Source organism: Sphingobacterium sp. UBA3519 (genome assembly GCF_002377215.1).
GTDB lineage: Bacteria > Bacteroidota > Bacteroidia > Sphingobacteriales > Sphingobacteriaceae > Sphingobacterium > Sphingobacterium multivorum.
The window spans coordinates 159,080-216,750 of sequence record NZ_DFPI01000024.1; the positions used below are offsets into that span (position 1 = coordinate 159,080).

A 57,671-nucleotide genomic window follows, 5' to 3' on the forward strand; every position below is an offset into this window, starting at 1 on the left:
ACCAACTGCTCCACCCCGCAATATATTTTTGAACAAAATTGCTTTTTTCTTTTGAAAAAACAAGATTATGATCCTTCCGAATTGGAGTACAAAGATATATTTTGTTTCTTTGTAATCCTAATAAAATTTAGAAAAATGTCACATAAAGCAGGATTCGTAAGTATCATCGGAAAGCCAAATGCTGGTAAGTCCACCCTAATGAACGCTTTAGTGGGTGAAAAAATGTCTATCATTACACCCAAAGCGCAAACGACAAGACACCGCATTATCGGTATTGTAAACGATGAAGACCATCAAATTGTGTTTTCGGACACCCCTGGTGTTATCAAACCAAACTATTCTTTGCAAGAATCGATGATGAATTTTGTCCAAGGATCGTTGATCGATGCAGACATTATTTTATTTGTGACAGATATCCACGAAAAATACGATGAGAACGATGTCCTGGAGAAATTGCGTAAAACAAATTCCCCTGTTGCCGTGCTTATCAACAAAATTGATAAATCTTCGGAAGAAGAGGTCAAGGCTAAGATTGAATTTTGGCAGGAAAAATTAAATCCGGATACCGTTTTTGCGATTTCAGCAAAATTAAATCATAATGTTGCTGCCGTGATGCACTACATTAAGGATAAATTACCTATTCACGAAGCCTATTATGAAAAGGATGAGTTAACGGATAAATCCATGCGTTTTTTTGTCTCTGAGATGATTCGTGAAAAAGTATTCAAACTATACGATAAAGAGATTCCCTACAGTACAGAAGTAATCGTTACATCTTACAAAGAAGAAGCAAATATCACACGTATTGCTGCCGAAATTATTGTTGAGCGCGACTCTCAAAAAAACATTATCATTGGAAAAGCAGGAGCCATGATCAAAAAAGTCGGCACCTATGCGCGCCAGGATATTGAAGAGTTTATCGACGGAAAAGTATTTCTCGAGCTTTTTGTTAAGGTAATTCCTGACTGGAGAAGTAAAAAGAACTACCTTAAACGTTTCGGGTACGACGATTAATCCGCATTGAAGAGTTCGTACAGAGATCTTTTTATACCGACCTCCCCTACACGAATTGTTCTTCTTGTAAATTTTTACTTTGCAAAATATTCACGAAGTGCTTTAATCTGTTTCAGATTAAGCACTTTTTTTAGCTCTTCATCTGAGGCTTCCTTCGCTTTTTTCACCGATTTAAATTCAGTTAATACTTTCTCAACGGTTGTTTTACCTATGCCCGGAACGTTTTCCAGCTCTGAAACGAAGGTCTTCCGGCTCCGTTGATTCCTGTGGAAAGTGATTCCGAAGCGGTGTGCCTCATCCCGAAGATGTTGAATGACCTTGAGGGTTTCAGATTTTTTATCTAAATAAAGTGGATATTGATCACCTGGATAGAATAGCTCCTCCAGTCTTTTGGCAATACCGATGACGGTTACTTTTCGCTCTATCCCCAACAAGCGCAGGCTCTTTAAGGCTGCGCCTAGCTGCCCTTTTCCGCCATCGATAATGATCAACTGCGGCAAAGGTTGATCTTCATCCAATAATCGCCTATAGCGTCTAAAAACAGCTTCCTCCATCGTGGCAAAATCGTTGGGTCCCTCAACTGTTTTCACATTAAAGTGACGGTAATCTTTCTTCGAAGGTTTTGCATCCTTAAAGACAACAATAGCCGATACAGGATAATTCCCCTGAATATTCGAGTTATCAAAACATTCGATATGCTGAGGGAGCACATTCATACGAAGATCTTTTTGCATCTGTTTTAAGATGCGCTCGGTCCGAATATCAGGATTAAGCTTTTCATATTGCAACAGACGCTCTTTTCTAAAAAATGCCACGTTCTTTTGAGACAACTCCAGCAATTTTTTCTTTTCGCCCAGCTTCGGAATCGTAAATCGAATCCGTTCGTTCTCTTCAATATCTAATTCAAAGGGTACGATAATTTCTCGCGAAAGGCTTTTGAAGCGTTCCCGAATCTCCGGTATGGCCAAGGCCAAAAGCTCCTGTTCACTCTCATCCAAACGCCGCTTCATTTCGAGCGTCTGTGTCTGAATAATAACACCATTCATGACTTTCAGATAATTGACAAAAGCGTAGCCCTCGTCTGAAGCAATACTAAATACATCCACATTTGTAATGGATGAGTTGACCACTGTAGACTTGCTTTGGTAATTGTCCAGCTTATCCAGCTTCGCCTTAATTAACTGCGCTCTTTCAAAATCCAGAGCTGCTGCTGCGGTAGCAATACTCTCCTTTAAACGATTGGTCACCACAGCAATCTTTCCGTTCAGAATATCCTTGATATCACTCAGGTTCTGATCATAGTCGTCTTCGGACTGATACCCTTCACAGGGCCCCTTACAATTTCCAATTTGATATTCGAGACAGATCTTAAACTTGCCTTTCCGTATATTTTCCTGTGTTAGGGCCAAATTGCAGGTACGGAGGGGAAACAATTCACGGATCAGATCCAATACAATATGCATCATCCCCACCGAAGGATAGGGCCCATAATAACGGGATCCATCCTTGATATATTGTCGGGTCCAAAAAACCCGCGGAAAAGGTTCGTTCTTGATGACAATCCATGGATAGGTTTTATCATCCTTCAACAGAACATTATACTTGGGCTTGTGTTTTTTGATCAATGAATTCTCAAGCAACCACGCATCAATCTCCGTGTCAACGATAGTAAAAGATATACGGTTGATCTTCCGAACCAAAACACGGGTTTTGCCATTCAGCTGATTTTCATTAACGAAATACGAACCGACCCGGTTACGCAAATCCTTCGCTTTACCGATATAGATCAGTTCGTTATTTTTATCAAAATACTGATAGACTCCCGGTCGATGCGGTATCTTCTTTAATTCTTCTCTATAGTCAAATACGTCCATTATGTTCCAATATCAAACACCTTCAGCAAAAAAGCCAGACAACAAATCTCGAAAAAATTTATTGTCTGGCCCAATGGTATTCGTTAAAATAACTTAGAAACCTAAGCGATCATCTTTTAGTTTAGTCGCATCTTTGCCACTTGAATCCGTAGACCCATCTTCGACATCAGAGCCACCACCGCCCCAATACTGATTACAGTCAATGACACGGGTAAGCCCTCCCTGAGGTTGCTCAAAATCACCTTTGGTATACTTCAAATTTGAATCTTTATACACTTTCTGCATGTAGTAAGCGAATACTGGCATCGCTGCTGCAGCCCCCTGTCCGTACTCCATCCTGTCGAAACTAATGCCTCGATCTTCTGCACCAGTCCAAACACCCGTAACCAGTTCCGGTGTAATACCAATAAACCAGGCATCAGAGTTATCGTTGGTTGTACCTGTTTTACCGCCAATTGGATTTGTGAGCTTATACATCCATTGAATACGTCTCGCCGTACCCTGGGATACCACCTTTTTCAACATATCAACAATAATATAAGCGGATTCACTATTTAAGGCTTTTACGACCTTTGGTGCTTTATCATAGATCGGTGTACCATTTTTATCTTCAATCCGTAAGATCGCTGTTGGCTCAATCCAAGTTCCTTGATTCACAAATGCCGAATAAGCACCCACCATATCAAAGACCGACGCTTCATAAGCACCTAATGAGATCGATGGATAATTAGGCACATCACTTGTTATACCCATCCGTTTTGTCAATGCAGCTACTTCCGCAGCACCAACTTCGTGCACCAGATAGGCCGTTGCATAGTTTTGCGAATAAGCCAATGCTTTCGCTAAGGTAATCGGGTTTCCACCTTGTGCATTTCCTCTTGGTGTCCATCCGTTATAAGTTTGTTGGTAATTGGGAATACTGTAACATGGGGAATAACCATTGTCAATCGCCACCGCGTACGTAAATGGTTTCGCTGTTGATCCGACTTGACGCGTACCCATTTTTACCTGATCATATTTGAAATGGTCAAAGTCAATACCTCCAACCCAGGCTTTGATATGTCCGGTCTTCGGCTCCATAGACATCATCGCATTGCGCAACATGAGTTTATTGTACTTAATGGAGTCCATTGGCGTCATCATCGTATCAACACTTCCCTTCCATGTAAATATATTCATCGGAACCTTGACATTGAAGGCCTTTTTTATCTCGTCTTCATTCAAGCCCTCTTCTTTCAAAATACGGTAACGGTCAGAGCGCTTCATTCCGCTAACGAGCAGCTTGGCTTTATCCCCTTTAAAAGGATCCCTATTTTTCCATTGCGCGGCAAATTTAGACTGCAGTTGCTTCATCCACTCTTTTTGCGAATCCTCTGCATATTGCTGCATAGACATATTGATCGTCGTATAGATTTTCAATCCATCACGATCGAGGTCATAAGGTGTGCCATCTGGTTTGGTGATGGACAATTTTGCAAATTCCTTTTTTATTTCATCCTTTAATACCGCTCTAAAATATGGCGCCAAACCCTCACCGTAATTTGCGATCTTAAGTTCTAAACCAAGTGGTTTTTCTTTTGCTTTTGTAGCCTCCTCAGCCGAAATAAAATTTGCGGCAACCATATTATTCAACACCGTATTACGGCGTTTCATTGCATTTTGAGGATAACGTACAGGAGAATATACGCCAGGTCCTTTCAGCATCCCCACCAAAAGGGCTGCTTGATCAGCTGTCAATTTATCCGGAGTCGTATTAAAATAAGTCCGCGCTGCAGATTTGATTCCGTATGTATTGTAAGCACCAAAGTCTACCGTGTTAAAATACATGGTAATAATCTCATCTTTGGTATAATTTCTTTCCAAGCGAACAGCTGTAATCCATTCCTGAAATTTCTGGATGACACGCTTTAGAAAATTCTTTTGCCGTCCATCCGAAAATAGATTAAGTGCCAGCTGCTGTGTAATTGTACTTCCCCCCTGTTTGTTACCGGTCAGCGTGTGAAAGATAACTGTAAATGTACGTAAGTAGTCTATACCAGAGTGATCATAAAAGCGTTTATCCTCTGTCGAAACCAATGCTTTGACCAAATAAGGAGACAATTCGCTATACTTTACATTGGAGCGGTTTTGGACATAATAGGTTCCCAATACCTTATGATCTTCCGTGATAACTTCGGAAGCTAAATTACTTTTGGGGTTTTCCAAATCACTGAAGGAGGGTAATTTTCCAAATACGCCAAGACGTATACTCAATATAAAAAGGAAACCTATCGCGACGATCCCGACGATAATTTTCCAAAAATTGATCGTATACCGCTTGACATCAGCCTCAGTAAGTTGATTTTTTTTTGATACTCGTTTCATCTATTTACTAAATTTCAGACGTAAATATTATTCATTTTAAAGACCGCAATGCATAGCCCATTTTTCCAGCCACAGTCGTGTTTTGCAAACTTGGATACGGCATTATTTCGATCTTTAAAGACTTCAATTAAGACATTAATGCTCACTCTATCAGATAGTGTGCCAAGAATCCCTACTTTGGCAAAGGTATTACTAATTGGGCCAAAAGCAAGAATTTAAACGCGAAAATATTGAGGCGAACTACGCGCGTTCAATCAAACAAACCGCATAGGCAACCACCCCTTCCTGACGACCGATAAATCCCATCGTTTCATTTGTTGTTGCTTTAATAGAGATGTCGTCGATATCCAACCCCGTTGCTTCAGCCAGTTTAACTTTCATTTGTGGAATATAGGGTTTGATCTTAGGAGCTTCCAGACACAGCATCGCATCAATATTGCCAAGCGTATATCCCTTCGCAGCAATCAGCGCCATACATTCTTTTAACAATAATAAGCTACTAATGCCTTTCCAGCGCATATCTGTATTTGGAAAGTGATAGCCAATATCTTCTAAATTGGCGGCGCCCAAAATGGCATCACATATCGCATGGACCAACACATCGGCATCAGAATGCCCAAAGGCACCAGCATGATGCTCCAATTGCACTCCACCAACAATAAATGGATGACCTTCTTTCATCTGATGGACATCAAATCCAAATCCTACCTTAATTTTCATGACACGAATTATATACAATAAAATACAGCCAATGTATGCTATTTGATAACCTAACCTATGAGGTATAGATCACACCCGATTTATCTTCGCGGAAATCTCCTGGTATGAATAGCTAAAAACAATGACAGATTACTGCGAAGATAACAATTCGCAGCTACATTTACCGCGACAAAAGGTTTCCAGTAGGTAGCGCAACGAAAATCATTGCAATAACGGTTCGACCGGATGAAAAAAAAGACGCATAAAAAAAGGCTATCCTTGAGAATAGCCTTTTTTTATATTATTGTCTGTTTGTTTTTCGAAACGCTTCGAAAAGTAAAGCTTACGCTTCTACTTCTTCGGGCGCAAACTGATCATACACTTCTCCAAAAGCATCGTAGTCCTGATCGCCATTAGGCTCAAAAACCTGAATATCCTTTGAGCGAGCAAAATCAACTATTTCAGTGTTGACATTTTCGTCAGCGACAACCACCATATCGGTAAAATGCAAAGCACCTTTGTAGATCGCCTCATAACTACCATCACCGTACACCTGCGCATCTGCGGCTTTAAAGGAACCTTCTGGCGCCATTTCAGCATACTTCGTACCTAATGTACCTTTAAATTCTTCATTGAACAAAGAGTACATCACTTTTGCATCCTTGAATGTAGGATCGTCTTTATAAGTTGTCTTCACGTAAGCCGGTACCAAAGCAGAGAACCATCCATGACAGTGTACTACATCAGGGGACCATCCTAATTTCTTCACAGTTTCCAACGCTCCTTTACAGAAGAACACCGAACGCTCATTATTGTCTGCAAAGAATTCGCCATGCTCATCACTAAAAACTTTTTTACGCTGAAAGTAGTCTTCATTATCCAAGAAATACACCTGCATACGGGCCGCAGGTAATGAAGCAACTTTAATAATTAGCGGATTATCATTATTATCCACAACAATGTTCAAGCCTGAAAGACGAATAACCTCATGTAATCTATTTCTACGCTCATTGATATTCCCAAAACGCGGCATTAAGATCCGGATCTCAAAACCCTTTTCTTGCATCGCTTGCGGAAGTTGACGTGTAATTTCAGAAATTTTAGTTAATTCGAGGAAAGGCGACATCTCGTGAGTAATAAACAATATCTTCGTTTTTGCCATCTCCAGTTATTTTTATTTATTATTTTCGAACAGTAAAATCGGTCTACAAAGGTACGAAAAAAATACTTACTATGCAATTTACTATTAATCATCGTTTTATATTCCCAAAATATTATGCACCTTTGCCAACAAAAAACTAAATAGCAAAGTGGAAATTTTCAAAACGAAAGCATCTCTCCAAGCATACCTGCAAGAAGCCCGATCAACAGGTCAAAAAATCGCCCTAATCCCTACGATGGGCGCTTTACATGAAGGACATTTATCCTTATTAAATTATGCAAAACCAATCAGTGATATTCGTGTTTGCAGCATTTTTGTTAACCCCACACAATTTAACGATCCGAAAGATCTCGAAAAATATCCACGGCCCATCGAAAACGACATCAAATTACTGGAATCCGTCGATTGTGACATTCTTTTCTTACCAAGCGTTGATGAGATGTACCCCGATAAAAATGAGGTCTGGCATCTCGATCTTGGCGAACTGGACCAAATTTGGGAAGGTGAAAAACGCCCTGGCCATTTCCAAGGTGTCACCCAGGTGGTCTATAAATTATTTACATTGGTACAACCGGATATTGCTTGTTTCGGACAAAAAGATTTTCAGCAGGTCATGGTTATTAAACGCATGATAGCCATGAAGGATCTCGCGATTCAATTGGCGATATGTCCTATCATTAGGGATCAAGGCGGCCTAGCACTGAGCTCTAGAAACGCGCGCTTAAGTGAAGCTGGGAAAAGAACGGCTTTGGCACTCTCCCGTTCGCTGCAATATGTAAAAGATCATATACAGGACGCTATCCCGCTAGCGGAAATAAAAGACAGAGCCTTACAGATTTTAACAGACACCGATGGGCTTAGCGTTGAATACTTTGCGCTATGTGAAAGTTCAACATTAAAAGAAGTCAACCACATCGATTTCAGCAAGCAGCATGTCGCACTTGTTACTGCCTGGGTTGAAGGTGTCCGTTTGATTGATAATATGATTCTGAATAATTTGTCAAATTAATTGACAAATCTTTCAAATTCAGCAGAAAGCCCTACCTTTGCGCCATGGTAATAGAAGTAATGAAATCCAAGATTCACCGCGTTAAAGTCACACAAGCGGAATTGAATTATGTGGGTAGTATCACAATAGATGAAGATTTGATGGATGCCGCAAATATCATCGCTAACGAGAAAGTTCAAATCGTAAACAACAATAATGGAGCCCGTCTTGAAACATATGTCATCCCAGGTCAACGTGGATCAGGTATTATCTGTTTGAATGGTGCTGCGGCTCGCCTGGTTCAAGTTGGCGATATCGTCATCATTATTTCCTACGCGAACATGGACTTTGAAGAAGCTAAGCAGTTTAAACCTTCCGTTGTATTTCCAGACGACAACAATCATCTGATTAAATAATCAGGAAGCAAGTTAAGCTTAGTATATAGCTAATTCATATTTTTTTAATGAGTAGATCACGAATACTCACAAAATAAAATCGTATTTTTGAAGCGTTACCCTAAAAAGTAGCGCTTTTTTATGTACCGAAAAACAACAAAATCCCCACGTCAGCTTATCGCATTATGCCAATTGGTATTAATGTCGCTGATTATTATTTCGGGTGTTGTTTTTATGCACAAGGAGGTAAAATCAACCGGTGAAATTGTCATGCACACCCACCCTTATGATTTTACAAAAAAACAAAAGCCGCAAGAAACAGATGACCAGATCGAATACCTCAATGTCATCTATCACAATACCTACGTACAAACCGAATTTACCGTCCTTGAACTTCCTATTCCGCGTGAAGTAAAAGAAGAGCATTATAATTCATTTTGTCCGGAGGCGATTACCACAACGATCGATCATTACCACTTACGTGGTCCCCCCAGCTTAGCATAAACCAAAAATCAAAGATTTCGAGGGCCTGTCCCTGGTTCCATAACGATCAAACGAACTTGGTGCAAACAAGTAAGAGATTACGTATGTGCTAAATCGCTTGGCTCCAGAACGACAGCATGAAATACCGCTATCAATATATCATCTTTGATACCATTTTTATTTGCCTCTTCTTTGAGAATTGTCCCTGTTACAATAGCGAACTTTCGCTGAATACTGTTACGATGGTTTCAGTGAGCTCATCGGCATACATTACCTTGTCGGAAACAAGCTATTACCCTGCTTCCGATAAGACGCAATGCCTTGAACGCCGTTCATAACGAGGAACAGACCATGCTATACTAGGCCTGTATTTTTAAAATTTTCATAAAATTACGATGCTAAAGCAATACACTTTACTGGCCACATTACTGGCTGGTACATCCACTATATACGCCCAGTCAAAACTTGAAGGCTACTTATTCAACAAAAACCATGAGGCGGTTCCTTCTGGTACACTGACTTTAAAAAACAGCAAGCTCGCCACTACATCCGATCCAAATGGGTACTTTAAGCTATCCGCCATACCAACGCAAAAAGTAACCTTAAATATATCGGCAGTGGGCTATCGCTCCTTCAGCAAAGTCATCTCTTTAGACACGTTGAAGTCGCCTTTGCAAATTCAACTGGAAGAAGACAACCTCAATTTGGATGAGGTCGTTGTTTCGGCTACACGCTATGGCGTCAAACGTAAGGACGCCCCCGTGGTTGTCAATGTCATAGGGCCTAAATTATTTAATGCGACACAATCTGTTGCCATGTCGGAAACATTGAATTATCAGCCGGGTGTACGGGTAGAAAACAATTGCCAGAATTGCGGCTTTTCACAAGTCCGCCTGAATGGCCTCGAAGGCCCCTATTCACAAATATTGATCAACAGTAGGGCGGTATTTTCCGCGCTAAATAGCGTATATGGATTGGATCAGATTCCAACAAGTATGATCGATCGTATTGAGGTTGTTCGAAGCGGAGGTTCGGCATTATTTGGTGCCAATGCGATCGCTGGAACAATCAATATTATTACAAAAGATCCCGTAGAAAACGACTGGCAAGTAAAATCCACCAATTCACTCATTGGCGGCAAAAGCTGGGATAATACTGTAGATTTTAATACCTCCACCGTTTCGGAAGACCTCAAAAGAGGAGCTACATTCTACGGTATGCACCGTAATCGTGAAGCTTACGATGCAAATGGCGATGGTTTTTCGGAAATAACCAAACTTCGTAACACCACGTTCGGCACAAAACTATTTTACAAACCGAGTGACCTGGATAAGATAACGGTTGATTTTAGTACCGTAAATGAGTTCCGCCGCGGTGGTGATCAACTCGATAAAGTACCGCACCTGACGCAGATCACCGAGCAGTTGGAAACCAGTTCGCTTGTTGGCGGAATCACATACGATCACTATTCCACAGATTATAAGCAAAAAATGTCGTTGTATGGCTCTGTACAGAAAACTGTTCGCGACAGCTACTATGGCGGTCTTGGGGGCGGAACAACCCTTGCGGACAGCACATTAGCAGCAAATGCCTATGGAAAAACAAATGATATTGCGCTAGTTGCTGGGGGACAATATACCTACAATTTTGAAAGAGATGTATTTACGGCCGGAGTGGAGTTTTCATACAACAATACCCAGGATGAAATACCAGGGTATAAACGAATCATTGATCAGCAGAATAAAGGACTAGGCAGTTATGCTCAATACGAATGGAAGCCTTTAAGCAATTTTAAAACGTTAATCGGAGCGCGATACGATTACACCTATGTTGACGGTAAATATAGTCTCGCAGGTATAAACCGAAACTCAGATCAGCGCTTCGGCACCTTTAGCCCACGGTTGACCATCTTATACGATATCACAAAAGACCTTCAATTTCGAGGAGGCTATGCACGGGGTTTCCGTGCACCACAAGCATTTAATGAGGACATGCACGTCACTTCCATTGGCGGAAACCAAGTATTTGTATTGATCGGTGAAAATCTGAAAACCGAATACTCCAATGCCTATACAGGTTCTTTTAGCTACAATAAAAATTTTGGAAATGTACAAACAAGTTTGCTCGTGGAAGGATTTTACACGGATCTAAACAATCAGTTTGTCAACGTCATGGCGTCTGAAAAAGATGGATTGATTATCCAGGAAATGCAAAATGGTGAAGGAGCCCGGGTGTACGGTTCCAATATTGAAATCAATATCGCGCCATCCTCCTGGTTTTCTTTCCAAACCGGTGGGACGATCCAGCGCTCACGCTATAAGAAAGACCAACTCATCTATACAGGAAAAGAAGACGGGCAGGACATCCTCACCAAGAAATATGTCCGTACGCCAAATATCTATGGTTATATGAATAGCAACCTGAAAGCGACCAAACAATTTGCGATCGATCTGACGGGCGTGTACACGGGAAAAATGATTGTTCCACATATCCAACATGATGTAATGACCCTTAAAAATGCCCGGGACTTCGTGGAATTAAATCTCCGCTTAGGGTATACCTTTCCAATACATAAAGATTTCAGCATCGAAATTTTTGGGGGTGTACAAAACATGTTCAATGCTTTTCAGAAGGACTTCGACAAGGGAGCGCTACGTGATTCAGATTATATCTACGGTCCAACACGCCCTCGAACTTTTACATTTGGCCTTCGTGTTGGTCATTTTCATTAAGACAAATTTGGGATATGAAGCATTTCCAAAATATATATGTGCTATTGATACTATTCTTTTATCCGCTCTGTTCTCAAGGACAGGAGCGGATAAATTGGATTGATTTTGCACAACTGGATTCACTCCTGAATGTTTCTCCGCGCGAAACGCTCCTCTTTATTCATACGGATTGGTGCAGCTATTGCCGGAAAATGGAACAGGAAATCTTTACAAAAAAGGAGATTGTCCGTTTAATCAATGAGCGCTATTACGCCGTTCATTTAGATGCAGAATCTATCCAAGACATTTCTTTTGACCAAAGTATATGGAGGCCCTTAAGCAAAAGAAAGAAAACAGGACAATACCATCCTTTAGCTTTGCAATTGCTACAAGGAAGAAAAATGATCTTCCCAACTCTCCTACGTTTTGACAGTGAATTTCGCCTAAAAAGTATACGACAAAAATACCTGAACTCAAAGGAGTTAGCCGTTTTTTTAGAATAATTTAACATTTACTTGTAGCGAACTCCATTATTCCTGCGTTTTGGATTTTATAATTAATACACACTTTAAGAAATTATGAAAAATATCACGAAATTATTAATGGCGTTTTTGTGTCTGGGGGTTCTTTTTACGGCTTGTAATAAAGATAATATCGATTATGATGCATTGAATAGACAACAAATAGAAGCTGCTAGAAAAGAAAAAGCACGCAGGGATTCCCTATTAAGAATACAAGCACCTCTTTTAGAGCAATACGCCAAAACCAAATGGAAAGAAAATGCACGGTTTTCCGACTCTACAGGAATCTGGTACAAAGTAGAGCTTGCAACAGATAACTCAACACCATATAGTTATACAGGAAGTATCGGCTATTATGGTCCACAAGCAAACGCGTGGTCTGCAACCTTAAACTTCAAAGGCGAACTGATGGATGGAACTGTGTTCGACAAAAATACAGATGGTGTTCCTAAAGTTTATGACGACATTCGCGTTGCCATAAAAACTTATGGCCAAGCATGGGTGCAAGCATTTATTCCTACCATTATTAATATCCAAGGTCAAGATGTAAGATTTGAAGGTTTATTACAAAAAGGATTGCAAAAAGGAGACAAAATAAGCTTTATTGCTCCTTCTTACTATTCTTTTGATCAAGTAGAATATACAACAGGAAGCGAAAAGGTAACTGTTCCTAAAAATACACCAGTAGTATACACCATCGACCTAAAAGCTGTTGGTGCTGTTAAATAAAAAATAAAAACAATGCATTCATCGAAGCCGTTCTCCTAGTGAGAATGGCTTTTTTGTAAGTACACGTTCAGAAGTGTAAATTAATGTATCAAAATGTTAATTGTTATAGCGAAAACCTTTAACGAAGAAAAAATAATATACATTTGCAAAGCTACTTTCATAAGAAAATAGCTTTTCCTTGAAAAACCAAAAAAAAATATAATGAAAAAACTGTTATCACCACTATTCATGGGAATTGCAGCAATCGCTTTCCTTATTATCAGCTGTAACAAAAGCGACGATGCGCCGGTTTATGATGCGAATGCACAATTTAAAACGGATTCTGTAACACTTAAAAATTACGTTAGCCAAAATTACCCTGATGCGCAATACAACAGCGAAACAGGAATTTGGTATGAAATTCTTGCCGAAGGAACAGGGAACTATGAATATAAAGTGGTTGACACATTAAATGGCAAATACTTAAAATTTAAACCGACTGTAAAATACGTTGGAAAATTATTGAGTGGAAGTGTATTTGATCAAACTGATACTGCCAAAGAATTTGAAATCATCACAAACACAGGCTATCAATATCCATTTTACAGCACCATTATTCCTGCTTGGACCTTCGCATTTGCTCCGCAAAAAATCGGTGACATGAAATTAGGTGGCTTAACGGAAAAAGGTCTACAAAAGGGCAGTAAAATTCACATCATGGCACCTTCCCTTTATGGATACCAAAACCAGGCTGTGGGAACTATTCCGGCAAACTCGCCATTGGATTTTGTGATTGAAGTAACGGATATCAAATAATTATAGCTTCTCTTGAAGCAATAAAGCATAAAAGCTCCTAAAATGACATCATTATAGGAGCTTTTTAGTTCAATGAGGTTTTCAACAATTAATGTGTTTATTGTACGATAGTTTTATATGCTAGCAAAATTATCCAAAACTTAAAAGTAAGATAGATCTTAAAACTGATATTTTCATATCAACTTATACCTAATAACAATTTTCAATCGCTTTTTAAACAGTGATCAGTCATTGATCATTCAGTCTACACTGAGCAATCACTGAACAAGCACTGAACAATCACTGAATAAGCACTGTCAAAAGAGTTAATTTGATCACTATCTGATCCTAATTTGCCGCTAAAAAATAAAAGAGAAAAAAAGTAGAAGCTATACTTACGTAACAAAAAGATCGCTGTTGTGCGACAATAGTATGATCCATAAACAATACCTTAAATTAATTAAACAAAGAAGGAAATTGAAACACGACTTGAAACAGGTGTCTAGAAAAAATAAAAGCTCGAAGTGGGGAACTCCGAGCTTTACCTAACCAATTATTAACCTAAATTATGAAAAGTTCTTTATATATTATTTTTAAATATCTTTCGTTTCTTTTGATATATCAAAGGTACTACAGATCTGCTTTCATGTCAAGAAATTTAACAGCATTTAACGTTGTTAAAATTATGTTAAAACAATTTAGCACATTCAATACCGTCCCGCGTTGTAAAAAACATACATCTAAAACGATAGCAGCTCAACAGATCGGCTCACCATGGACTCACTGTGCATTCATTCCACTTACAGGCCATAGCTGGTAATACGATGTTCTTCAATTGATCGGAAGATAATTTAGCGCTTTTATTCGACCAAGGGCGGTCTGAGTATCAAAAAAAAGAAATAAATTTGTGAGAAGATCCGACATCAATTGGTATCTTATTTAGTTAGACGATTAATAGCATATGAAAATAGCTTTAGCACAATTGAATTACCATATCGGTAATTTTGAAGCAAATACTAAAAAAATAATTAGCGCGATCCAACAGGCCAAAGAAGCAACGGCCGATCTTATTATTTTCGCCGAACTCGCAATTGGTGGTTATCCTGCCAAGGATCTTTTGCGGAGTAAGGCCTTTAAACGTCAATGCGATGAAGCTATTCATCAAATTGCTGCTCATTGTCAGGATATCGCCTGTATCATCGGAGCCCCAGTAAAAAACAGTGATCCTGAGGGCAAAGAGCTTTATAATACCGCTGTATTTATTGAGCATGGGGCAGTCCGAAACATTGTTAAAAAAGGCCTTTTGCCCGATTACGATGTATTTGATGAATATCGTTATTTTGAACCCAGCAGACGTTTTGATTGTATCGAGTTGAACGGCGTAAAAATCGCCTTAACCATATGTGAAGATTTGTGGGATGATGACGAAGGGGGCAACTCTTACGTTGGTGACCCCATGGCAGAGCTGAGAAAAGAAAATCCAGACCTCCTCATCAATATTGCGGCATCCCCTTTTTCCTATACCCATTTTGATGAACGGATCAAGGTCCTCAGCCAACAGGTAAAAAAGTCTGGCAGACCGCTAATTTATGTCAATCAAATTGGCGCTCACATGGATATTATCTTTGACGGCCGCTCAATCGCCCTGAATAATGAAGGAACAAAAATTGCTGAACTAAAAAGCTTTGAAGAAGATCTTCAATTTGTCACCTATCATCAACAAAATATAACCTCCACCACAGCATCTTCGAAAGAGTCTATTGCTGAGATGGCTCTTATACATGATGCATTGATCCTCGGGCTACGTGATTATTTTCAAAAATCTGGTTTCAAGAAGGCGGTTTTAGGTTTGTCCGGTGGGCTAGATTCGGCCTTAGTTGCTGCTTTGGCCTGCGAGGCCCTGGGTGCCGATAATGTATTAGCCATACTGATGCCATCGGTCTACTCTTCCGACCATTCGATAAAAGATGCGATGGATCTTGTCAACAATACCGGTTGCAAACATTATATCGTTCCGATCAAAGATATTGCCAATGCCTTCGAACATAGTTTAGCTCCTCTTTTTGAAGGGCTGCAGCCAGATACGACTGAAGAGAATATTCAAGCGCGCGCACGTGCGGTAATTCTGATGGCCGCTTCCAATAAATTCGGCAATATTTTACTCAATACATCCAACAAAAGTGAGGCTGCTGTAGGATATGGTACACTCTATGGTGATATGGCAGGTTCCATCTCTGTAATCGGTGATGTTTACAAATCCAAAGCCTATGATTTAGCGCGCTATATCAATCGAGAAAGGGAGATCATTCCAGTCAATACCATTGAAAAAGCGCCTTCTGCGGAACTTCGGCCAGATCAAAAAGATTCGGACTCGCTGCCGGAATACGATCTATTGGATCAAATCCTCTTTGAACTCATCGAAAATGAGAAAGCGGGATCTGAGGTTGTAGCAATGGGCTTTGAAAAATCGTTAGTAGAAAGGGTATGTAAATTGGTTAATAATGCGGAATTCAAACGTTTTCAAGCTCCTCCCATCCTGCGTATTAGTCCAAAAGCTTTTGGTCCAGGAAGGCAGATTCCGTTGGTGGCAAAATATCCCTATTAATTTTACAATTCGGATTAAACCATATTTATAGTTTTTTGTCTAAAGTAATAGATTGTAAAATCAAAAAGGATGGCAGCATCCCAGACGATAAAAAAACAATTGCCATAAAGACCGTCAACTGTACTATTTTTTACAATTGAAAGGTATGCGGATAAAGAATAAGAACAAATTAGTTAAATTAATATAAGTTCCATATAGGCCATGAACCATCATGAGTGTGGTTGTCCAATGCAGCGACAGAATACTCATGGTAGATTCATCACAGTTGATAAATAAATTACTACGATGAAAAAGATTCTATTATTTTTGGTGCTTTGCGTTGCACTCGCATCATGTTCGTCTTATCAATACAATACCACTCGGGTAGAAAAGATGGATTTTACTCCTTTCAAGACGTATGCTTGGTTACCTCCGGTAGACTCGCTTTCGAAGTCTTATTTTGACAACGATATCGCCAAAGCTAATATCCTGGATGCCGCGAATACTGCGCTGGAGGCAAAGGGCCTACAATATTCTAAAGATAATCCTGATTTACTATTTCGGTATATTACCATTGTCAACAATAAAAGCCGTTTGATCTATGGCGGCGGCGGTTATTACGGATGGGGTGGCCCCTGGGGTTGGTACCGTCCATGGTTTTCACCTTATTACTATGGCGGCGGCTATTACCCAGTTGCAAAAGAACGCTATCGTTACGGCCATTTGATTATCGAAGCCATCGATCGTAAAACAAACGCAGTGATTTGGCAGGCTCGTGGTTCTGGCGATGTTGATAACCCCGAAAAAGCAATTAATAACATCAGCAAGGTTGCAAAAGGTGTTATTGACCTGTTTCCTGTAAAAACTATAAAGAAATAAGAATAAAGGAGCTGCTTCTTTGATTATTGCATCATAATACGCAAAGAACTAGAAAATATTTATCAAAAAAACAGGCTAATCAGCGCGATTAGCCTGTTTTTTTTGCCTATACAGAAGGCCTAAGTTTTAAATAGAATGGGACTTCAACACGATCCTTGGATTTACTTCGGATCAATTCGGCAGCCAATCGCCCCATCATTTCAAAATCGGTCGATATCGTCGTAATACCATTCAATATAAATTTTTTCAATGGTGTTTCATTATAGGATATAACCCCAACATCCATCCCGATGACTAACTTTTTCTGTATAATCTTATTCAGTAACTTAACGAGATCATCTTCAATAATGTTGATGTAGCAAGTCCCCTTTACAACCTTTTCACGATGGAGGTCGGCAACCAATTCGTGATCAAATGCATATTGCTGACAGAATTTATAAAATCCTTTAATAATAGCTTTTGGAAAATCGCTATGATCTGGAAAGACCAATTTGAGCATCTGATATTTACTTAATGACTCGTTAGCCTCCTCCAGGGCACTATAGATATCCTGTTCATAATTTTCATAAACAGCTGGAAATTCACCCGGTACATCCTCAATAAAGCGACCCAATAACATGAGTTTTTCTGCCGGAATTTTTCGGATGATATCCGGAGCTTTATCCCGTCCTTCTTTGAAATGCGGAAATAGCACGTAATGATCATACGTCTTGGTCAAACTTCCAAGCAACGTATTCAGATAAGAAAGATCCGAGTTGTATACAAATAAATCCAAATTGGCATAATCACCCAACTCACGCGCAAAGGAGTCATAGACAATTTTTTTATGTGTGCTGAGCTTATTTAAAAAGAGCGCGATCTTTACCTTGGACTGCACATCTATTTTATTGATATAATAACCTTTCCCCGGATTAGATGCGATAATTTCCTGCTGTTTTAGATAACGGTATGCTTTCTCCACCGTATCGCGTGAAATATCAAGATAACCGCTCAGCTCGTTAATAGAAGGCAACATATCATCTTTCGATAAAATTTCATTTTTAACGGCATCAACAATTGTATTGGCTAACTGCAGATACTTGGGCGTAGCAGAAAAGTCACTTATTTCAAGTATTTTTAAAAATTGAGCTATTGCATTGGTCATATTCATAGCTTGAACATCTACATGGTAAATACGCTAAAAACTTTATACGTTACAACTGGTCTTATTTCCTCTCGGAGAATACATACTAAGATACTTTATATAAATCAAAAAATAGGAATGATGTTGCTTTAACTATCCTGCCCTTACCTGCACGAAAAAAATAGCCGGTATAATTAACTGAAATACGAAATCTGTACTTTTGGTTATCAATTCAGTAACAGCGTATAAACCTAATTATTATGAGCAGCGCAACTATTGTCGTTTTAGGCAGTTCAAACACGGATATGGTGGTCAAGGCAGCACATCTTCCTGCACCAGGAGAAACTATTTTAGGTGGTCAATTTTTTATGGTGCCTGGTGGCAAAGGAGCCAATCAGGCGGTTGCTGCGGCGCGGTCCCGTAGCTCAGTTGCTTTTATCGCTAAAGTCGGCACAGATATCTTCGGTCAACAGGCTATTGCGCATTATCAGCAAGAAGGCATTCTGGTTGACACGATCTTCCAAGACGAAGAAAATCCTTCTGGCGTAGCCCTCATCTCCGTGGATGCGAAAGGTGAAAATTGCATCCTCGTCGCACCAGGAGCCAATGCGACACTTACACCCAAGGAACTTCAATCGGTTAAGAATACAATCATCTCTGGCAATGTACTGCTTATGCAGCTTGAAATTCCAATAGAAACCATCGAACAGGCCATTGACATTGCCGTGCAGCATGATACCAAAATTATACTCAACACAGCTCCTGCACAGGCCCTGACAGATCAACTACTCCAACAAGTCGATATCCTCATACTTAATACATCCGAGGCACAATTTTATACCGGCATGACGATTGAAAACTGGGAAGAGGCCGCCCTAGCGGCAGACTACCTGTATCAAAAGTGCCCGGGTATAATCATCATAACCCTGGGCGCTAAAGGTTCACTGCTCAAGGAAAAGGATAACTATATTCAGATTCCAGCGGAAGAAGTCAATGCAGTGGACAGTACCGCAGCAGGAGATACGTTCTGTGGCGTCCTTGCCGCCTGTGTTGCCAAGGAAATGCCGATCGTCGATGCAGTCAAACTAGCTTCCAAAGCTGCAGCAATCTCTGTTACCCGCATGGGAGCGCAGACGTCCATTCCTTTTTGGCAAGAATACAACATCTTATAACCTGAAAATCAATTATTAACCTTATTTACATGATCATGTCTCTTCGTCTAATTTTAGCAGCTACAGCATTGCTGCTGTTTGCCTCGATTCAGTATTCCAAAGCACAGCTGATTACCACAGCGGCCAATCCTAAAGTCGACTATGTTGTGCCCTCTCGCTACGACCTTGAAATCCCTCAAATAGATCTGATCAGTGGCTATTTGGGTAATCGCTATCAGCTTAATCTCGAAAAAAGACTGCTTCAGGTAGATGAAGAAGGTTTATTAGCCGGGTTTGAAAACCGTCCCGGAAAACAACGATGGATCGGTGAGCATATTGGAAAATATCTTGAGGCCGCAGCAAACACTTGGCTTGTCACCAAAGATCCTCGATTGAAACAACAGATGGATCGCATGTTTCATCGCCTGCTCGAAACACAGGATACAGATGGATATCTGGGCACTTACCTGGCTGAAAACCGTTGGACCTCCTGGGATGTCTGGGTGCATAAATATGATCTCTTTGGATTGCTTGCTTACTATGGCGCCGTTGGAGATACCAAGGCATTGAAAGCAGCTGTACAAATTGGCGACCTCCTTTGCAGCACTTTCGGCGATACCCCCGGAAAAAAAAATATTCTGAAATCAGGATCGCATGTCGGCATGGCCGCAACTTCCGTCATTGACCCGATGCTAGATCTATACCGATGGACTGGCGACAAAAAATATCTTGAATTTTGCCGTTACATCATTCGCGCATATGACTTTGAAGGTGGTCCAGCTATTGTTAACTCCATTTTAAAGCATAAACGCGTCGATAAAGTAGCTAATGCCAAAGCCTATGAGATGCTTTCAAATATCGTCGGACTGGTCAAGATGTACCGTCTGACTGGGGATAGTCAATTACTTCAGGTCATCAATTACACCTTCGATGATATCAGCGCCAACAGATTATTTGCAACAGGTACATCCAGTGATCATGAGCGATTTCAGGACAACCATTACCTCCTGGCCGACACCTCGGCCCACATGGGGGAAGGCTGTGTTACCACGACTTGGCTTCAATTCAATACACAGCTTTTTTCAATTACTGGCGATCTAAAATATTATAATGAAATTGAAAAAACGATCTACAACCACCTACTCGGTGCCGAAAATCCGCAGACTGGCTGTGTAAGTTACTATACGCCTCTTATTGGCGAAAAACCCTACCGCTGTAATATCACCTGCTGCCTGAGCAGCGTTCCACGAGGAATAGCACTTATCCCCTACTTGAATTTTGGTATGCTCAACAATATCCCGACATTATTGCTATATGAACCGGCACAGATCAAAGAGAATATCAAGACTTCATCCCAAAAGACTATACCGTTGGAACTTACCCTAACAAGTGAATTTCCACGAAAGGGAACCGCGACTGTACAAGTTCACATTCCAGGCTCGGCACAATTTCCACTTCAATTGCGCGTTCCGGAATGGGCTAAAAACTATACCGCAACAGTCAATGGCAAAAGCTATAAATCTGGTCCCGATCAATTGCTAAAAATCGAGCGCCAATGGAAAGACAAGGATAAAATCGTCGTTTCTTTTGATATAGAAACAGAAATTATCAATGGTGGGAAAACTTATCCCAATAGCTTTACATTAAAAAGGGGACCGCAGATCTTTGCCCTAGATCAATCACTGAATCCGCAGCTCCAGCTGGATAAAACAAAATTTGTTTATCCGCTTCAAGACAATATCAAACTGACCGATGCACAGGACAAGTTACCGAAAGGCTGGGTTGGAACATTGGCTTATGCCACCGAGATTAAAACCGCAGACAATGGGCAGCAGTCGCTGGTATTTGTACCTTATGCCGATGCCAGTCAAACTGGAGGTTTTTCGACGCTCTGGGTTCCTGCTATAAGTCGATAATAGTACCCTTTCTCAAATATTAACAGACTCAACAAGAAGACATGTTTATTGTAACAAGCTATACCCAAGCCATCATCTTCTGCATCATTACGATGATCTGCTGGGGTTCTTGGGCGAATACCCAAAAACTAGCCAACAAAAGCTGGCGCTATGAACTTTTCTACTGGGATTATGTGCTCGGCATTTTTCTCCTTTCGTTACTGTTTGCCTTTACACTAGGCAGTTATGGCGAGCTCGGCAGACCGTTTGTCGCCGATCTGCAACAAGCAGAGGGCAGCAATATTTGCAATGCCTTACTTGGTGGGATTATCTTCAATGCTGCCAATATCCTACTCTCATCGGCGATCTCCCTGGCAGGTATGGCTGTTGCATTTCCGGTTGGTATCGGTACGGCATTGATTTTAGGAGTCCTTATCAACTATATTGCAGCAATGCAAGGTAATCCATCCCTCCTATTTGCTGGAGTAGCCTGTATCGCGGTAGCCATTGTTATCAATGCTTTTGCCTATAAAAGAATGATGAAAAATCAGCAGAAACTTTCCTCGAAAGGAATTTTTCTTAGTCTGCTCGCAGGGCTGTTGATGTCGTTATTTTATCGATTTATAGCATCCGCCATGGACCTGAATAATTTTGAGTCGCCAACAATCGGAAAAATGACGCCCTATACGGCAGTATTTATCTTTTCATGCGGTATCTTATTGAGCAATTTTATTTTCAACACCTTACTCATGAAAAGGCCACTAGCGGGATCACCTCTTCGTTATAGCGATTATTTTAAAGGTAATTTCAGTGTACACCTTGTCGGTATTCTCGGCGGTATCATTTGGGGAATAGGCAATTCCCTTAATCTAATTGCTGCGGGTAAAGCCGGGCCAGCAATATCCTATGGATTAGGTCAGGGTGCAACTTTGGTTGCGGCCTTATGGGGTGTGTTTATCTGGCGCGAATTCAAAGGCGCCAGCAAACAGACCATGCTGTGGCTCGGATTTATGTTTTGCTTATTTATTCTCGGATTGCTGCTGCTCATTGAAGCAGGGAAATAATCCATTTAGATTCATCCTACTACTATGCAAAAAATCAACAAATTTCTTTTCTTAACCTTGCTTCTGTTATGTGCCATAAACAGTAAAGGGCAAACCGAAAAATTAGACATACAGATTAATACAGCGTACGACAACTGGCTCGCAAAACCCGGCGATCAAGTTAGTTTTGATATTCAGGTCAATGCGGGGGGGCAAGCTTTCCATAGCGATAGTGTGTATTACGAAATAGGTCCTGAAATGGTCAGGCCTTTTGTCAGTGCACAGATACCGTCCTTTCAGGGGCATTTTAAAAGTGCTCCTTTCACGTTGAAGAAACCAGGCTTTCTGCGTTGTACTGTTATTGTGACTAAAAACGGAAAGCAGACCAAAAAGCTATGCACAATCGGATTTTCACCCGAAAAAATCATTGCTACACAACAAAATCCGGTGGATTTTAATTCGTTCTGGGATAAGGCGATCAAAGTACTTCAGACTGTTCCCATCGAGGCCAGCAAAACATTGCTTCCTGACAAGAGCACTGTAGAGGTCGACGTCTATCGTGTATCATTTAACAACGTTGGAAATAGCAAAATATATGGTATTTTAAGCATGCCTTCAGATCCGGGTAAATATCCAGCTGTATTGCGTGTGCCCGGTGCTGGCGTTCGCCCTTATGGCCCTGAAATTGAATTGGCCGCCAAAGGGATGATTGTATTAAGCATTGGCATACATGGCATTCCGGTTGACCTAGACTCCGCGGTCTACAAAGACCTCGCTGCAGGTGCTTTGAAGGCATATTATAACTATAATCTGCAGGATAAAGATCAGTTTTATTATAAGCGTGTCTACTTAGGTTGTCTGCGAGCCAACGACTACCTTACTTCACTACCTGAATGGGATGGAAAAAACCTCGTTGTTATGGGTGGTAGTCAGGGCGGTGCGCTGAGTATCGTGACCACAGCATTGGATAAACGTGTGACCGCAGTTGCGGCGCTCTATCCTGCGCTGTCGGACGTGACGGGCTACCTGCATCAACGTGCTGGTGGATGGCCTCACTATTTTGCTCCAGCAAATTACAGTGCCTTAAAAGGCATCAGTGATCTTGAAACAACATTATCGTATTACGATGTGGTCAACTTTGCCAAACGCATTACAGTACCGGGATTCTATTCCTGGGGATTTAACGACGTGATTTGCCCTCCAACTTCCATGTACGCCAGCTACAATGGCATCACCGCACCCAAAACATTGCATATCTACAAGGAGACAGGACACTGGACCCATCCGGATCAAAAAACCGAATGGTTCAACTGGATAAAACAGCAAACGGAAAAATAGATCTATTATTGAGGGCCAATGTTGTCTATCGGAATCTGTTGTTCTAGGGCTTTCATCCCTAGAACAACTTTGAGATCCTTTAAATTCATTGTTTGAAAATCCCGACGGAAATCCGGCAGAAAACCTTCCTTGTTACTTTGATCCCAGGCAAGCCATTTTCTTTTACCTTTTAGAATGTGTTTACAATTGTAAAACCGATTATCCTGAAATACATTTCCTGTAGGTTTTCCATTTCGGCTAAACTGCAATGCTAATTCGGGATAGGCTTCGCGATAAGGGCTTATCAGATAATTGACACCCACCAAACGGTCATAGAACAGATGCCCCGATCGATACACATTCAGGTTTTTAAGCCAGTTTTCCAACCGATTGTCCACACGTACTGCCCATCTTCCGGCACCTACAAATAGGTTATTCACATACCAATTATCTGAGCCCCCGCCAATAAATGCCGATCGCTCACCGGCATTGACGAAAATATTACCGAATACTTTGGTACCACTTGATGCATCATCATGATATATGCCCGAAGTCCTTAATGTTTTTGGAATATTTGCAAGTAGGTTATATTGAATCAGATTGTGCCGCTCTGAAGGATCCCGTCCGATATAAATCGCTCCCTGATCATCAACTTCCTGTGCAACCTTGTGGATGTAATTATATTCAATTTTATGCTCATTGCCATGAATGAGAATAGCCATACTCGGCAAATCTGATATCTCACAATTTTTGACGGTATTGCCCACGCCATAAAGTGCTATCGCCGGCCGATAGGACCGCTCCAAGCGGTTCAGATCAAAAAAGACGCAGTCCTCAATTCGATTATTCCCTTTCGTCAATTTGCTACGGTCTCCTCCCGACAACGAAACCCCGCCGGCTCCTAGATGTGAAAAATGACAATGGCGAATGACATTCTGTTCACCTCCTTTCTGATCAAATGTCGGATGACTATACAGGTGCTGATGTAGATCTCCAATACTGTTATCCAGCGCTTCTCCCGTACCTTCGTGCTGCAAACGCTCAAAAGGTTTTATTCCATACCCAACAGCAACGCCCAGGCTACCCAAATTGCTAAACCTACACGCATCAATCTCGACGGCATAGGTATCCCGCAGGTAAATTCCCATTCCTCTGGATTCTTCAAACTCAATACCCCTAATCTGTGTATGCTGTGTACCGATCAGACTAAAAAATGGTTCTTCCAATACAGAATAGCTCAATGTCTTTATGGGCTTATCAACAACAAATGACAGTACGCCATGTTTTCTATCGAGATAAAATTCACCTACAGTATCCAATTCCACCAATAGATTTATACCCCGCCACTGCCTGTATTTTTTCTTATAGTCAAAGCCGTATAATGTAGGTTCTTTTGTTGTTATTGTTTTTTTGTTTGGATCAATGGTCTTGACACGTACCATATCATCGGCATAGCCCCATTTGAAATAACCCGCAATCCAGGGGTCATCTTCCTTTGCCCAGGCATCGATACGTGATTCTTTATACTGAAAAACACCGCCCCGATTACTCGAATCCCGATTCCGTGGAATGGAACCTGTATCGATCACTTTCCCCATAGGCACCATTCCCTGATTGGGCCAACGCGCCAGATGAAAAGCTATGCCGTCCACAAATAATTCGCCCGGAGCATTGCCACTGGCTCTGGAAAAACCAACCTGGCGCAACTGTCCCAGGTCCTTGACACCATGTTCCAGTAAATTCAGTTGATAGAAATTGATCGATCCGTTCTCGCGTGTATGGAACAAACCTGTTGTCGACAGCGGAATAGAGCCTTTAAAAATAACCCTTTCATTGCCATAAGCCTGAATGATGGTATGACTGTCTCTTTCATCCAACGAAATCCCCGAGTCAAAGAAATAAGTTCCTCCACGAAGAAGCACAAAGGCTGTACGCTCCGGCTTCTCGCCTCGCTGTGCGCGCAACAACGTTAGCGCTTGAGCGACCGACGCCAGGGGATGCGCTAGTGAACCGTCTCCATGGTCACTTCCGTCAGGTGAAACAACCAATTGCAATTGACCGAAGCTATAAAGTGGAATGAAGTAAAACAAACTATAGCAGAAAATCTTCCGTGCTAAGGTCAACGCTCTTCTAAGATGCTTCATATCGAAAAATTTAACAGATTATAGTCCCCAATTAAATGGTGCCAATAAAATCAACCATGAGCCTTACGTACTCATTAAACCGCGTAAAGGGCAACGTTTCGTATCGATCGTAAATATCATGATAGGCATCAATTCCACCCAGAGTATAGATAAAAAATGAAGGTACTCCTTTTTCGTAAAAAGGATAGTGATCGCTCCGGTTCATTGGTCCACGCACCTTTACCTGAGGTAGGTATTTCTTTTCCGTATTGATTGCAGTTAGTCGTTCGAATTGTTCTTTAAATATCGTGCCGTTCACCACTTGAATGCCATCATCGCCTGTGCCTGCCATATCAAAATTAAGCAGGAATTTAATTTTTTTGAGATCAATAAGTGGATTCTTAGCAAAGAAACTCGAGCCTAGTAAACCGCTTTCCTCGCCCGAAAAGGCCAAGAAAACCATGTTATAGCGCGGCGGATGCTGCTGATAGTAGCGTGCCAGATAGAGCATGAGCGCAGTACCACTGGCATTGTCATTGGCACCGGTAAAAACAGTATGTCTACCGATCGCCCCCACATGATCATAATGCGCCGTGATGACAATCGTAGAGTCCGATGCACTGGTTCCCTTCAGCATACCGCAGACATTATTTGTCGTATAGTCTGGCTGAAAGCGGGCATGGATTGCCAGATTGATCTGCTTCCCCTCCAGCGCTACAGCAGCATTATTTTTCACATAAACAATTGGTCGATTGAGCTGACTGGTAGCTCCCCGCCAAAGTAGTTTTTCCTTGGTTTGCACTAGAATCCCACGATAATGCCCCCCTTGGGCAAGGCGCAGCAAGGCAGACCGGAATTGGTCTGGCTTCATTGTTTCCAAAGCCTTGCGCTCATCAAGTACCAGAAATTTGTGTTGAAATGCAGTATTCTGCATCAGTTTATCCAAAGCATCCGTATCAGAAGAGATCATGACCTCCGTCAGTCCAAATTTCCCTTTGAGGGAGGGAATGGATGCTTCAATCAATACCTGTTCACCCATACGGAGTTTTTGGCCATCTATCGTAATTTTAACATCCTTAGGAAATACGTTTGCGGGCATCACAAAAGGTTGATAATAATGATCGCTCAAGGGCAGCAATCCGCTCTTTTTAAATTCCTTGGCAATAAAAGCGGCGGCCTTTCGATCACCATCGAACACATATCCACGACCTGCATAGGCTTTGGATGCCAGCTCCTTTACAACGGCTCGCGCATAGTCGACCTGCGCCCGAAGTGAAAAGCCGGAAATAAAGAAAAGAACAAAACAATAACAATACTTAATTTTCATGAGACGTAACAATAGGTAATGAAATAAAAGAAGCATATTGCCCCTGACAATAGATCCGATGTTCCTGCGTCTTGAAGTCTTTGTCGGCAGCTTCATAAATATTCATAAACTGCTGCGGATTTCGATCGACCAAAGGAAACCAGGAACTCTGTATCTGCACCATAATCTTATGCCCTTTTTTAAATACATGAGCAGCATCCTGCATATCGAAACGTACTTCCTCAATCCGGTTGGGTTTCATTGCTTCCGGATGAGCAAAGCTTTTTCGATATTTTGCCCGCATAACCTCCCCACGAATCAGACATTGACAATCCGAAAGTTTATCCCCCTTTTTGTACGGATGCACATCGATCAGTTTCACGACAAAATCGGCATCACTGCCGGTACTGCTGACAAACAGATTCGCCTGAATATTCCCCATCAACTTTACATCCTGTTCTAAGACTTCAGTTTCAAAGACAAGCACATCTGGTCGCTGTGCGGCAAAAAATTGATCTTCATACATGTATTTATAGCCGCGCAAAACAGTTTTTTCCCGTGTATAGGGAACAGGTTTGCTGGGATTAGAAATATAGGAGACATAGGGAGACGCCGATTTGGAGGCTGGCTTCAAACTCAATTTTCTATCTGCTGTAAAAAATAAGGGCTGTGACCGTACCTCTTCCACAGGCCATGTCCGGTGTGAAGACCAGTTATTCTCGCCTGTTACAAAAACTGTCGCCGCGGCAAGTCCGTCTTTACCCTGTCCTTTGAGATGGCTTACAAAGAAAGGAAGTTCAATCTCTTTCCGATAATAGCTGGCTGTATTTTGACCAAAATCCAGGCTATCCAGTTGCCTGCCACTTCCCCTAGACCAGGAACCATGATACCAGGGGCCCATCACTAGTTTTACACGGTCCGGCGCAATTTTTTGTAGTGCCTGATAGGTTTTCAACGGTCCATATAAGTCCTCTTGGTCAAACCATCCACCAACAACAAGCACCTGCGGTTTCAGCTCGCGGATTCGAGAAAGATAGGCTCGCGACGTCCAGTAGTCATCATAATTCGGATGCGACATCATTTCGTTCCAAAGGATGCTTTCGCCCTTTAAATACTGCTGATTGAGATTGGCTAGAGCTCCTGCCTTCAGAAAAAAAGAATACGCTTGATCTGTTCCATAATTGGAAAATCCCGCTGGCCCCTTGCTGCCGATAGAATCGCGTTTTTTTCCAAACGAGGATAGAAACGAAAAACTCCCCATCAACATAAAAGCCCCGTTGTGATGACGATCATCCCCTAGAAACCAATCCGTTACCGGTGCCTGCGGAGATACGGCCCGCAATGCAGGGTGTGAATCAATCAGTGACATCGATGCGTACATCCCGGGAGAGGAAATACCCCATATCCCCACGTTACCATTCGATTTCAGCTGTTTCACTAGCCAATCAATTGTGTCGTAGGTATCTGTTGATTCATTGACCGCTCCTGGCGTATCTGTATAGGGTCGATTGGCAATAAAATCTCCTTCAGACTTATATTTTCCCCTGACATCCTGGTAAACGAAAATGAATTTTTCTTTCACAAATTCCATGCTTGGACCGATCGGAATTCGAAAATTCTGTTCCCCATAAGGTGCAATACTGTAGGGTGTCCGCATCATCATAATAGGATAACTCTTTGCCGTATCTCTGGGGGTGTAAATCGCTGTATAGAGCTTTTTTCCATCCCGCATGGGAATATAAATTTCCTGTTTTGTGTAATGTGCATAAACATAAACAGAATCCTGCGCTGTATTTTGGGCGCGTAATCCCAGGGAGAGTATCAAGCCTGTTAAGGCCAGCATCAGGTGTAATCGCATAACATTCAATTTAACAGGTTATATCTTGGCCAACAAGTTACGTATTTCCGTTAAGGTTTAATTTTTTTTGATCCCTGCGCTACCAATTCTTTCTTTCCTTTTGCTCCCTCCTGCTTTACCCTGGACAGTGAATATCCATTGACATCATCCAGCACCAACATCGGTCTATAATCCGGCTCCCTCAATTTGAGGACGACCCCTTCAAAATGTATGTTTTCTGCATGTCGAATATAAAAACCCCAGGCAGGAAGCTCTTTAAATTGGGAAAATTCGGGATAAGATGCTTCCATTTCGGGAATACTGTCGAGATCCGTTCTGCTCGTCCCCCGATAGGCATAGTGGGGGTTCGAGCCACCCGGGTAGCTGATTTCGATATTCCTAAAGGTTACATTTCGAATGGGCGCATTTTTCAGTCCTACAATACTCGAAGGCGATGGATTGCGCGGATTATCTTCAATAGGTCCTTCGTAGGAATAACCGCGGTCTGGTTTCTCTTTTGCCACCTCAACTTTTACGTTCTGAATCACAACATTATTAATGGAGCCGATGCGTCCTTTATTCCAGCGTGCTCCTATACGCAAATAAAAAGGGTTCCCCGTGTTAAATGCGGTCAGACTATCGACAAGAATATCTTCTACTATGCCGCCATCGGGAGTTGCAATCGTCAAAGCCGAACGAAAGGTATCATAGACTTTATTGTTGATGATACGAATGCGTTTATAACCGCCAGCGGAAACAGTACCGAATTTAATACCATTTGCACTCGACCGTGCTGTACAATTGCGGATCTCAACATCTTCACAGCTCTTCGTTGCATCATGCGACTTTAGGCATATTGCATCGTCTGAAGCATCGATAAAAGAGTTGAGCAACTTAAAGTTACGACAATCGACAATGTCGATACCATCATTGTTCCAAAAAGCCTTGCTATCAACTGTGATGCTATCTACGACCGTATTGACACATTGATCATAGACCTGAACCCAGTCGGCTGAATTTTTGATGGTAACACCATGAATACGGACATTTTCGCAAGAGCGCATATAAATGGCCTTTGGCCTTCTATTTCGCGGGCGATCATAGTCTAAGGGATCTTTGAGCACGCCACTCTGGATCTGTGCAAGCAAATTATAAGCAACTTCACGCCCTTGCCCATCAATAACTCCCTTCCCTTTAATGGTGATATTTTTAGCGTCCTTTGCATAAATCAAAGCACAATTCGGGACATCGATATTATAGTCATAAATATTGGTTGAGCCGACCAGGATTGCGCCTTCTTCGAGTTGAATATGCACATTCTCTTTGAGCACGACGGTCCCCGTCAGATAACGTCCAACGTAGAATCGTAACGTCCCCCCACCCTGCTCATGAATAAAATCAATTGCTTTTTGTATAGAAGTGGTATTTAATGTTGTTCCGTTCGATTTAATGCCAAAAAGAGAAGCATTGTATTCTTTCGCCTGTAATGTCAGTATACCACCATAGAGGAAGATCATGACAAGAATAAGTTTAATTTTCATAAACATCCCATTTATAATGTTTTACCATTAGCCAACCGGCTATTTTCTTTGATGACCTGCTGACTCCCCTCCGATTCAACCAATGCCTTGCCAATTGCCTGAAAAAAAACATTGGACAGACGCACCGTTTTGGAATTGCTGACATACACACCAATGCTGCCCGGGCTATTTATGTCCAATGCGCTTAGGGTAACATCCGCACACTGATCAATAAATTGTACTGCTCCGAGCAGGTTCAATTCCATTATGCCGTTGATCTGGATATTTCTAGAAGCTTTCAAATAAATTAGGCTAATGTCTTCCGCTTTTTCAGATAGATCAATGTTTCCTTTCTGTCTTAGCGCTGCGACCTGGCTACGCAATAAAGACTGCTGCCCATCAATGACGCCTTTCCCACCAATCTGAATATTAGATTGACCGACTGCGACAATGAGAGCTCTCTTGCCATCCTGAAGGCTGTAATCAAATAAGTTGCTGCTGCCAACCAATACAGCGCCCTCATGCAGTTCGATGGATACATTGGATTTTAAACTAAATGTTCCCGTCAGATAACGTCCGACATAAAAATGTAGTTTACCGCCGCCTTTTTTGGCAATATAATCAATGGCATATTGTATAGATCCCATATTATTGGTTACACCATCGGACTTACAACCGAAAAGCGATGCATTATAGTCCTGAGCAAACAGCTTGAAGCAGCTCGCCCATAACACGATCAAAAATAGATACTTCTTCATGTTACGCTGTCTAATTAATTTTGACATCTTTTGTTTGATATAAATGGAAACTGTCCTTTAACCGATCTCCATCCAAATAGGATTTAAAATCCCAGGCTCCCCCAGTGAGGTCATCGGCAACAATCGTAGGCCTGTAATCTGCACCTTTAATACGGAAAGTCACATTTTTTAAATTGATCTGTTTGGCATGACGGATATATAATCCCCAAGCTGGCAACTCCTTAAACTGTGAAAATTCTGGATAAGCATTAGCCATTTCGGGAATGCCATCCAATGACTTAGGATCAGTCCCGCGGTAAGCATATAACGGATTTCCACCTCCGGGATAAACGATCTCTATATTCTCCAGCGTAACATTTTCGATCTTATGATCAGGTAAGCCGATGATGCTTGCCGGAGAAATATTCCGGGGCATATCTTCTATGGGTCCCTCATAACTATATCCCAAATCCGGTTTATTAGCGGGGACCTCTGCATATACATTGCGAATCGTTATATCTTTCATAAAAGGTTTCTTTCCCTTGCTCCAGCGATCGCCAATACGCAAGAAAATGACATTACCGGTATTGATACTTTTGACACCGTCCACCAGGATATTTTCGACGAATCCACCATCTACGGCAGCAAAAGTGATTGCTGATCGATACGTATCATAGACCACGAGATTCCTGACAACAAAATTTCGGAAACCACCGCGGGAGACTGTCCCAAATTTTAGGGCACTGGCACTGGAGCGCGCCGTACAGTTTTCGACCAGCACATTCTCACAGACTGCATTCGCATCGTGTGACTTAAAGCAGATGGCATCATCAGCCGCATCGAAATAGCAATTCCGGATCACTACATTCTTACAGTCTACCACATCGATGCCGTCATTATTCCAATACGACTTACTGTCTACATAAATACCTTCCACATGGAGGTCTTCACATTGGTCGTAGGTCTGATTCCAACTACCGGGATCACGTAAGGTAATATCCTTAATCAGTACATTTTTACACTCCCGGAAGTAAATATTTTCGGGGCGGTTCCACTCCCGCAGTCGATCTAATTTAAGTTCATCCTGCACAATTCCCTTATGCACATTTTGAACGGCATTCATTGCCGTCTGAAAACCGCGGCCATTGATCGTTCCTTTGCCGATAATACCAATGTTCTGTTGTCGAATCGCGTAGATCATCGACTGCCAGTTGACGACGGTATCTTTATGGTAATCAAAAGGATTGTTGGAGCCCAAGAGATTTGCTCCCTGATCCAGTTGTAAGGTCACATTGGACTTCAGATAAAAAGATCCCGTGATGTAGTTGCCTGGGGTAAAGATGAGCTTTCCACCACCTTTGGCTGTAATATAATCAATGGCGGCCTGGATAGACCTTGTATTCAGTGCTTCACCATCACCGCGAATACCAAAATCTACAGCTTGGTAATCCTGCGCTGCGACCAGCCTGACTGTTAAAGCCTGGATGATGAAAAGAAAAATAGGTAATATTTTCATGATTTAGCTTGTATATAAAGTGACTGGACCGATCAGGCCCATAGATTGTATTTCCTGCTCCCGACCTTTTCTGTTGACCCAATATTGCGCATTTTCATTATCCTTCAACGTTTTCAAATAGTTCCCCATGGTGGTCGTAATACGCACTTCGACCTGGTTCTCCCCATTTTTTAACACGGTAGCGAGGTCGTAAATCCGCCTTCCATACCATTTTACGCCAAGTGATTGACCATTGACAAAAACCTCAGAAACTCCCGCTACCTTTCCAAGATTCAACAGGCATTGCCCTGCTGCAGACCAGTTAAATGAACGCTGATAGATTGCTGTTCCTGAAAACCACATCAATTGTTCATCCTCTTTAAAGTCCATCAGCCGCGGTAGTACCAGTTGTTGGGATGTGCCTTCCTGTTTATGTTTTAATTCTACTTTCCACTGGCTACTCAAATCCAGGACATGGCTTCCAGTGGTTGCCAAAGGCTGCCAAACCGTACCTTCCCGATGGTTGTCAAATACAAAAAGAAAAGCATCTGTAGGTCCCATATCCAGTAGCAAACTATTTTCACGATCCAAGATTACCCGAGAGCGTCTGCCCGTATCCAGATCCCATAGCCAGCATGTTTTCTTTCTGATTTCGGGAGCAATAAAAGAGATGTTTAGTCTTGCACTATTCGCCCGGTGCGCGTTCTGGATAAAATAGCATTCACTACCATCATCCCGAATAGAACGCATCTGCATCACATAACGGTTAGGCTGATCGATATGCAGGTAATGGGGTAAACTGAACCGCCGCATGGCCAAATGGTACCAGTCCATAAAATTATTGTCCTCAGGTTTAGACGTGGCAATAAATCGATCTGGATAAGATTGCAGCTTACGCAGTATAGCTTGTACCTCGGCATCATTTTTTACCTGATCTTGCAATCCCAAGCTCATCTGTGGTAACGATTCAATCGCCACAACACGCCCACCGGATTGAACAAACTCAAGGAGGCGAGCCATTGACTTCGGCGACATCCGTTTGATCCCGGGCAAAAAGAGCACGCTATATTTTCTTTTACCATAACATAGGTTTCCCTTCTCTACCTTACAATCCTGCAGTATCATCTCCGTTATATAATCTGCATTCCCACCATTTTTGCTGATAGCTTCCCAGAGTAAGGAAGTATAGGGGACATTCAATTTCTCAGGAAAGGGATCCGTTTGCACGCCGTTCTCCGTCCAGAGATCATAATTGGCGGGTAAAATGGCCATATCAGCGAAGTAATCGCCCTGCTGCAGCTGCGATGAAAGGCGGGCTTTGTAATTATTTAAATAGTTAAAATAGGGCCACCAGTTGTTGCGTTCATTATAAAAAGAGCCATATTGAATCCACCCAGGAAAAGGAGCTTCTAAGGGTGAATAATTAAATCCATGCCAAACAGAATGTGTAATCCCGGTCATTGCACTCTGATCCGATCCCAGCTTTAACAATTCGAGCTGCGTATTAAAAACAAGATAAGTATTGGTCATCTCCTCACAGCTTACAAGCCGTTTTCCTTTCAGATGTGCTGCGGAGGAGACATATTTATCGATCATGGTATAACCACGTCCCCGACGATAGTCTTCATCAGGCATCTCTTCACCCAGCTTATGGCGCAAATAATTTGTTGTCCACGATTCCCCTTCCGGAATATCGTAATCCAAGCTGCTTTCCAATGGAAAAAAACCTCTTCCATAGGCCTGCGCGCGCGATTTCACCCCTAGCGAACGACACCAATTAACATAGGTATCCGTAAAACGTTCCTTCAATAAACAGGCTTTGGTATATTCATAATCGAAACGTACACGATTTAGAATCTCGGAAAGCTCCGCTCCTTTCTTTGCTCCATAGTTTTCGTCGACCACAGCCCCCAAGCGCCCGACCTTAAATAAGATAAAAGGTAAATAAGGCATAATATCATAACCGCGACGGCGCTGAAACTCAACAGCAAAGTCATCACACCAATTACAACCTTCGAGCTCCATGCTGTCGGTAAACAATGCCCGCACATAGTTCTTTAATGGTCCTATCTGCTGTTGCATTTGTGTAGACATGCGCTCCAGGTAGCGAGACACGGTCGCCTTATCCATATGATTGAGTATGGAGCCCGCTGCGCCCGGGGCGCCATTGATGACGGAGGCAAAAGCTTTAAATTTCACCAAGAAATAAAGGATATGCTTTCCCGAAGGAACAGGGATTTCAATTTTATCTTTACCAATTTCTGCTGCATAATCAACCGCATCATCGATAGAAGGCATCGGATCTTTCACCAATTTGATGGCGAGGATTTCGGGATTGCGCAATGGGTTTTTATCCGTTACTGCAGGGTCTATCATATTAAAAACATGGTAGGGTCGGACAACATAGGTTGTAGGTCCCTCGATGGGTTCACAATGCACCAGCACAACCTGAGCGGTTTCATCTTCCCGGAGGTCTTCCGAACCAAAGGGCCAGCCGGAACCAACGATGAGATCGGTGGTCATACCCATCTTTTTTGCTTCATTGGCTGTATACTGCACCATGTCTACCCATTCCTTGCTCAACCATTTTAATGATGGAATACCCATATCGTCGGTACGCTTCGGAAAGGAAATGGGATTGATTTCCACTCCACCTATTCCCGCATCCTTTAAAAGCTTCAGTTCGCGGAGCAGTTCATTTTTATTGATTTTATTTCCATTCCACCACCAGCGCACAAAAGGTCTTTGTGCAGTCGACGGATTTTGAAACAGTGTATAGTAGCTTTCCATATCCACCGATTCCTTGCCAAAGGCTTTTAAATGCTTGGCAAATAAGAAGGAGGCTCCCAATAAACTGCTTTGCTGTAAAAATATTCTTCGCTTCATCATGCTGAAATTAGGTTATAAGGTGCCTTGATAGGTAGTTTTTCATCCATAAGTTTTGTTTCCATTGGCGCTCACAATCGAGCGCTTGATTCCCTGAGGGGATGAGATACGGTGGCGGACCAAATTCAGTCGTCATGGTCAGCCGCGCATCGGGTTTATTGACGTCTATCCAGCGTTGCCAGACAGCGCAGTGTGTCGCGACAATATCCTGATAGATTTTTTTTCGAACATCGGGCAGCTGGGCTCCCTGACTATGTCCAACACGGGCATGTACATGTTTTACATGGGACAACAGGCGGTTCAATTCCTCCTGCCGATCTTCAAGAAAACTCTCCGAGACACAGTACCAGTGTGAGATATCCAAGGTCAGTTTCAACTGCGGATATAGTTCCGCCATTGGCGCCACGGTATGCAGTCCATAACTCCATTTATTACGGTGAGTTTCCTGCAAAATTTCGATCCCGTATTGCTTTTCAACACGCGTACAAAGTTGTAGTCCTGTAAGCACATCGTCAGGCGAGAAATATTCCCGTCCCATCTGCACGGATATAAAAAGTGGAGCGAAATATTTTTCCGCGAGCTTTCCATAGTAGTTCAACTGTTCTTCCAACAAGGCGAAGTACGCGCTGATTGAGTTCGCTTTTTTTTGAACACAGGTCACAATCGTGTACCTGAGCTTATACTTCTGCAACAGTTTTACGACCTTCTCCGGATGGGTATCTTCGCCAAAAGGGAACCATTCGACCCCAACATAACCAGCCTTCACTACACGATCCAGAAAATCTTCCCATGCAACATGCTCATTTCCCCAGCGTGGATAAAAAAAATCAAGTTTTACCATCCTGCATGGTAGATTAGCGGATTTTGTTCGTCATTATTCAACAGATCCCCTACCGCTAAAGTTGCGCGATAATCTTCCGGTAAAATATTCGCCTGTCCATTGAATACATTTCCGTCAGGCATGTAAGCACAGGTCATAGCTCTTCTAAACCCGTTGGTCATGTTAGGTCCTGCCCCATGAATCGTCAATCCATTATGGAAAGTACAACTTCCGGCTTTGAGCGGTGTAGCCACCGGATTTACCCGTGCAAGCTCGGGATAGTGTTCGAAAATTGTCCCCATATTTTTTCCGATACCCAAATTCTCAAATCCGGTCTGCTTATACGATTTCGGAACAAAATACATGCAACCATTTTCCAGTGTGGAGTCATCGAGTGCAATCCATATGGAAAGTGCGTTTCGATCGGCAAATGACCAAAAAGGCGTATCCAGATGCCAGGCAGTAGGATTCGCAAATGGACGTTTAAATAGCGCTTGGTCATGCCAGATACGGATACCGTCAACACCGGCCAGCTTTGCCGCCATTTCTCCAATCCGCTGATCGACCATCAGCTCCTTCACCTGTTCGCTGGTCTGCCAAAGGTTTAACAATTGATCAAACACTTTTCCAAAGTAGTCTGCATCCTTATTGATACCATCATCTTCGCCAACTTTAGCTTCCTTTCCGGGCATTTTCTGACCTGCACGCTGCTCTACAGCTTCAAATACAATTGTACGCCAGGTTTCAAGCTCCTCGGGATTTAAAAAATCTTCTATAACGATGTAACCATTTTCTTGGTAAAAGGCTATCTGTTCTTCAGTCAATTGGTTCTTCATATCATTAAATTTTAGGTTTTGTCGAAGTAATCTATAGTACTTGAAAATACACAAGATCAGCTACAGTTGTATCCTGAACTATCCTGTATTTTTGGGGAAGTACCAGCAAAGACGATTATAATCCTTCCTGGTACTTTTACGAAATGAAATCATTAAATCTGTTGGCTCATTTAATTCTGAACCATCTTATTATTATATAACATTTCATCCAAAGGTATCTGTAGCGTCATTTTACTAACAGGATAAGTTGATTTATCCACATGTATGGCTGATCCAGCACGACCGACAGCAATGTTCCAGCGTTTATTGTTATAGAATTCACGTCCTCCCTCACCCCAGAGCTCCAACCGCGTTTGAAATTGCACCATCTCCAAGGTCGATAAACCCTGCATGGAAGTATAGTTGTCACAGGTCAATGTGGTCTGCCCAACTTTCGTTCGTGCAGCCAATAAGGTGTTTAACGTTTGTTTCGCACTTTGGTCATCTTTATTCTGTGCCTGCGCTTCAGCTTTCATCAATAATACCTCCGAACTGCGCATATAATAACAACTTACTCGTCCAACATTCTTCTTATCGTCACTTCCCAAGCCATGGGTGGCGGCAAACTTGAGATTGGTATACATCGGAATAGTTCGTTTATCACCATTGGTCGGGTAAGTATAATCTCCCCAATCCGATGCCATAAAGCAACCCATTCGATAGTCCCGGTTATCAATTTTGGCATACAGCCGATTGTCAATCCGCTGGAAACCTTGCCCAATTCCGCCGTTTCCTTCGGCGAAAGGGTTCATCCACCAATTGTGTACGGTAACGGCTTCTCCAAGCGCAAAACCAAACAACACTTCAGGGTTAATGGTAATATTAAGAAAACCATTTTGCTCGGGTCTCATTTCAGGCGCCGCCTGGGTTCCTTTATTCGTGGCACCATAGGTTGCCTGGCTCATTAACGTTGGATACTTGGTCAGTATTTCGTTGCTGGCGCTTATCGTCGTGTTCCAGTCACCCGTCCATAACGACACTTTTGCCTGCATAAAGTAGGCTACACCAAGATCAAAATCGGATGGGTCAGTTGTATAGCCAATTCCCGCTTCTTTAAAAAGCCGAATCGCTTCATTGATATCGTTTTTGATAAAAGCATAGGTCTCATCCGCAGTAGATCGGGCCTTGCTTTCCTGAACCGGGGAATAGGTATCATAAAGCGGCATGCCTAATTTTGCTTTTCCTCCCTGCTGGTAGGCATTTTGATAGTTTTCCATCAGGTAATTATAGGCGTAGGCACGTAATATCAGTCCGCGGCCTTTGTATTCCTGTAATTTTTTATTCGTGCCGACAGTCTCTGGATTAAGGTAGTTCAACATTTTATTTGCTGTATTGACCATATTCCAGGCATAATTCCAATACGGGGTATTCTTGTCTGAAGCATCTGAAATAAAATCCAGCAGATTATACTCGTCGGAGCCAAATATATTAAGCAATCTATTGCCGAAAACAATATCATTGCCTTCGAGGTTCCGCATCACATCAAATCCCTGGTTACTTCCATAACGTGACTCGGATGATAATGCCCCAAAGTTGACCAGTTTAGGCATATTGTTCGCCATACCGCCCAATACAGCCTGAATTTTCTTCTCGTCACCACTTTCGAGTAGTTTCCGGATCTGTTCATCCGTGATACTATTTGGGGGTGCAATGTCCAATTCCTTACTACAAGAAAACAATAATGTCACCGCCAATGCACATAAAAATATCTTTTTCATAACTGATTTTTTAAACATTAAAATTCCAAACTTACACCACCGGAGAATGTTCTCATGGTCGGATAAGAATATGCCGCCACTTCAAATCCACCAACAAGAGACTGACGTGGATCTATTCCTGAATGGGCTGTTTTCATAAAAAGATTATCACCTGAAGCGAATATTCGAAGTCGCTTGATTTTCATTTTTGACAAGATACTTTCTGGCAAAGTATAACCGATCGTCACATTTTTAAAATTGAGATAGGAAGCACTGAATAAGCCCAAATCACTGTAGAGCCAGCTTCCTGTAGTTGCGCCATTGCCATAGGTATTACCATACATCACCATAGGGAATTTTGCACCCGTGTTGTTCGGTGTCCAGGTATTACCGATGAGTTCCGATGAAAGCGCTTTTCCAGGATCTTCACTTACATACAAATTGTTTCCGTACTCCGTACTAAAAAACTTTCCGCCCAATTGGTAAGCCAATGCCAAATACAGGTCAAAATTCTTGTAACGTAGGGAAGTACTAAATCCGCCTATCCATTTAGGTAACGCGCTCCCCATTTCGTAGCGGCTAGCTTTTGAATAGTCTGTGGTTGTTATACTTTCGCCCTCTTTATATCCGGGATAAGTACCTGCGTCAACATCGGCTTTGCTAATTTGATGGTAGTAAAGTGGTAAACCCGTATTTTGGTCCACACCGCCATATTTCAACATATAGAGGTTAAAGAAATCTTTGTTGACTCCACGTAAATAGGTAATATTTGCTACAGCACTTGTTCCTGCGGCAGCCCAAGCATCGGTACCTGCGGTCCAATTTCCTCCCAAAGCATCTGAACCGACACCATTTGGTACAGCTTTCAGCTTAGTGGTATAATGTGTTCCGTTTGTCGATACTGTCCAGTTGAAATCAGGTTTCTTGATGATGTCTACTGATAGGTCGATTTCAAAACCTTTATTTCCGATTTTTGCGGAGTTCGTCGCAATGGAAGACTGTCCCTTGGATATAGCAATAGGCTGATTCCAGATGGCATTTACCGTGACGCGGTTATAATAATCGAGTGATCCACGTACTCGTCCAAAGAAGCTAAAATCAATACCACCATCTAATGTATGTATGTTTTCCCAGGTTAATTGGTCATTGACATATGCATTTTGATTTAAGGTGATATTTGCGGGTATACCCGTTCCATTTGTCGTCTGTGTATACGTGGCGGCGTAACTCCATGTTTGGTATCCCGAATAGTTGGATATTCCATTCTGATTACCGATTACACCATAACTACCGCGTATTTTTAGGAGGTCGAGCCAGCCTTTGCTACTTTCCATAAATTGCTCACTGTCGATACGCCAACCGCCACCAACGGACCAGAACGTACCCCAGCGTTTATCTTTCAACTTGAATTTTGACGAGCCATCCCGACGGACAGATCCTTGAAAAAAGTACCTGTCGTTGTAGTTGTAATTGACCCGGGAAAAATAACTTTCCATGGTACGTTTATCCTCACCGCCCCCCGGATTTGGGAATGTTCCACCGTCATAACGTCCGACAAAGTTGATATAAGATGCAAAATCATCAATCAATGCATAAGATGAGCGGTAATTGAGCTGCTCGTTCTTGAATGAATCATATTCATGCCCCAAAAGCGCCTCTATATTGTGTAAACCTATTGTTTTCGAATAATTCAGTAATTGTTGCAGGTTTAAAATCGTTGTATTGGATGCGGTCTTACCAAAGGCTCCAATGCCTGCTGCCTGTCCCGATTCGCTGTTCCAGTAACGTGTACGCATCTCATTAAACTTATCCATCGAGACATTTGCTGTAAACGTAAAGTCCTTCAGGAATTTGGCCTGCCCATAGACCCGTGTTGTCCAATCATCCGATACACGTTGATCCAAATCATTGTCCAGCACCGTCAAAACATTGGTAGAAGATAGTGCAGCCGATGTTAACCCCAGTGGAGAGTAGGTATCTCCGGCAAGTACATGCACTTTATTTTTCCCATTGTCATCAATCAGGGCGCCATTTTTATCGCGTGCATAGAGCTGCACCAAAGGATTCTGTCCATTGATAAACCGGAACACGTTGGCTGTAGAACTACCGGGATTACGGCCGAAGCGTGTCGCCGGCGATTGTGTGGTCCGATTGGAGTAGCCAATATTAGCACCCAATTTTAGCCAGGCATTCAATTGCGCATCAAAATTGGCACGTCCATTATAGCGTTTGAAGGAAGATCCCCGAATATAAGATGGGTCTTCCAAGTACCCACCTGAAAGGAAATAATTTACTTTATCGTTACCACCGGAGGCCGATAGATCATAATCTTGTCGTAATCTATTCTCCAGTAGATAATCATCATATCTGTCGCTGTATAACAGGCGAGCTCCAGGGTTCAATTTACCATCTGTATTGACGAGGTATGCGCCACTCATGGTTGAACTCGCATCAGCTCCTGTGCCTGAGGGTGTATAGATCGCTCCCGGCACATCATACAACATCCAGTTACCTAAGCTGTTTCGTTGAAATTTAGTCGTAGATCCGATGTAGTCAAATAGGTGCGAACTGGCAAATTCAGCAGCCTGTTCGTGCGACATATTCGGATTCTGTACATTTGTCGTATATCTTTTTGAAATACCGGTACCATCCACTCCATAGCGTACAGAGTTGTACACAGAGAGCCAGGCGAATTCATAAATATCCTTCGGATTGGAGATTTTATCGAATTGATATGGTCCCACCTGATTGACACCGAGCTTTCCTTCAAATGAAATGCGAGGTTGCCCTGACACGCCTTTTTTTGTCGTCACCAATACGACGCCGTTGGCCCCTCTAGCGCCGTACAGAGCCGTCGATGCCGCATCCTTCAAGATAGAAACACTCTGGATATCTTTTGGATTTAAGGTGGCGAGCGGGTTATCATTTTGTGCGGGAACACCATCAATGACGACCAGCGCGTTTGAGGTATTCTGACTCGCCGAGCCTATACCGCGCACGCGAATTCCCATGTCGATACCTGGCTGTCCATCCACTGCCGACACCTGAATACCGGGAGCAGCCCCTTCCAAGGCCCTACTGACAGTCGAATTTGACTGCATATTCAATGCTTTATTGTCGATTGTGGATACGGATCCTGTCAGATCCTTTTTTTTCGCCGCACCATAAGCAACGACAACAACTTCATCCAGTACAGTGTTGTCTTCCTGCAGTTCAACACGAAGTGGGATCCCCACAGTCCCTTCCATATTTTTTGCGATGTACCCTACATATTGGATTGAAAGAACAACTTTGTTGCTCGCGACAGAAAGGGTAAAATCACCATTTTCATTTGTTGAACTAGCATTTTTACCACCGACTTCTTTAATCGAAGCTCCAGCGATAGGTCGCCCGCTCTTGCTACCCACCACATGACCCTGTATAATCTTGGTCACCTGAGCAACTAACGCAAACGGCATTCCCATCATCATTGCCACGCAAAGAATTAATGAGTAATGTTTTAATTTACTTTCCATTCTGATTAGAGGTTTAATTTAATTTGGTTTAATCTGTTTATAATTCTATATCGAAGTAATAGAAAACAAACTGAACAGCTGTACCGTACTATCCTGTTCTAAAATCATTTACGAAATAGGATGTGGCTTAAATAATTTTAATTCCACCAAGTTTTGTGGGATCTCTGCTGCGTTCCAATGCTGGTGCATCAACAGTGCAGCACCCAAGGCTGTTGCTTGTGGCATCGCTGCAGCAAATACCTCCATAGCTGGAAATTCACGCGCAATCAAACTCATAAAGATCTGATTTCGGCTAAATCCACCATCGACAAATATCCGTTTAGCCCCTGTACAGCGAAGAACAAGTTGGGTGGCAGTCACCTGTGCCTTGACCAGACAGTAGACTAAGCTATGGTAAGCAGTTTGATAATCTGGATAACGATGCAGATCAATAGCTTCAAAAGATTTCAAATTTATTGCTTTCGGAAGATCAAGCGCTGTCAAAGCCGCGATAATGTCCCAGTCGATTTCAAGTGTTCTAAATTTGGCCGTGGCCACCGCAAAGAAATCAGCAATACGCTTTGATTGAATTTCATGTTCATACCCTGCAAATAAACGGGAGGCTTTTACGGGAGTACCGCGATAGGAAAGATAGAACAAACAATCCTGTTGCAGCTCCTCTATTGTCAAATCGATCGACGCAAATGGGTTTAATGAAATGCACCAGGTGCCTGTAGAAATTAAAACAAAGGGTTCTTTATTACTCATTAAATAAGGAATAAGTGCCGCGGAACTATCATGCAACCCCGTTCCAACCCAATATGATTTACCTAGAAACGTACTTTTAAAGGCTGTATCGCCCGAAACAATTGGCGGGAAAGCTCCAACGAGGCCCTCGTCTTCTACCCATTGATGATAATGATGCTGTTTAAAGTCCCAAAGTGCAGTATGGCAGCCGATGCTAGTCAAATCTGTACACAACTTGCCTGAAACCAAAAAGCTTAAATATTGAGGTAAGTGTACCGCATAGGCAAGTTGCCCAAATAAGTCAGGTTTTTCACGCTTCAGACGCAAGAGCTGTAAGCCTGAATTCAGACTACCCAGTGATGGTGATGCCGTTGCCAATGAAAATGCGACAACACCGCCATATGCGTCATATAACTGTTGCTGTATATCCGCAGGAAAATCTTTGAGATAGCTGTATAAGGGAGTCAAAGGTTTGCCCTGTGCATCAATGTAAACCAAGCTAGCCCCATAGGCTGCAAAGTTGATTGCCTGAATATCATATTCGTCCCGCCGGAGTACTTCATGCAAGGCATCAAAAATCGACAAACGGAGGCTTTCAAGATTTTCACAGGGATCCCCACCTTCATCGACAGTTTCTAAAAATCGAGCAGATCGTTGCCATAGCACGCTATAGTTTTTATCAAATAAAAGAAGTTTTTTATTCGTTTTCCCAACATCAAATACGGCTACGACAGGTATACTTTTGTTTTCCATGTCGTGTATCTTTTAGAGGCCTGTAGCAACGCTGTTTTTACCCCTTTCTTCCACCAGTCTATCTCGTAACGCCAGTTTCCTAAATAGCCCTATGGGATCCAATGCCGCACCGCTGCGTCGTCTGGCTTCAGCAAGCAATGGTCTTACATCTGTTCGAAATGCCTGTTGTAAAATCTCCTGAGCAGCGACCACATCGTTTTGAGCTTGCGCTTCGCGAAGCGATTTGCGATCGATAAGCAAGGCTTGCGCATAGGCTATTTTAATGGCTTCTACCGATTGTAGTAAATCGACTAATGGGTCTTTCAGATTATGCGAAGCGTCAATCATCCAACCTAAAGCCGATTCATGCGCCATTCCTCGCGCGTCCATCCCATCAATCAATTCACTGAATATCAAAAACAATTGATAAGGTTTCATACAACCTGCCGTCAGATCGTCGTCGCCATATTTGCTATCATTAAAATGAAAGCCGCCCAATTTCCCTTCCATTAACAGCAGCGATACGATTTGTTCAATGTTTGTATTCGGTAGATGATGCCCTAGATCTACCAAGGTAAATGCCTGCGGACCTAGCTTATTTGCTAAAAGTAAAGACTGCCCCCAATCGCCAATGGTCGTCGAATAGAAATAAGGTTCAAATGCCTTATATTCAATAAACAGGCTCCAGTCTATAGGTAGATGCGTATAGATTTCCTGTAGGCTAGCAAGGGTATTTTCAAAGGCCTGTCTAAAATTCAGCTGCCCAGGGAATGATGAACCATCAGCCAGCCATACCGACAAGCATGTTGATCCCAATTGCTTCCCAAAGTCGATAACTTCTATATTATGATCAATAGCCTGTTGGCGTACGCGTGGATCAACGTGATGCAAAGACCCAAATTTATAGCTGTGCTCCTGCCCGACCTGATCCTGAAATGTATTTGAATTCATCGCATCAAAGTGAATTCCAAAACTTGCTGCGTACTGCTTCAACGCTTCAGCATCATTAGGAATATCCCAGGGAATATGCAATGATATAGCATCACTCGATCCATTCAATGCATGCAACAGGCCGACATCCGCAATTTTCTGCTCCAGTGTTGCCGGTTCACCTGCACCGGAGAAACGGCCAAACCGCGTTCCACCTGTACCCAATGCCCAGCTTGGTATAGCAATCTGGAATTTTTGTAGTTTTTCTAAAATTTCTTCTTTTTGTACAATCTCGTGAGAAACAAAATCAAAGGCTCGCTGGTGCCTCTCCTGCAATTGGTCATTATGTGCGGCGATAGCACACTTGTCTAAAATCATAATAGTACTGTTTTCGGTTTATTAAAATAGGGTATTGTGGTTTCTTGATCTTATTGAAAACACAATACCGAAGATAGCGAAATTAGCGCACAAATGCCATTGCTACGCCACCGTCTACATTGAGTATATTACCTGTAGATTTCGAGAGCAAACCACCTACAAAACAAAAACAGGCATTTGCAATATCCTCCGGTAGAATCACTTCATTCAACAAGGTCCGCTTCGCGTAAAATGTAGGCAGTTCCTCGATCTGAATGCCATAAGCCTTTGCGCGACCCTCGGCCCAGCCCCCAGCCCAAATATTGCTGTCGGAAATCACCGCATCGGGATTAACGACATTGACACGGATTTTGAATGGCCCAAGCTCTGCGGCACACAATCTACTTAAGTGCAGTTGCGCACCTTTTGCACTCCCATAACCGACATTATTCGGACCACTAACAAATGCATTTTTGCTGACTATATTTAAGATATCACCACCTATGTTCTGTCCCTTTAAAATTGGTGTGATGGCTTGGGTAACCAAAAATTGTCCTTTAACCAATACATCATACAATAGGTCCCAATCTTGTTGGGTATGGTCCTCGATCGATTTAGAAATCGATAATCCGGCGTTATTGACAATGATGTCTATCCCGCCAAAGGCTAAAACAGTTTTATACAACGCTTCTTGGATCTGTTCTTCTTCGGTCACATCCAGCAGGACGGAGATCACTGCATCTTGGCCAAATTGTGCCACGAATTCTTGCTCGCACTCCGCCAAACGTTCAGCATTAATATCGTTCAGCACAACGACGGCCCCTTCCTGTGCCATTTTCTTGGCTATCGCTTTTCCGATTCCACCACCACTTCCCGTCACCAAAGCAATCTTTCCGGAAAGTGCTTTTGGTTTGGGCATACGCTGCAATTTAGCCTCCTCAAGTAACCAATATTCGATATTGAAAGCCTCCTGACGCGGCAAAGCCGTATACTCACTAACAGCCTCTGCACCCTTCATGACATGGATCGCATTGATATAAAACTCTGCCGCTACACGTGCCGTTTGTTTATCTTTTGCAAAGGAAAACATGCCGACGCCTGGGTATAAAATGATTACCGGATTTCTATCGCGGATAGCGGGACTATTATCGTGCTTACAACTTTCATAGTAGTGGGTGTACATATCCCGATACTGTTCAAATAAAGGTGTTAATTTGACTTTGAGCTCTTCGACGTTATCTAAATTTTCATTTTTATCCAGGTTCAGTACCAAAGGCTGAATCTTTGTCCGTAAAAAGTGGTCTGGACAGCTCGTCCCCAATGGAGCCAGGCGTGCGAGATCGTTAGAATTGATAAATTCCAGCACATCCTCATCATCGGTAAAATGGCCGACCATATGTCTTTCACTTGAACAAAATCCCCGAAGAAGAGGGGCTAATTTAGCCGCTTGTGAACTGCGTTGACTTCGCTCCAGACTGGTTTCTTTTTGTCCTCCAAAAACAGATTTTTTGGTCTTATAATTTTCTTCAAGATAAGCTGCACAGGTCTCTATTGCATCCAATGAATTCACATAACATTCATGTGCGGTGTCTCCCCATGTAAACAAGCCATGTGATCCCAACATAATACCCCGAATACCCGGATTTTCTGCTAAACAGGCTCTTAACTTGAGGCCCAGATCAAACCCTGGCCGCTGCCAATCTACCCAGCCGATGGCGCCATTAAACAATTCTTGTGTAATCTTCTTCCCATCTTTTGCAGCGGCAATAGCAATGGCTGCATCGGGATGCAAGTGATCAATATGTTTAAATGGTAAAAACCCATGTAATGGCGTATCAATAGAGGGTGCTTTAGAATCCAGATCGTAAATACAATGGTTAAATAGTTCAACCATTTCATCTTCGTGTTCCAAACCTTGGTAGACCTGCTCTAAACTGCGCAGCCGTTGAAGATAGAGTGCTGCCAATCCCGATTTCTTAAGCGTCCCAATATCTCCGCCTGAGCCCTTTATCCACATCACTTCCACATCCGCTCCGGTCAATGGATCTTTTTCAACAACTTTACAGGAGGTATTGCCCCCACCATAATTTGTGATTCTTAAATCCGCGCCTAAAATATTCGAACGATATAATAATAAAGCCACTTCATCACCGCCTAGTGTACGTGCTTTCTCATCGTCCCATAAGTAATTGACATGTTTGTACATTTTCACCTCTTCTATATAGTTTAAGTATTAATTTTCTAATGTCCTTGCAAAGCCTAGCATGCAAATGGAAATGATAATTGTGATAATCCCAGCAATAATGGAACGATAGGTCAAACGTTCTACCCCTCGCCATTCTTTTAATACAACACCCCAGGCATTTGAAATAAGAATGATGAAAGCCATATGTAATATCCAGGAACTAGCGCCATTACCCAGCCGGCTTTCCCCCATACCATAAAAGAAAAATTGGAGATACCAGGTTGTCCCAGCGATAGCACATAAAAGAAAATTCCGCAACTTCGGCACTGCTGGTTTCGTATAATCTTTAAAAGACTTATTCTTGATGAGCAGATAAAGACACCAAATAAAATTCGTCATAAAGCCACCCCACAGAATTACGATATAGGTTACATTATTTTGATAGAGAAATTCTCCCTTATTGGGGTTAGCAGCCTTCCATAGCGCATTGCTCACGTCCGCCATGGGTTTCCCAGACTCTATACCAAAATTGAAGCAGGCACTTAGTATACCCGAGACAATCGCTACCACGATACCTAAACCGAAGTTGTAATCCGATTTACTTTCGGCTGATAATGTTGACAGGTGTTTTTCTTTGGACATACCAGCCTTACCACATAGATAGACTCCGACCAAGCAGACCAACAGTCCAATGAGAATGCAAACACCCGGCTGTGTCGTAAAGAAGTAATCGATCCCGTGTTTACCCTCGGCCCGATTGAAAAAATAATAAATGCTAGGCATCAAGGAGCCAAATACCATGCTGAGTCCCAAAATAATACTACTTCCCAACGATACGCCGAGGTAACGCACACCAAGACCATAAGTCAGACCGCCTATCCCCCAAAGCATACCAAACAAAAAAGTATAACTTAAAATGGAATTATTGGTCTCTTTAATAATCGCCATAAAATTGGGTATCGTGAGCATGGCCGCGATGGGAGGTATAATGATCCACGAAAAAAGTCCGCCCAAAATCCACATGGATTCCCAGGACCAACCTTTCACCTTTTTATAGGGCACATAAAAACTTCCAGACGCAAAACCGCCTATAAAATGGAAGATTACTCCGAAAACAGCATTCATTAGCTATGTATTTAGGTATTACATAGCTAAAGTAAATGATTTTAGAAAAGGAACTGTTATGCACTGTTATGTTGTAACGACAAAATAGTTACGCTATAGCTAAATTATTTCGATACGGCCCGTTATCCTGCAACAAATTTTGATTACTTTTAATTATTAATTACCGACAATTCATTGAAAAAATATTTGCTATTCTTAGATACGGAAACATCTGGTTTACCGAAAAAATGGAACAAGAGTTATATGGACAGTGACAATTGGCCCCATATTTTACAATTGGCCTGGATCATCTATGACGAAGACCAACAGGAAGTTAAACGAACCAATAAATATATTTACGAGCCGTTAATACCAATTAGCCCTGCATCCGAACAGATTCATGGATTGACACCACCTTTTCTAATGAAATATGGTGAGAAGAAAAAAGACGTATTACGGAAATTCAGTCATGACATCAAAAAATATAAGCCGCAGTTAATCGGCCATTTTCTATCATTCGACCTGCAGGTATTAGCAGCCGAATTCTATCGATCCAACTTGGCTATTCCATTTCATAACTTAGCATATTTTTGCACCTTGTTGCATAGCAAAAAATACGTTCGGAATCCGAATATGGTACATCTTCCACTTTCATCGCTACATGAAACGCTATTTTCGAGTCCAGCGACCGAAATGCATAATGCAGAAAAAGATGCCGAGATTACCGCTAAATGTTATTTTGAAATGATTCGAAAAGATGAATTATCCGAGCAGGACATACAAAATCAGCAAGCTGAATTCGAAAACATCTGTTAATGTAACTTCCATGAAAAACCCCGACGCTATACCACGCCTACTGAAATCGACTCAGCCATTTCAAATTCTGCCCGAAACCCTACAATTGAGTATCGTCGACAGATTCAATGAACATCGTTTTTCCAAAGATACCTTAGTTTATCGGCAGAACATTACGGATATGGATGGTGTTGATTTAATCCTCGAAGGTGAATATGAAACGTTCTTTCTGGATGTTTCCGATAATAAACGATTGGTCGAAATACACCATAAGCCGTATTGTTTTGGTGGAATATCAGTCTTATTAAACCGAACAAAAGCACTCAAGTCTGTTATTGCGAAAAAAGGTACAATTATTTATCGTTTACCCCGAAAAGACTTTATTGAGTTGTGTAATGCGAATGAAGAGTTTTTCCATTTTTTCACCAATTCCTTTGGAAAAAGAATGTTAGATGAGGAGTTTTCTCATTTTGTGAAGTCGCCAGCTTCCTTTGAGGAAAGCTACTTTGCGGCAGACCAACTCTATTCGCGCAAAATTGAGCATATTACCTATAAAGATATCGTATCCTGTACACCCGATACCCCCATCTTTGAGGCTGCACAGACCATGGCGAAACACAAGGTAAGCTGCATATTTATTAAAAAGGAGGAGCAGATTCTCGGCTATGCAACCGATATTACCTTAAGAGACAATGTCGTGGCCCAGCAGATTCCGGCAACACAATCTATCGCGCAGGTTATGGATAACCCCATTGTCAGTATTTCCGATCAGGCCTATCTTTACGAAGCTGTACTGATGATGTTCCGTACGAAATCAAGATATCTCCTTGTTGAGAAGGCAGGCAATTATATCGGCTTCCTTAGCCGAAATCGGTTATTGAGTGAACAAGGGCAGTCTCCTCTCGTATTTATTCAATCGGTTAAACTCGCAGAAACATTGGATGAATTGCGTGAAAAATGGAATAATGTTCCTGAGATTATTCACCAATTGCTCGGTAGAGGTGTAAATGCCGAGATTGCGAACCAGGTCATCACGACCGTTGCCGACAGTATTGCCCTTAAAGTAATTGAAAAAGTGATCGGGGAAATGGGCGAGCCACCCGCCAAATTTGTGTTTATGGTAACGGGCAGCGAAGGAAGGAAAGAACAAACGCTAATGACCGACCAAGATAACGCCATTATTTATGAAGATAAAGCAAACGAACAACGGGAGCTCGTACGCGCGTATTTCCTCAATTTTGCCAGTCGCGTGTCGGATCATCTCAATACCATCGGTTTTAGCTACTGTACCGGTGGATATATGGCCAGTAATCCCGAATGGACACATTCGCTGTCGCATTGGAAGAAAAATTACAAGAAATGGATTGAAGAGAGCATCCCCGAGAATGCGATTAAATTTTCGACCTTCTTCGACTGTAGGCGATTATATGGTGACCAGGGCATTATTGATCAACTCAAAGAATTTCTCAATATTGAGCTACAAAAACCCAACGAGCGTTTTTTTACGTTCATTGCAAAGAATGCGCTGCAATATGAACCGCCGCTCACATTTTTCAAGGCAATAAAAACGCAAACAATAGGTTCTTCTGAAGTCTTCAATATCAAGAAAGCGATGACACCCATTGTTGACTTAGTCCGGGTTTACGCACTGCAAAACAGAATTTATGAAGAAAATACCGGTGGTAGGTTGAAACAGCTCCTTGAATTGGGCATCTTCACACAAGAACAGTACGAGGAATTAAATCAATCCTATTATTACCTGATGTCGATCCGTTTAAAAAATCAGGCCAACCAGATCCGTATCGCTAAACTGGCGCCCAACAATTATGTACCTATCGATAGCTTAACCAATATCGAAAAGGCGACAATTAAAGAGATCTTCAAAACAATCCATAATTTTCAACTCGGTATTAAGCTGAAATTCACTAGCAATTTATTTGGTTAAGTACCTTATTGCCATATAAAGGCAATAAGGTACGAAGATCAGCGCTAACGCGCTTCTATTTTTTTGGGAAAGACAAATCAAACTGCCAATGCTTTGCTAATCGCTGCAACTCTTGCTTTGTTATTGGGATGACAGCACCATGTTTGGGCGAAGTGAAATTAGTAGATTTCATTTTACCTGCATTAAAGTGTCCCAGATCAACAAAATTTTTAAAATCTGTGGTTTCACTGAAGCCAAAATTATGTGGTGATATCCCATAGATATCATACATTAACACCCATTTTTCTTCCCCTATCCTTTTCCACACATTCGGAGCTTCACAGGCTTCTGGCTCAGGGTCATAGAAACGATCATCATACTGATAGGGTCCATTCGGGTGGTCTGAAACAGCTTGCTTAATGCCTGGAACACCATCATGGGCAACATAAAAAAGATGGTATTTATTCCCCACCTTCGGCATATCGCCATCGATATAATTTTTATTTGATTTGGGGTATTGAAACAAAAGCTGTGGTTCTGATTCAAATGCTGTGAACTCCTTATTTAAGTAGGCATAGTAGAGCTGATTCAGTCCATTGCCAAACCGCATCGTAAAATAGATCATCATTTTACCATTCCGATCATCATAGATGAGTTCGGGAGCCCAAAAGGCGCCAACATTTTCCCAGCCTTAAAGGCTTTCTCCAAGTAGAGCTCCGTATGCTTCCAGTGAATTAAATCAGGCGATTTCATTAAGACAATACCCCGGTTGTTACCCCATCCAAATGCAACTCCGTCACGCTCCCATTCCGTATTTCTATAACCCTGCTTTTTTGCGTAGATATGTAAATCTGTCATGACCATATAAAAATAACCATCTTTTCCACGCATGATATAGGGATCGCGAATACCTTTCTGCTGTGCAATGCTATCACCAGCAATGATCGGTTTTCCTTTATTGATATCGGTGAAAGAATAGCCATCCTGACTGACAGCAACATACAGACCATGGCTTTCATCCTTAAAATAAACCATGAGGTAAGCAGCCAGATCCGATTCCTTCACCTGTGCAAACAAGTTATGCACAAATAGCATCAGGGTTGTAAAAATGAGTATGCGGATATTCATCTTATTTTACGGTCAATTTTATCAAGGTCAAGGAGTAAGGTTCAAATGTTTCAACAATTGTCTTCCCCTTATAAGTTATTGTATTTTGCTTTGGACGGATATTCAATGGTTCCTCGATACTGTTACTCTGGTTTAAGTTGGCGTTGGCCAAGGTGATTTTCTCTGCTGTCGCAGCAGGCTTTTTCTTCGAATTTATGGCAAGGTTCACTTTCATCGGCTTACTATTGTAATTGACGACTTTCACGATAAGCTGTTGCGCAACGGCATCAAATACTGCAGAAGCATATAGGCTATCTTTGCCCGCTACGAATTCACCATCCCGTTTGATCGGAACAATACTTGTCCCTTTATTGGTCGCATATAATTTTTGCACGTGGTAGCTCGGTGTTCCATATACCTGCAAGTTATCCACCCAAATTAAATCAGGTGACCACTGCCAGCCTTCGACATGACCGAATAATGGCGCGTAAGATGCCATTTCCACTACGTCGCCATTTCGTTCCAGGCCCGTCATGAAAGCGGCTTCCGAGAGGGCCGCCTCCCAGGTACTTTTGCCAGGACCGTTTGGTCGTGTGGTATGCGAAGCGTATTCCCCTGCGAAGATTTTCACCCCATTTCTAGGGTAATTATCATAACGATTGGCGCTCGACAGAAACCAGGATGGTGGGCGGTAATAATGTTCATCAATGATATCGATATTCATCGCCCGCAGTTTATCATCTAAGAAGTCAAAACGATCTCCTTCGGGATCGGTACCCGAACTGGCGATAATTTTGATCTCCGGATGTTTCTCGTTTAACGCTTTCTTGAAGACGGTTAACCGCTCGATATATTGCGGGCCCCAATTTTCATTTCCAACGCCCAACATGCTGAGGTGGAAAGGCTCAGGATGCCCCATATCCGCTCGTAATTTTCCCCATTTTGTAGCTGTTGTGCCGTTAGCAAATTCAATCAGATCCAAAGCGTCTTGAACATATGTATCTAACTCATCTAAGGGTACCACTTCACCGGTATTAAATTGGCAGGCCATACCGCAATTGAGAATTGGCACCGGAGATGCGCCAATATCTTCCGCCAGCAAAAAGTATTCATAAAATCCTAAACCGAAGGTCTGAAAATAATCAGGTGTCAGACGATGGCTAAACTCGGTATTCCAGCGGTTGATAATCAATTCCCTTTCCGTTATTGGTCCAACCGTTTTTTTCCATTGAAACCGATTGGCCAAATCTCTCCCTTCAACAATACAGCCGCCAGGAAAACGGATAAAGCCGGGTTTCATATCGGCAAGCATCTGAACCATATCTTTACGTAAACCCTTCGGTCTACCTTTCCAGGTGTCTACTGGAAATAACGAAAGCATATCGACGTCTAACGTACCTGTCCCTGTAAACCACACATTTAATTTGGCTTTATCTGTCGTTTGGTTGGCAGGAAATTTGACTGCAGCTTCAGACCATGATCCGACGGATTCAAGCGGAAGTTCAGCTGTTCCAATAACTTTATTCTGTTGATCGAGCAGTTCAACATGGATTTTCATTCCTTTAGCTGCACTTTGGTATTGTACTGAGAACTCATATGCTGCACCCGCTTTCACTCCCATTCCTCTAAAGCCTTCATTTTGTAGACCTAATTTCAGGTTAGCTGCACTATGTATCCTTAAATAACGTTTGTTCCCTTTACGTTTGCCATCGTTTAGTAGCAGGTAGCTTCCCTCAGGACCATTTTCGAGCTTTTTCCAGCCCATCCAAGGCTGATCAAACTCAAATGATCTATTCTTTACCAATTCTGCATAGATTCCCCCATCGGCACCAAGATTGATATCTTCAAAAAAGACGCCCCACATATGCGGCGATATGTTGCCTGTAGGTTTATCCAACGCAACATTTAATGTTATCGGTGACTGCGCCAATGCTGAAGAGCCCAAGCTCGCTAACAGTAACAGTGTTGACAGTACTCTTTTCATCCCTATATTTATTTTTTCAACAATAATTTATTATTTCAGGTTTTACACCAGCTTTAACAGCACAAATAGGGTAACACGACATGACAACCCTATCAAAATTAGCTGTTATATTAATTCCAATACAATAACTGAAAATGCAGGAATGTCCACTTCAATTGTACCATTTACAACCTTTGCCTTATTGTACACAACAGGTGCAATTGTTGCGGGTTTCTTAAAGGAATTATAATCGCGTAGGTTGTCCGCGGTAAGTATTCGACCTGTTACTTTTCCAGCTTTCACCGAACCCAAATCTACCTTTACCTTATTATTCTTTTTCGGATCAATATTTACTAAGGAGATATGTGTACGACCTTGCTGATCTTGAGAGGCTGAAACCGACACGGCCGGAATTTTTTCTTGGTTAAATTCAAAATCCGTTGATTGAAGGGAAATAGGAATTAACTTGGCATCCTGATGTACCTTATACATTTCCATCACATGATAAGTCGGCGTCAAAATCATATTCTTTCCTTCTGTCAGGATAACAGCTTGCAATACATTCACGGCTTGGGCAAGATTGGCCATCTTCACCCGGCGAGCATGATTGTTAAAGATATTGAGTGTCATTCCTGCAATCATGGCATCACGCATGGTATTTTGTTGGTAGAGAAAGCCCGGATTCGTGCCAGGTTCTACCGCATACCAGCCGCCCCATTCGTCTACGATCAGATCCACCAGTCCTTTCGGATCATATTTGTCCATGATGGCGATATTCTTTTCCACGAGCTCATTCATAAACCAAGCTGATTTCATGGTTTTAAAATACTCCTCCTCCGAATATTGCGTTGCAGAGCCCTTGTCGTCCCAGTTGATCACGGCATAGTGATGAAGTCCCATGCCTTTCATCAAACCACTTGGAATTTTCTTCATCAAAGTCTCCGTCCAATTATAATCGGCACTATTGGCTCCCGAGGCGATTCGATACAAACCGCTTCCATTGGTCCAGTCCGACATAAACGTGGCGTATTTGCGGTAGATGTCTGTATAGTAATCGGCAGTCATATTTCCGCCACAGCCCCAGGCTTCATTTCCTACGCCCCAGAATTTCACCTTCCAAGGCTCTTGCCGACCATTTTTTCGTCGCCAATCCGACATGGGGCTCTCGCCTTTAAAATTCACATATTGAACCCAGTCGGCAAGTTCCTGCACCTCACCGCTCCCCACATTTCCCGCCAGATAAGGCTCTGCACCCAACAATTCACACATATTGAGAAAATCGTGTGTACCAAAAGAGTTATCCTCTGTCACGCCGCCCCACCAATTGTTTACGATAGCAGGACGCTGGGCTTTGGGGCCAACGCCATCCTTCCAATGATACGTATCGGCAAAACATCCTCCTGGCCAACGCAAATTGGGAATATTCAACTTCTTAAGAGCTTCGATGATATCTTTCCGGACGCCGTCAGCATGGGGAATCGAATCATTTTTCTCACCGACATAAAATCCATCATAAATACAGCGTCCCAAATGTTCGGCAAAATGTCCATAGATATGTCGACTTATAATCTGCTCCTGCTGTGGTGTTTCCAATCTTACACTACTCTGTCCATACAGTAATCCAGTGGCCAGCGTAAAAACAACGCCTAATTTTAATCTTAGCTTCATCATATCGATTTTATTATTTCACACTAAATTGATAGGTTGTCTTTGAACTATATTTTTCGCCAGGTTTTAACACCGTTGACGCAAAACTGGGGTGATTTGGTGCATCTGGAAAATGTTGTGTCTCCAAGCAGAAGGCAGAACGGAATGGATACACTTTTCCCTCTTTCCCTTTAGGATCCGAATCCTTCATAAAATTACCGCTGTAAAACTGCAAGCCTGGTTCGGTTGTGTAGATGTCCATTTCAATACCTGTCTTGGTAGCATACACCTGTGCGACCTTCTGGAAACCATCCTTCTTGTTGAGTTCAAAATTATGGTCATAGCCCTTTCCAATCTTCAGTTGAGCATTTTGATCTTCAATACGAGCGCCAATGCGTGTCGGTTTGGTAAAATCGAATGCGGTGCCCGCGACAGGCAAGCTCTTTCCTGTTGGGATCAAGGTATTATCAACTTCGGTAATTGCCTTTGCATCAATCTGAAGTTCATGATCCAAAATAGAAGAATCTCCGGCTCCATTGAGGTTAAAATACGCATGGTTGGTCAGATTTAAGACCGTCTCTTTATCTGTTGTCGCCTGATAGGCTATGGCCAAAGCACCATTGTCCTCCAGGGTGTAGGTAACCTCCATCTTGACCGTTCCTGGATACCCCGCTTCTTTATCAGGTGAGGTATAGGCTAATGTGATTGATGTATTAGTGCTACTAACAACATCCCACACCTTATTGTAAACGCCATTGGTACCGCCATGAAGTGAGTTCTCGCCATCATTCTTTTCCAACGTATACACCTCACCATTCAGTTTAAATGATGCTTTCCCGATCCGGTTACCATAACGCCCTACAATGGCGCCGTAAAAATTATTATAGTTATCCTTGTATTCTTTGGCCGAATCATAGCCCAAAATCACATCAGTCGCTTTACCGTTCTTATCCGGGACTTTTAAACTCACCAGACGTGCACCATAATTTGTCAACGTAATGGCGAGTTTGTCGTTCTTGAGCTGGAACAGTTTAACTTCTTTACCATCAATCTGACTGTCGAAAGCAGGGCTGGAAGTAGAATCAGCCATCGTTGCTGCTTGCTTATTTTGAGTTGATGAAGATTGGCAGCCATAAGCCAATGAAGCACAAGTCAACAAACCAATAATAATTTTCTTATTCATCTGTAATTAAGTTTTACCCCATCGGTCTGATGGAGGCTTCCTAATTTTCATTAGGAATGGTTCATAATTTTTTAATTATTCAAATGGCAACATTCTACCAAAAACGCACGTAGATAGCGGTCACCAACAATAAAGTCACAACAATTAATGCCAATACGGATGGTTCTACTTTAAACATCGACCGATCCAATACAAAAGCTTTTGGATTAACCTTTGGTCCAAATAAGCTCACAGCAATCATAGCAATCATTGTAAATACAAATGCGAGTCCCATACATATCTGGAATGGTATTTCATAAACGCCCGCTTTGTTGAGATATGCCGTATAGATCCATGTCTCTGGTCCGAAAACCTTTGTTGCAAACTCATTGAAAAATATAGACAACGCAAATCCCGTAACAAGGCCTGTAATGGCGGCTGCACCTGTCGTCCTTTTCCAAAACATTCCTAGCAAAAACATCGCAAAAACACCTGGGCTGATGAAGCCTGTATATTTTTGGA

The 57,671-nt window shown here is 42.2% G+C and carries 42 protein-coding genes (1 of these 42 cut by a window edge); 16 read left to right on the forward strand and 26 right to left on the reverse strand.

Annotation, left to right across the window (positions count from 1 at the left end; genetic code table 11):
- Positions 1-135 precede the first annotated feature (135 nt).
- Positions 136-1,014 carry a GTPase Era gene (gene era / locus B3297_RS13295; protein WP_070570335.1) on the forward strand — a complete coding sequence of 293 codons (879 nt, stop codon included), beginning with the start codon at positions 136-138 and terminating at the stop codon, positions 1,012-1,014.
- Between the two features lie 74 nt (positions 1,015-1,088).
- Here era and uvrC read toward each other — a convergent pair whose 3' ends face one another.
- The 4 genes from uvrC to B3297_RS13315 all read right to left on the reverse strand — a co-directional run bounded on the left by uvrC (position 1,089) and on the right by B3297_RS13315 (position 7,113).
- Positions 1,089-2,888 carry an excinuclease ABC subunit UvrC gene (gene uvrC, locus B3297_RS13300; protein WP_070570103.1) on the reverse strand — a complete coding sequence of 600 codons (1,800 nt, stop codon included), beginning with the start codon at positions 2,886-2,888 and terminating at the stop codon, positions 1,089-1,091.
- Positions 2,889-2,981: 93 nt separating this feature from the next.
- The gene (locus B3297_RS13305) at positions 2,982-5,252 is read right to left on the reverse strand and encodes a penicillin-binding protein 1A (RefSeq protein ID WP_286779011.1); all 2,271 of its coding nucleotides are present in this window, start codon (positions 5,250-5,252) and stop codon (positions 2,982-2,984) included.
- Positions 5,253-5,492: 240 nt separating this feature from the next.
- Positions 5,493-5,972, reverse strand: a complete 480-nt coding sequence (gene ispF, locus B3297_RS13310; RefSeq protein WP_070570337.1) for a 2-C-methyl-D-erythritol 2,4-cyclodiphosphate synthase — start codon at positions 5,970-5,972, stop codon at positions 5,493-5,495.
- A gap of 322 nt (positions 5,973-6,294) precedes the next feature.
- On the reverse strand, positions 6,295-7,113 hold the full coding sequence (locus B3297_RS13315) for a glycogen/starch synthase (RefSeq protein ID WP_070570107.1): 819 nt from the start codon (positions 7,111-7,113) through the stop codon (positions 6,295-6,297).
- A gap of 148 nt (positions 7,114-7,261) precedes the next feature.
- Between B3297_RS13315 and panC the strand changes: the two genes are divergently transcribed.
- The 9 genes from panC to B3297_RS13360 all read left to right on the forward strand — a co-directional run bounded on the left by panC (position 7,262) and on the right by B3297_RS13360 (position 17,177).
- Entirely contained in the window at positions 7,262-8,122 is an 861-nt protein-coding gene (gene panC / locus B3297_RS13320; protein WP_286779012.1) for a pantoate--beta-alanine ligase, read from the forward strand.
- A 44-nt stretch (positions 8,123-8,166) separates the two neighbouring features.
- Positions 8,167-8,517 (forward strand): aspartate 1-decarboxylase, encoded by a 351-nt coding sequence (gene panD, locus B3297_RS13325; RefSeq protein ID WP_070570112.1) that lies wholly within the window; start codon positions 8,167-8,169, stop codon positions 8,515-8,517.
- A 120-nt stretch (positions 8,518-8,637) separates the two neighbouring features.
- The gene (locus B3297_RS13330) at positions 8,638-9,000 is read left to right on the forward strand and encodes a hypothetical protein (protein ID WP_070570114.1); all 363 of its coding nucleotides are present in this window, start codon (positions 8,638-8,640) and stop codon (positions 8,998-9,000) included.
- A 374-nt stretch (positions 9,001-9,374) separates the two neighbouring features.
- A complete protein-coding gene (locus tag B3297_RS13335; protein WP_286779013.1) occupies positions 9,375-11,711 on the forward strand; it encodes a TonB-dependent receptor in 2,337 nt (778 codons plus the stop codon).
- A gap of 14 nt (positions 11,712-11,725) precedes the next feature.
- Complete coding sequence (locus tag B3297_RS13340) at positions 11,726-12,193, forward strand: thioredoxin family protein (RefSeq protein ID WP_286779014.1); 468 nt, start codon at positions 11,726-11,728, stop codon at positions 12,191-12,193.
- A gap of 75 nt (positions 12,194-12,268) precedes the next feature.
- Entirely contained in the window at positions 12,269-12,940 is a 672-nt protein-coding gene (locus tag B3297_RS13345; RefSeq protein ID WP_088163058.1) for a hypothetical protein, read from the forward strand.
- Positions 12,941-13,141: 201 nt separating this feature from the next.
- Positions 13,142-13,735: an FKBP-type peptidyl-prolyl cis-trans isomerase gene (locus B3297_RS13350; protein ID WP_088163059.1), complete on the forward strand. Its 594-nt coding sequence runs from the start codon at positions 13,142-13,144 to the stop codon at positions 13,733-13,735.
- Between the two features lie 940 nt (positions 13,736-14,675).
- Entirely contained in the window at positions 14,676-16,319 is a 1,644-nt protein-coding gene (locus B3297_RS13355) for an NAD+ synthase (RefSeq protein WP_286779015.1), read from the forward strand.
- Positions 16,320-16,604: 285 nt separating this feature from the next.
- A complete protein-coding gene (locus tag B3297_RS13360; protein ID WP_046672038.1) occupies positions 16,605-17,177 on the forward strand; it encodes a DUF4136 domain-containing protein in 573 nt (190 codons plus the stop codon).
- 106 nt (positions 17,178-17,283) lie between these two features.
- On the opposite strand, the gene B3297_RS13365 is transcribed toward B3297_RS13360, so the two are convergent.
- Positions 17,284-18,327 (reverse strand): GntR family transcriptional regulator, encoded by a 1,044-nt coding sequence (locus tag B3297_RS13365; RefSeq protein WP_312352209.1) that lies wholly within the window; start codon positions 18,325-18,327, stop codon positions 17,284-17,286.
- 233 nt (positions 18,328-18,560) lie between these two features.
- Here B3297_RS13365 and rbsK point away from each other — a divergent pair, with 233 nt between their 5' ends.
- The 4 genes from rbsK to B3297_RS13385 are packed head-to-tail and all read left to right on the forward strand — an operon-like array spanning position 18,561 to position 23,727.
- The gene (rbsK, locus tag B3297_RS13370) at positions 18,561-19,472 is read left to right on the forward strand and encodes a ribokinase (protein ID WP_286779016.1); all 912 of its coding nucleotides are present in this window, start codon (positions 18,561-18,563) and stop codon (positions 19,470-19,472) included.
- A 29-nt stretch (positions 19,473-19,501) separates the two neighbouring features.
- Positions 19,502-21,367 carry a beta-L-arabinofuranosidase domain-containing protein gene (locus tag B3297_RS13375; protein WP_286779017.1) on the forward strand — a complete coding sequence of 622 codons (1,866 nt, stop codon included), beginning with the start codon at positions 19,502-19,504 and terminating at the stop codon, positions 21,365-21,367.
- Positions 21,368-21,408: 41 nt separating this feature from the next.
- Entirely contained in the window at positions 21,409-22,410 is a 1,002-nt protein-coding gene (locus B3297_RS13380) for a GRP family sugar transporter (protein WP_286779018.1), read from the forward strand.
- A 24-nt stretch (positions 22,411-22,434) separates the two neighbouring features.
- A complete protein-coding gene (locus B3297_RS13385; RefSeq protein ID WP_286779019.1) occupies positions 22,435-23,727 on the forward strand; it encodes an acetylxylan esterase in 1,293 nt (430 codons plus the stop codon).
- Between the two features lie 5 nt (positions 23,728-23,732).
- On the opposite strand, the gene B3297_RS13390 is transcribed toward B3297_RS13385, so the two are convergent.
- The 15 genes from B3297_RS13390 to rhaT all read right to left on the reverse strand — a co-directional run bounded on the left by B3297_RS13390 (position 23,733) and on the right by rhaT (position 48,572).
- Positions 23,733-25,850, reverse strand: a complete 2,118-nt coding sequence (locus B3297_RS13390) for a right-handed parallel beta-helix repeat-containing protein (protein WP_286779020.1) — start codon at positions 25,848-25,850, stop codon at positions 23,733-23,735.
- 31 nt (positions 25,851-25,881) lie between these two features.
- Positions 25,882-27,156 (reverse strand): M28 family metallopeptidase, encoded by a 1,275-nt coding sequence (locus B3297_RS13395; RefSeq protein ID WP_286779021.1) that lies wholly within the window; start codon positions 27,154-27,156, stop codon positions 25,882-25,884.
- The gene (locus B3297_RS13400) at positions 27,146-28,993 is read right to left on the reverse strand and encodes a CocE/NonD family hydrolase (protein ID WP_286779022.1); all 1,848 of its coding nucleotides are present in this window, start codon (positions 28,991-28,993) and stop codon (positions 27,146-27,148) included. The genes B3297_RS13395 and B3297_RS13400 overlap by 11 nt, the downstream gene beginning before the upstream one ends.
- A gap of 50 nt (positions 28,994-29,043) precedes the next feature.
- The gene (locus B3297_RS13405) at positions 29,044-30,513 is read right to left on the reverse strand and encodes a glycoside hydrolase family 28 protein (protein ID WP_286779023.1); all 1,470 of its coding nucleotides are present in this window, start codon (positions 30,511-30,513) and stop codon (positions 29,044-29,046) included.
- Between the two features lie 11 nt (positions 30,514-30,524).
- Positions 30,525-31,250, reverse strand: coding sequence for a glycosyl hydrolase family 28 protein (locus B3297_RS13410; protein WP_286779024.1), 726 nt, complete (start codon positions 31,248-31,250; stop codon positions 30,525-30,527).
- A gap of 10 nt (positions 31,251-31,260) precedes the next feature.
- Positions 31,261-32,745: a glycoside hydrolase family 28 protein gene (locus B3297_RS13415; RefSeq protein ID WP_286779025.1), complete on the reverse strand. Its 1,485-nt coding sequence runs from the start codon at positions 32,743-32,745 to the stop codon at positions 31,261-31,263.
- Between the two features lie 3 nt (positions 32,746-32,748).
- Complete coding sequence (locus B3297_RS13420; protein ID WP_286779026.1) at positions 32,749-35,613, reverse strand: glycosyl hydrolase; 2,865 nt, start codon at positions 35,611-35,613, stop codon at positions 32,749-32,751.
- Between the two features lie 7 nt (positions 35,614-35,620).
- Positions 35,621-36,271: a sugar phosphate isomerase/epimerase gene (locus tag B3297_RS13425; RefSeq protein WP_286779027.1), complete on the reverse strand. Its 651-nt coding sequence runs from the start codon at positions 36,269-36,271 to the stop codon at positions 35,621-35,623.
- A 173-nt stretch (positions 36,272-36,444) separates the two neighbouring features.
- Positions 36,445-37,266: a phytanoyl-CoA dioxygenase family protein gene (locus B3297_RS13430; RefSeq protein WP_286779028.1), complete on the reverse strand. Its 822-nt coding sequence runs from the start codon at positions 37,264-37,266 to the stop codon at positions 36,445-36,447.
- 170 nt (positions 37,267-37,436) lie between these two features.
- A complete protein-coding gene (locus B3297_RS13435) occupies positions 37,437-39,023 on the reverse strand; it encodes a RagB/SusD family nutrient uptake outer membrane protein (protein WP_286779029.1) in 1,587 nt (528 codons plus the stop codon).
- 17 nt (positions 39,024-39,040) lie between these two features.
- Positions 39,041-42,517, reverse strand: a complete 3,477-nt coding sequence (locus B3297_RS13440; RefSeq protein WP_286779030.1) for a SusC/RagA family TonB-linked outer membrane protein — start codon at positions 42,515-42,517, stop codon at positions 39,041-39,043.
- A gap of 108 nt (positions 42,518-42,625) precedes the next feature.
- Complete coding sequence (locus tag B3297_RS13445) at positions 42,626-43,996, reverse strand: FGGY-family carbohydrate kinase (RefSeq protein ID WP_286779031.1); 1,371 nt, start codon at positions 43,994-43,996, stop codon at positions 42,626-42,628.
- A gap of 12 nt (positions 43,997-44,008) precedes the next feature.
- Positions 44,009-45,283, reverse strand: a complete 1,275-nt coding sequence (locus tag B3297_RS13450) for a TIM barrel protein (protein ID WP_286767709.1) — start codon at positions 45,281-45,283, stop codon at positions 44,009-44,011.
- Between the two features lie 82 nt (positions 45,284-45,365).
- Positions 45,366-47,468 (reverse strand): bifunctional aldolase/short-chain dehydrogenase, encoded by a 2,103-nt coding sequence (locus B3297_RS13455; RefSeq protein WP_286779032.1) that lies wholly within the window; start codon positions 47,466-47,468, stop codon positions 45,366-45,368.
- A 27-nt stretch (positions 47,469-47,495) separates the two neighbouring features.
- On the reverse strand, positions 47,496-48,572 hold the full coding sequence (gene rhaT, locus B3297_RS13460; protein ID WP_286767707.1) for an L-rhamnose/proton symporter RhaT: 1,077 nt from the start codon (positions 48,570-48,572) through the stop codon (positions 47,496-47,498).
- A gap of 174 nt (positions 48,573-48,746) precedes the next feature.
- Between rhaT and B3297_RS13465 the strand changes: the two genes are divergently transcribed.
- Together B3297_RS13465 and B3297_RS13470 are read left to right on the forward strand one after the other, a co-directional pair.
- Positions 48,747-49,367 carry a 3'-5' exonuclease gene (locus B3297_RS13465; RefSeq protein WP_172462409.1) on the forward strand — a complete coding sequence of 207 codons (621 nt, stop codon included), beginning with the start codon at positions 48,747-48,749 and terminating at the stop codon, positions 49,365-49,367.
- A 10-nt stretch (positions 49,368-49,377) separates the two neighbouring features.
- On the forward strand, positions 49,378-51,291 hold the full coding sequence (locus tag B3297_RS13470) for a DUF294 nucleotidyltransferase-like domain-containing protein (RefSeq protein ID WP_070570129.1): 1,914 nt from the start codon (positions 49,378-49,380) through the stop codon (positions 51,289-51,291).
- Between the two features lie 55 nt (positions 51,292-51,346).
- Here B3297_RS13470 and B3297_RS13475 read toward each other — a convergent pair whose 3' ends face one another.
- From B3297_RS13475 to B3297_RS13500, 6 genes are all read right to left on the reverse strand, one after another.
- Complete coding sequence (locus tag B3297_RS13475; RefSeq protein ID WP_147281985.1) at positions 51,347-51,898, reverse strand: hypothetical protein; 552 nt, start codon at positions 51,896-51,898, stop codon at positions 51,347-51,349.
- The gene (locus tag B3297_RS13480; RefSeq protein ID WP_286727391.1) at positions 51,895-52,398 is read right to left on the reverse strand and encodes a hypothetical protein; all 504 of its coding nucleotides are present in this window, start codon (positions 52,396-52,398) and stop codon (positions 51,895-51,897) included. Before B3297_RS13480 ends, B3297_RS13475 begins: the two co-directional genes overlap by 4 nt.
- A gap of 1 nt (position 52,399) precedes the next feature.
- On the reverse strand, positions 52,400-54,361 hold the full coding sequence (locus B3297_RS13485) for an alpha-L-arabinofuranosidase C-terminal domain-containing protein (RefSeq protein ID WP_115046533.1): 1,962 nt from the start codon (positions 54,359-54,361) through the stop codon (positions 52,400-52,402).
- 105 nt (positions 54,362-54,466) lie between these two features.
- Positions 54,467-56,011 carry an alpha-N-arabinofuranosidase gene (locus B3297_RS13490; protein WP_236560294.1) on the reverse strand — a complete coding sequence of 515 codons (1,545 nt, stop codon included), beginning with the start codon at positions 56,009-56,011 and terminating at the stop codon, positions 54,467-54,469.
- A 10-nt stretch (positions 56,012-56,021) separates the two neighbouring features.
- Positions 56,022-57,170, reverse strand: a complete 1,149-nt coding sequence (locus B3297_RS13495; protein ID WP_112374964.1) for an aldose epimerase family protein — start codon at positions 57,168-57,170, stop codon at positions 56,022-56,024.
- Between the two features lie 94 nt (positions 57,171-57,264).
- A protein-coding gene (locus tag B3297_RS13500) for a sodium:solute symporter family transporter (protein ID WP_070570138.1) crosses the window boundary here: on the reverse strand, positions 57,265-57,671 show its end. Its footprint extends 1,294 nt past the window's final position; 407 of the gene's 1,701 nt are visible here — the last part of the coding sequence; the start codon falls outside the window, past its right edge; it ends in the stop codon at positions 57,265-57,267.

What these genes read in the sequence shown, in the direction of transcription:
- B3297_RS13450 (WP_286767709.1), bottom strand. Translation starts at nt 45,283, where the DNA reads ATGATTTTAGACAAGTGTGCTATCGCCGCACATAATGACCAATTGCAG.
- B3297_RS13375 (WP_286779017.1), top strand. Translation starts at nt 19,502, where the DNA reads ATGATCATGTCTCTTCGTCTAATTTTAGCAGCTACAGCATTGCTGCTG.
- B3297_RS13475 (WP_147281985.1), bottom strand. Translation starts at nt 51,898, where the DNA reads ATGATGATCTATTTTACGATGCGGTTTGGCAATGGACTGAATCAGCTC.
- panD (WP_070570112.1), top strand. Translation starts at nt 8,167, where the DNA reads ATGGTAATAGAAGTAATGAAATCCAAGATTCACCGCGTTAAAGTCACA.
- uvrC (WP_070570103.1), bottom strand. Translation starts at nt 2,888, where the DNA reads ATGGACGTATTTGACTATAGAGAAGAATTAAAGAAGATACCGCATCGA.
- B3297_RS13435 (WP_286779029.1), bottom strand. Translation starts at nt 39,023, where the DNA reads ATGAAAAAGATATTTTTATGTGCATTGGCGGTGACATTATTGTTTTCT.
- B3297_RS13390 (WP_286779020.1), bottom strand. Translation starts at nt 25,850, where the DNA reads ATGAAGCATCTTAGAAGAGCGTTGACCTTAGCACGGAAGATTTTCTGC.
- B3297_RS13385 (WP_286779019.1), top strand. Translation starts at nt 22,435, where the DNA reads ATGCAAAAAATCAACAAATTTCTTTTCTTAACCTTGCTTCTGTTATGT.
- era (WP_070570335.1), top strand. Translation starts at nt 136, where the DNA reads ATGTCACATAAAGCAGGATTCGTAAGTATCATCGGAAAGCCAAATGCT.
- B3297_RS13485 (WP_115046533.1), bottom strand. Translation starts at nt 54,361, where the DNA reads ATGAAAAGAGTACTGTCAACACTGTTACTGTTAGCGAGCTTGGGCTCT.
- B3297_RS13365 (WP_312352209.1), bottom strand. Translation starts at nt 18,327, where the DNA reads ATGAATATGACCAATGCAATAGCTCAATTTTTAAAAATACTTGAAATA.
- B3297_RS13360 (WP_046672038.1), top strand. Translation starts at nt 16,605, where the DNA reads ATGAAAAAGATTCTATTATTTTTGGTGCTTTGCGTTGCACTCGCATCA.
- B3297_RS13410 (WP_286779024.1), bottom strand. Translation starts at nt 31,250, where the DNA reads ATGAAGAAGTATCTATTTTTGATCGTGTTATGGGCGAGCTGCTTCAAG.
- ispF (WP_070570337.1), bottom strand. Translation starts at nt 5,972, where the DNA reads ATGAAAATTAAGGTAGGATTTGGATTTGATGTCCATCAGATGAAAGAA.
- rbsK (WP_286779016.1), top strand. Translation starts at nt 18,561, where the DNA reads ATGAGCAGCGCAACTATTGTCGTTTTAGGCAGTTCAAACACGGATATG.
- B3297_RS13350 (WP_088163059.1), top strand. Translation starts at nt 13,142, where the DNA reads ATGAAAAAACTGTTATCACCACTATTCATGGGAATTGCAGCAATCGCT.
- B3297_RS13470 (WP_070570129.1), top strand. Translation starts at nt 49,378, where the DNA reads ATGAAAAACCCCGACGCTATACCACGCCTACTGAAATCGACTCAGCCA.
- B3297_RS13380 (WP_286779018.1), top strand. Translation starts at nt 21,409, where the DNA reads ATGTTTATTGTAACAAGCTATACCCAAGCCATCATCTTCTGCATCATT.
- B3297_RS13415 (WP_286779025.1), bottom strand. Translation starts at nt 32,745, where the DNA reads ATGAAAATATTACCTATTTTTCTTTTCATCATCCAGGCTTTAACAGTC.
- B3297_RS13335 (WP_286779013.1), top strand. Translation starts at nt 9,375, where the DNA reads ATGCTAAAGCAATACACTTTACTGGCCACATTACTGGCTGGTACATCC.
- B3297_RS13480 (WP_286727391.1), bottom strand. Translation starts at nt 52,398, where the DNA reads ATGAATATCCGCATACTCATTTTTACAACCCTGATGCTATTTGTGCAT.
- B3297_RS13355 (WP_286779015.1), top strand. Translation starts at nt 14,676, where the DNA reads ATGAAAATAGCTTTAGCACAATTGAATTACCATATCGGTAATTTTGAA.
- B3297_RS13495 (WP_112374964.1), bottom strand. Translation starts at nt 57,170, where the DNA reads ATGAATAAGAAAATTATTATTGGTTTGTTGACTTGTGCTTCATTGGCT.
- B3297_RS13420 (WP_286779026.1), bottom strand. Translation starts at nt 35,613, where the DNA reads ATGATGAAGCGAAGAATATTTTTACAGCAAAGCAGTTTATTGGGAGCC.
- B3297_RS13400 (WP_286779022.1), bottom strand. Translation starts at nt 28,993, where the DNA reads ATGCGATTACACCTGATGCTGGCCTTAACAGGCTTGATACTCTCCCTG.
- B3297_RS13440 (WP_286779030.1), bottom strand. Translation starts at nt 42,517, where the DNA reads ATGGAAAGTAAATTAAAACATTACTCATTAATTCTTTGCGTGGCAATG.
- B3297_RS13455 (WP_286779032.1), bottom strand. Translation starts at nt 47,468, where the DNA reads ATGTACAAACATGTCAATTACTTATGGGACGATGAGAAAGCACGTACA.
- B3297_RS13345 (WP_088163058.1), top strand. Translation starts at nt 12,269, where the DNA reads ATGAAAAATATCACGAAATTATTAATGGCGTTTTTGTGTCTGGGGGTT.
- B3297_RS13490 (WP_236560294.1), bottom strand. Translation starts at nt 56,011, where the DNA reads ATGATGAAGCTAAGATTAAAATTAGGCGTTGTTTTTACGCTGGCCACT.
- B3297_RS13405 (WP_286779023.1), bottom strand. Translation starts at nt 30,513, where the DNA reads ATGAAAATTAAACTTATTCTTGTCATGATCTTCCTCTATGGTGGTATA.
- B3297_RS13395 (WP_286779021.1), bottom strand. Translation starts at nt 27,156, where the DNA reads ATGAAAATTAAGTATTGTTATTGTTTTGTTCTTTTCTTTATTTCCGGC.
- B3297_RS13445 (WP_286779031.1), bottom strand. Translation starts at nt 43,996, where the DNA reads ATGGAAAACAAAAGTATACCTGTCGTAGCCGTATTTGATGTTGGGAAA.
- B3297_RS13330 (WP_070570114.1), top strand. Translation starts at nt 8,638, where the DNA reads ATGTACCGAAAAACAACAAAATCCCCACGTCAGCTTATCGCATTATGC.
- rhaT (WP_286767707.1), bottom strand. Translation starts at nt 48,572, where the DNA reads ATGAATGCTGTTTTCGGAGTAATCTTCCATTTTATAGGCGGTTTTGCG.
- B3297_RS13305 (WP_286779011.1), bottom strand. Translation starts at nt 5,252, where the DNA reads ATGAAACGAGTATCAAAAAAAAATCAACTTACTGAGGCTGATGTCAAG.
- B3297_RS13340 (WP_286779014.1), top strand. Translation starts at nt 11,726, where the DNA reads ATGAAGCATTTCCAAAATATATATGTGCTATTGATACTATTCTTTTAT.
- B3297_RS13315 (WP_070570107.1), bottom strand. Translation starts at nt 7,113, where the DNA reads ATGGCAAAAACGAAGATATTGTTTATTACTCACGAGATGTCGCCTTTC.
- B3297_RS13430 (WP_286779028.1), bottom strand. Translation starts at nt 37,266, where the DNA reads ATGAAGAACCAATTGACTGAAGAACAGATAGCCTTTTACCAAGAAAAT.